This is a genomic window from Nocardia sp. CNS-044 (assembly GCF_059570515.1).
In genome coordinates, this window is sequence record NZ_JCANSX010000008.1 from 1 (window position 1) to 57,087 (window position 57,087).

The following is a 57,087-nucleotide window of genomic DNA, read 5'->3' on the forward strand; positions in this document are numbered from 1 at the left end:
CCCACAGACCATGGGGTTGATAGGCCAGAACTGGAAGCACGGTAACGTGTGGAGGTGACTGGTACTAATCGGCCGAGGACTTACCAACAAAGAAGCTACGCGTCCACTGTGCGGTATCTGAAACAACACACAGACACTGCAGCCGCATCACCCTCTCACGGGGTGGTGTGTGCGCTGTTGGTGTGGATAGTTTCATAGAGTTACGGCGGCTATAGCGGTGGGGAAACGCCCGGTCCCATTCCGAACCCGGAAGCTAAGGCCACCTGCGCCGATGGTACTGCACTCGACAGGGTGTGGGAGAGTAGGACACCGCCGGAACATCCTTTCACGATAGGGGACCCAATTCTGGGTCCCCTATCGTCGTTTGGGGCGCTTTCGCGCCCCTGGCGCCGTCGAGTCCGAGCCCCGCCGACGGCACGTGATTCAATTTGATGGGGCCCTGAACAACCTCAGCGGAACCTAGAAGGGGATCACCGTGTCCGAAGACAACGACGGTCGGAAGCCATTCCGACGTAGCGCTTCCTCCTCGGGTCAGCGCGACGCCGGTTCGGACCGGCCGTCTCGCGGCACGGGTGGCTCGTACGGATCTTCGCGCGGCGGTTTCGACCGCAAAGGCGGGTCCGGTGAACGCGGTGAGTCCGGTGGACGCGGTGGCTTCCAGCGCCGCGAGGACCCCGGTAGCCGTGGTGGTTCTGGAAGACGCGAGGACTCCGATAGTCGCGGCGGTCGTCGCGGCGGTTTCCGGCGCGGTGAAGGCTCCGGCGAGCGCGGCGGTTACGGTTCGCGCGGTTCTTCCGAAGAGCGCGGTGGTTTCCAGCGCCGGGGAGAGTCGGGCGAACGCGGCGGTTACGAGCGCCGCGGTGACTCCGGAGAACGTGGCGGATTCAAGCCGCGCCGCGACTCCGATGACAAAGGCTTCAAGCCACGCGGTGGCTCCGAGGATCGCGGCGGCTACGGTCGCGGCGGTTCCGGCGAGCGCGGTGGATTCCAGCGCGGCGGCTCGGGCGAGCGTGGCGGGTTCGAGCGTCGTGGCGGTTCCGGTGAGCGTGGCGGTTTCGATCGTGGTGGTTCCGAGCGCGGTGGGTACCAGCGCGGTGGTTCCGAAGAGCGTGGCGGGTTCAGCCGCGGCGGCTCGGGCGAGCGTGGCGGATTCAACCGTGGCGGCTCGGGTGAGCGCGGTGGATTCCAGCGCGGCGGCTCGGGTGAGCGTGGCGGGTTCGAGCGTCGTGGCGGTTCCGGTGAGCGTGGCGGTTTCGATCGTGGTGGTTCCGAGCGCGGTGGGTACCAGCGCGGTGGTTCCGAAGAGCGTGGCGGGTTCAGCCGCGGCGGCTCGGGCGAGCGTGGCGGATTCAACCGTGGCGGCTCGGGTGAGCGCGGTGGATTCCAGCGCGGCGGCTCGGGTGAGCGTGGCGGGTTCGAGCGTCGTGGCGGTTCCGGTGAGCGCGGTGGCTTCGATCGTGGTGGTTCCGAGCGCGGTGGGTACCAGCGCGGTGGTTCCGAAGAGCGCGGTGGTTTCGACCGCCGCGGCGGCTCGGGCGATCGTGGTGGTTACGAGCGGCGCGGCGATTCCGGAGAACGTGGCGGATTCAAGCCGCGCCGTGACTCCGATGACAAAGGCTTCAAGCCACGCGGCGAGCGTGGCGGTTTCGACCGCGGCGGGGATTCCGGCGAACGGCGCGGGTTCTCCGGGCGCGGCGAGGGTGAGCGTGGCGGATACGAGCGCCGCGGTGACTCCGGAGAACGCGGCGGTTTCCAGCGCCGTGGTGATCGTCCCGACTTCGCTCGGCGCGAAGGCGGTCGCGGCGATGCCGCGGATCGTGGTTTCGATCGCGGCGAGAGCGGCGATCAGGGCGGTTTCAAGCGCCGGAGCGAATCGGGCGAGTACGACCGCGGACAGCAGGATCGTCGTCGCGGTGGCGAGGGCGCTCGCACCGGTGGCCGTTCCATGGATCGGCGCCCGCCGCGTCCCGAGGAACCTGATCTGCCGGACGACGTGCAGGCGTCCGATTTGGACACCGCCGTCCGTCGCGATCTGCTGAGCCTGGACAAGGGCAATGCCGAGACCGTGGCGCGGCACCTGGTGATGGCGGTCCGCCTCGTCGAGGACGATCCGCGCTTGGCGCTCGCGCACGCACGCGCCGCCAGACAGCGCGCAGGCCGGATCGCGGTGGTGCGCGAGACCGCGGGCGTCGTCGCTTACCACGCGGGCGAGTGGGCGGAAGCGCTGTCCGAGCTGCGTACTGCCCGGCGCATGTCCGGCGGGCACGGTCTGCTCGCCGTGATGGCCGACTGCGAACGCGGTCTCGGTCGTCCCGAGCGCGCGATCGAGCTGGGGCGTAGCGACGAAGCCCGCACGCTGAGCGGTGACGAGGCCACCGAGTTGCGCATCGTCGTGGCGGGTGCGCGCATGGATCTCGGCCAGTACGACCAGGCCGTGGTGACGCTGCAAACGTCCGACCTCGACCCGGAGCGCACCGGCTCCGCTGCGGCGCGCCTGTTCTACGCCTACGCCGACGCCCTGGTCGCCGCGGGTCGCACCGACGAGGGCCTGACCTGGTTCCTCAACGCGGCCTCCGCCGACCTCGACGGCGAGACCGACGCCGAGGAACGCGCCGACGAACTGACCGGCGACACCGACCTGTAGTCCGCACCGACCGCGCTGGACTGCGCGGCAAACGCGGCCGCGTTGGAATCGTCGCCGGGTCCACACTGCGCCACGCCGCTTCAGGCGCTCGATGCGCGGCGGCTGAGGGGCCGACCGTGAAGCGCCGTCGCGGAACGGGTTTCGCAACCCGTGGGCGACCGAAGCCGTGCTCAGCACGTTGGGCCGGATCGTCCGCCCGGCGCTGTGTGCTCGGCAACGCGATGCCCTATCTGTCGGCCGCCTGACGTAGGGTCGAGGCCTCGGCGTGTGGTCGAGGCGCTCGGATCGGCGGGCGTGCGCCGCGACTCGGCCATGGCGGATCGATCCACGGCGAGCGGCGCGACGAGCCTTGGGCGCGCACGGAATTCGGCACGGCACGGTGACACGAAGTGAGAGTGGTGTGAAGCGGCTACGAGATCGCTACGAAGCCCTGTTGCTGGACCTGGACGGCACGCTGTATCGCGGTCCGGCGGTGATCGAGGGTGCGCCGGAAGCGTTGGCGGGCAACGGCGAGTCGGAGCAGCGGCTCGTGTACGTCACCAACAACGCGAGTCGCGGCCCGGAGGTGGTGGCCGAACATCTGGCGGACCTTGGCTTCCCCGCGACCGCTGAAGACGTGGTGACCAGTGCCCAGGCGGCCGCGCGGCTGCTGGCCGAACGCCTGCGCCCCGGCGCCGAAGTGCTCGTCGTCGGCACCGACGATCTGGTCGCCGAGGTCGACGCGGTCGGCTTGCGCGGCATCCGCCGCTTCGACGGGACCGTGCCCGCCGCCGTGGTGCAGGGGCATTCGCCGCAGACGGCTTGGCCGGATCTGGCCGAGGCCGCCTACGCGCTGCGTGCCGACGCGCTCTGGGTGGCGGCCAACACCGACAAGACCCTGCCGAACGAACGCGGTCTCGCACCGGGCAACGGCGCGATGGTCGCCGCGCTGCGTGCCGCCTCGGACCGCGAGCCGATCGTCGCGGGCAAACCGTACGCGCCGCTGCTGGAGGACGCGCTGGTGCGCGCCGGAACCCGCAGCGCACTGGTCGTCGGGGACCGGATGGACACCGACATCGAGGGGGCGCAGCGCGTCGGACTCGAATCGCTGCTCGTGCTGACCGGCGTGAGCACCTTGGACGAGCTGCGCACCGCACCCGAGACACGCATCCCCACCTACGTCGCGGATTCCCTGGACGCGCTGAACCACCCGCCGGTCGACGACGACTCGACCGACGACCTGTCCGAGCGGCTCCGGCGCTACCCCGGTCGGGCGGTGACGGTGCGCGCGCCCGATTCGGAAATCCGATAGCGTTGGCAACACGATGACTACTCCGACGCCCCGCCCGCAGGGACCCGGCGTGCCCGGTTCCGGACCGAACGCGCCCCGCCCCGGCATCCCGCTGCCCGGCAGGCATCTGCCCGGCGCGCAGGGGCGCCCGGAGCCCGCCGACCCGGACCGGATCCGCGGCGAGATCGACAGCCTGCTCGCCGAGCTCGACGCGCGCGGCGCCGCCTTCGGGGCGGCCCCGGAGAGCGCGGAATCCGGCGTCGACATCACCCGGCGCGCGCGCATCCTGGAGCAGGCACACGACGTGCTGGTCCAGGCCCTGGCTACGGTGGACAAGATCTGAGGTGGCCAGGCGCGCGCGAGTGGACGCCGAACTCGTTCGCCGCGGGTTGGCGCGATCGCGGGAGCACGCGGTCGAGCTGATCGGCGCGGGTCGGGTCCTGATTGCTGGATCGGTCGCCACCAAACCGGCGACCGCGGTGGAGGCGGGTACCCCGCTGCTGGTGCGGGAGGAGCCCGACGAGGTGCAGTGGGCCTCGCGCGGCGCGCACAAACTCCTCGGCGCGCTGGAGCGATTCGAGGCCGAGGCCGAGGGCGTGCGTGTCGCGGGCAAGCGCTGTCTCGACGCGGGCGCGTCCACCGGCGGGTTCACCGATGTGCTGCTCAGCAGGGGCGCGCGTGAGGTGGTGGCCGTCGACGTCGGGTACGGCCAGCTGATCTGGCGGTTGCAGAACGACGACCGGGTGCGCGTGTACGACCGCACCAACGTCCGCAATCTGACACCCGAACTCATCGACGGCACGGTCGAACTCGTCGTCGGTGACCTGTCCTTCATCTCGCTCGGCTTGGTGCTGCCCGCCCTCGCTGCCTGCGCCGCCGACGGCGCCGACCTGCTGCCCATGGTGAAACCGCAGTTCGAGGTCGGCAAGGAACGGGTCGGCTCCGGCGGTGTGGTGCGGGATCCGGCGCTGCGCGCGGAGGCCGTGCGGACGGTCGCCGCGGCGGCCGCCGAGCACGGGCTGCGCACGCTCGGCGCGGTGGCCAGCCCGCTGCCGGGTCCGTCGGGCAATGTCGAATACTTTCTGTGGCTGCGCAAGGACGGGCAGTTCGAATACGACGCGGAGCAGGTCGCTGCTCTGGTCGAGCGTGCGGTTGAGGAGGGTCCACAGTGAACGCGGTGGCGCCGGAATCCGGCGGCCGGGAGATCCTGCTGGTCTCGCATCCGGGCCGGGCCGAGATCATCGAGACCGCCCACCGGGTGGCGAAGATCTTCACCGAGGCGGGAATCGGGCTGCGGGTTCTGGACGACGAGGCCGACAGCACCCGCTTCGACGTCGAGGCCGGGCCGGACGCGGTGGCCCTCGCGGCGCCGGGCGGCTATCCGGTGCGGGTGGTCGAGCACGGCCCGCACGCCGCGGTCGGCTGCGAGATGGTGCTGGTGCTCGGCGGTGACGGCACGTTCCTGCGCGCCGCCGAACTGGCGCGTCCCGCGTCGGTGCCGGTGCTGGGAATCAACCTGGGGCGCATCGGTTTTCTCACCGAGGCCGAGGCCGAGCACTTGGACGAGGCCTTGGGCCAGGTGGTGCGCGGCGATTACCGCATCGAACACCGGATGACGATCGACCTGTCGGTCCGGGTGGACGACGAGGTGGTGGAGACCGGCTGGGCGTTGAACGAGGCCAGCATCGAGAACGCTTCGCGGATGGGCGTGTTGGAGGTGGTGCTCGAGGTCGACGGGCGCCCCGTCTCGTCGTTCGGCTGCGACGGCATCCTGGTCTCCACGCCGACCGGTTCCACGGCCTACGCTTTCTCGGCAGGTGGCCCGGTGGTGTGGCCGGAGCTGGAGGCGCTGCTGGTGATCCCGAGCAACGCGCACGCCCTGTTCGCGCGGCCGCTGGTGACCAGCCCGGAGTCCAGGATCGCGGTGGAATCCGTTGCCACGGGCCACGATGCGATAGTTTTCCTGGACGGCAGGCGCACCATGGCGCTGCCGAAGGGCGGCCGCGTCGAGGCCGTCCGCGGCGCCGAACCGGTGCGCTGGGTGCGGTTGGACTCCGCGCCGTTCGCGGACCGGATGGTGCGCAAGTTCCAGTTGCCTGTGACCGGCTGGCGAGGCCGACGGCGAACGGAGAGCACACGTGCTGACAGAGATCAGGATTGACAGCCTCGGCGTCATATCCACGGCCACGGCGCAGTTCCACGAGGGTCTCACCGTCCTGACCGGTGAGACCGGCGCGGGCAAGACCATGGTGGTGACCAGCTTGCACCTGCTGAGCGGCGCCCGCGCGGACGCGGGACGGGTGCGGCTGGGCGCGGCGCGCGCGGTCGTGGAGGGCCGGTTCACCGTCGAGGACGTGAACGAGGCCGCCCGCACCGAGGTCGGGCAGGTGCTGGAATCGGCGGCGGCCGAGGCCGACGACGACGGCAGCATCATCGCGATCCGCACGGTCGGCAGTGACGGACGCTCGCGTGCGCATCTCGGCGGGCGCGGTGTGCCCGCCTCGGTGCTCGCCGATTTCACCGCGCCGCTGTTGACCGTGCACGGACAGAACGACCAGCTGCGCCTGCAACGCCCGGAACAGCAGCTCAACGCGCTCGACCAGTTCGCGTCCGAGACCGTCGGCCCGCTGCTGCGCAAGTATCAGGTGCACCGCCGCTCCTGGCTGGACGCACGCAACGAGCTGCTCGAACGCACCGCGCGCAGCAGGGAATTGGCGTTGGAGGCCGATCGGCTCAAGCACTCGCTCGCCGAGATCGACGCCATCGCACCCGAACCCGGCGAGGACGTGCGGATCGTCGGTGAGGTGCGCAGACTGAGCGACCTGGATTCGTTGCGCGAGGCCGCGGCGACCGCGCACGACGCGCTCGCCGGACCGGCCGACGCGCCCGAAGACGGTTCCGGCGCACTGGAATTGCTCGGCGCCGCGCGCTCGCGGCTGGAATCGGCCGACGATCCGGCCCTGTCCGCGCTCGCGCCGCGGCTGGGCGAGGCCATCGCGGTGGTCGTCGACCTGACCACCGAGCTGAGCGGTTACCTCTCCGACCTGCCGTCGGATCCCGGCGCGCTCGATTCGCTGCTGACCCGGCAGGCCGAACTCAAGAGCCTCACACGCAAGTACGCGCCCGACATCGACGGCGTCATCGCCTGGGCCGACGAGGCGCGCGCCCGGCTGGATTCGCTCGACGTTTCCGAGGAGGCACTGACCAAGCTTGCCGCGGAGGTCGACATCGCCGCCGAACGCGTGCGCGCGGCGGCCCGCAAGCTCACCGCGGCCCGCACCAAATCCGCGGGCAAGCTGGCCGCGGCGGTCAGCGCCGAACTCGGTGGTCTGGCGATGGGGAAGGCGCGGTTGGAGGTCGAGGTGCGTCCGGTGCCCGCGGGCGCCCAGGATTCCGCGCCGCTGACCGTCGACGGCGCCGAACTGCACGCGGGTTCGTCCGGTGTGGACGAGGTCGAGTTCCGGCTCTCCGCGCATTCGGGCGCGCAGTCGCTGCCGTTGAGCAAGAGCGCTTCCGGTGGCGAGCTGTCGCGGGTGATGCTCGCGCTCGAGGTGGTGCTCGCCAGTTCCGATCACGGCGCGACGATGGTGTTCGACGAGGTCGACGCCGGTGTCGGCGGCCGGGCCGCGGTGGAGATCGGCCGCAGGCTGGCCAGGCTGGCGCGCACTCACCAGGTCATCGTGGTGACGCACCTGCCCCAGGTCGCGGCGTTCGCCGACACGCATCTGGTGGTGGACAAGTCCGACGACGGCAAGGGCAAGGTCAACAGCGGGGTTCGTGCGCTCACCAAGGACGAGCGCGTCATCGAGCTGGCCCGTATGCTCGCCGGTCTGGAGGACACCGAGACCGGTCGCGCGCACGCCGAGGAACTCTTGGAGACCGCCCGCGCCGAGCGCGCCACCGCCTGAAGTCCCGAACGCGAAGGCCCTCGTCCCGAAAGTACTTCGGGGCGAGGGCCTCGTCACGCAAGTCTTTTCGGCGCGCGTCCCGGGCTCAGAGTGGCTGGTGAGAACCCAGTGCGGCCGGAGTGATCAGCGGAACGCCTTCTGCGCGCTCTTGATGAACTGGTTGATCAGGACCCGCAGGCCGGCCTCGACCGCCTTGGCCGGCACCGGCAAGCTCGGCTCCGACTCCATCGTGTACGTCACCCGGGTGCCGCCCTCGGCGTCGGCGAAGGTCACGATGCCGACGTGGCGCTTCACGGGGACGCCCTTGACGATCTTGTATTCCATCCGCTCGCCGGGCACCAGCTTGGTGGTCTCCTCGATGAAGCCGACGGTACCGCGGCCCACCACGTACTGAGCGCCCACACCCGAGGGCGTCGGGGAGCCCGGCTTCTTCAGGGTGAACTGCACGCCGGGGAGGTGGCCGTTGATGCCGTCCCGTTCGGCGAAGAACTTGTAGACGGCCTCGCGCGGGGCGGGGATTACGGCGTCGACGGTGCTGCTGGCCATGCGTTTCTCCTCTTCGAGCTGTCTGTGACGGAAGTGTATAGGTACCACGTCACGCGCCGGAGTGCCGTGTAGGCGCGGTCACATTCCGTCGATTCGGTTTCGGTCCGCGCTGACGGGCAACTGCGGGTACATCGACAGCCGAAAATCAGGAGGACGACCATGTTCCGAACGGGTCTTCGCTTGGCGTTCATCACCGCGGCCGCCGCCTCGGCGGTCGTGCTCGGCGGCGCGCTGGCCGCCGCGGCCCCGACGCTCACCGCTGACACCGCCGAGGAAGGCAGCATCGCGGTCGGCAGCAACCCGGAGGGCGAGCAGTGGACCTGCGCGCTGATCGGCTCGGCCGAGCAGCAGGGGAGCCGCTTCGACATGGCGCGGGCCGGGGAGAGCCGCGGCGGATTCGCCGCGGGCAGCACAGTGACCGCGGGGTGCCTGAACACCCAGTCGTTCGCCATCACCGTCGTCACGGGCGTGACTTCGCTCGACGACGAGGACTGACGCGGCCTGGAAAGACTTCGTCCGACGGCTCATCAACGCCGCCGGTATATCCGAACACTCGGCGAGGAGACCCGCATGAAGGCCGTGACGTGGCAGGGCAGGCGCAAGATATCGGTCGATTCCGTGCCGGATCCGCGCATCGAATCGCCTACCGACGCCATCGTGCGGGTGACGTCCTCGGGCATCTGCGGTTCCGATCTGCACCTCTACGAAGTGCTCGGCGCGTACATGAGCGCGGGCGACGTGCTCGGGCACGAACCCATGGGCATCGTCGAGGAGGTCGGCTCGGAGGTGACCGGTCTGGCGAAGGGTGACCGGGTGGTGGTGCCCTTCCAGATCAGCTGCGGTCGATGCGTGATGTGCGCGGCGGGTCTGCCGACCCAGTGCGAGACAACGCAGGTCCGCGACTACGGCAGCGGCGCTGCCCTGTTCGGTTATTCCAAGCTCTACGGACAGGTGCCTGGCGGGCAGGCCGAATACCTGCGGGTGCCGTACGCCGAGCACACGCACATCAAGGTGCCCGAGGGCCCCGATGACGACCGCTTCCTCTACCTTTCGGACGTGCTGCCCACGGCGTGGCAGGCCGTCGAGTACGCCGGGGTGCCGGACGGCGGCTCGGTCACCGTGCTCGGTCTCGGCCCCATCGGTGACATGGCCTGCCGGGTCGCCGCGCAGCACGGCTACCGGGTGATCGGCGTCGATCGTGTGCCCGAGCGTCTGGCGCGGGTCGCCGCGCGCGGCATCGAGGTGCTCGACTTCGAGGCGGTCGGCGCGCCGCTGGGCGACGTGATCCGGGAGATCACCGAAGGCCGGGGGACCGACGCGGTGATCGACGCCGTCGGTATGGAGGCGCACGGCTCGCCGTTCGCCTCGATCGCCCAGCGCTCCGCGGCCTACCTGCCGGACGCCGTGGCGCAGAAGCTGATGGACAACGCCGGTATCGATCGTCTCGCCGCACTGCACTCGGCGATCGACATCGTGCGCAGGGGCGGGACGATCTCGCTGGTCGGCGTGTACGGCGGAATGGTCGATCCGATTCCGATGCGGGTGCTGTTCGACAAGCAGATCCAGCTGCGCATGGGCCAGGCGAACGTCACCCGCTGGGTCGACGACATCATGCCGCTGCTGGTGGACGGCGATCCGCTCGGCGTGGAATCCTTTGCCACGCACCGTCTTCCGCTGTCTGCTGCGCCGGAGGCCTACGCGATGTTCCAGCAGAAGTCCGACGGCGCGGTGAAGATCGTGCTGGAACCGAGCGCCTGATCTAGGCCCTGCCTAGCGCCGCTTGCGCATCGTCAGCACGCCGGCGATCCAGCCGACGGCGAACATGACGAGCAGGATCAGCCACATCGGCGACTGCACGCTGATCAGCAGGAATTCGATCGTCACCTTGGTGCGGTTCTCCAGGACGAACAGCACCGCGAGCACCGTCAGAGCGAGCGCGGCCCATTGCGTCGGCGAGATCCGCGACAAGAACGAACGGGATTCGGTGGCCATCGGTCGATCCTCTCTGCCCGGGTGCGCCGTCGCCTGCCGTGCCGTCGCCGCTCCCGACTTCGGCGACGCCGCGAACGTGCTCGGCATTGAGAAGTCGCTTCAATGTAGCCGAGGCGCTCGAGCGACGGCGGCGATGACATGTAATTGCCGCCTCGACCTCAGCTGTTGGCGACGTAGGCGTCGATCTCGCGGAGGTAGCCGTCCAGGCGCGCCGGGGTCAGCCAAGACGCGGAATTGCGGGCCAGCTCCACCAGCCGGTCGTCCTCGACGATGTTGGTGCCGTGGTCGAGCCGGTCGACGCTGATCTCCTCCAGCGCTTGGCGGATGTGTTCGCGGGAGTTGGGTTGATCGATGTCGCAGTGCATGGTGAGCAGGAAGCCCTCGCGGCGAGCCCGTTCGAATGCGGCGGCGAACATACGCGGCGGGTTGCCGCGCTCGTCGGAGTCCAGGCCGACGCCGATGATGATCCAGTCCCGGTAGGGCAGCGCTTGCATCAGTGTGGAGGCCGATTTCCGAGGTTCACAGTGACTGCTGGAGCTCGGCGGCGAACTCGTAGCTCGCTTCCCACCCCGTGGGCGACGGCGCGAGGATCACCCGTTCGGCGCCGGCGGTGGCGTATTCGGCCAGTTGGTCGGCGGCCTGCCCGTGAGCGGTGGCCAGCGGCGGGGCGACCACGGTGATCGTCGGCGCGGTGCGACCGTATCCGTCGGCGAGCGTGGACAATTCGCGTGCGCTCGCGGAGACTTGCGCGGGACTCGCGCCGATCGTGATCCAGCCGTCGGCGTACTCGGCCGCCCGCCGCCGCGCCCGTGGACCGTCGCCCGCGACCAGGACCGGTGGCATCGTCGCGACGGGGGCGAGGGCGAGTTCGGTTCCGTCGGTGAGGGTCACCGGTTTTCCGGCGACCAGGTCGGGGAGGAGGCGCAGCGCCTCGTCGGTGCGTTGGCCGCGCTCGGCGAAGGACGCGCCCGCCGCGCGCCAACCGACGTCGCCGTGGGCCGGATTGCCGGTGCCGACGCCGAGCAACAGGCGGTTGTTCGACACGTACTGCAATGCGCCGATCTGCCTGGCCGCCCAAGTGACCGGGCGCAGGGCGAGGATCAGCACCCCGTAGCCGACGCGCACGCGGTGGGTCGCGGCGGCCGCCGTGGCGAGCACCACCGTGCTGTCCAGAATCGGGCCGCTGGCCACCAAATGATCGGCGGCCCAGACCGATTCGAGCCCCACCGCTTCGGCGAAGCTCGCGGCCGCACGGACGTCACCGAGCATCGGGTTTTCGGGATCGGGGGAGGAGGTGGGCAGGATGACGCCGAGCTGCAAAGTCATGCCCGCGACGTTACGAGCGGCTCCGACCGCGGCCAATGTCGCGAAAGCTCATCCTCATGTCACCGACGCTCACCGCGAAATCCTCTGCTCATCAGTGATTTCGACAGTGCGGGAATCTCGCCTCCTATCGCACCAGGTGCACCTGAACCGGCGCACGAGATCAGGCGGCGTCAGTGAGTTGGGTGAGCACGCACAGCCAGCGTCCGTCGTGACGCACGAACACATCGGTGGTCCATTCGTCGGCGTCGACGCGCCCGCCCTCGTAGTGCGCCGTATTGCGAACCCGCACCGTCAGCGTCGCGACGTCCCCGTACACCTGGATCCGAGGCTCGCCGACCCGCTCCATCATCGAGTGGCTCAGCGTCCCGGCGCCGACCAACTCGAGAAATCGCGCCCCCTCCGACACGCCGTTCGACGAAACGAAAACCCAGTCGTCGGAGACGAAATCGGCGATCAGCTCGGCATCGTTGGCTACCAGCGCCGCCAGCCATTCGTCATAACGCCGCCGGATCTCTTCCGCGACCGATCCATTCTCGATTGTCCCTGAGCTCCTCATACCGAAGCACGGTAGGCCGCGTGGGCGCAGGCGGCTTGGACGAAAGGAACCCACCATGTCAGCGTTTCGGGCTCGGCGACTTCCTGCATGGTCGGCTGCGCCAGTCCGGCGCGGGCGACGACGCGCAGCGCGGCGTCGCAAACTCATGCCTCGAGCGGCAGCGCTGTCCGAGACGCGTGCGGCGTGGAGGCAACCAGTCCGGTCGGTTCGAAAATGGGACAGGCTTGTATCACTGTGACGAATGGGGCGGGTGGTTCCGGCGCGCCTCCACCAGTGGTTGAGAGTTTGCGGCCATCATCGGGCCATGAGGATGCTGGCGTTGTTGTCGAAGAACACCGAAACGCTGCCCGGTCTGACCGGGACGGCCCGGGTGGATCGCAACACCCGGCGCCTGCTGCGACGGATCGGTCCCGGCGATGTCGTCGTACTCGACGAGATGGACCTGGATCGGATCACCGCCGATCGGCTGGTGGAGGCGGGTGTGGTCGCGGTGATCAACACCTCGCCCTCGATCTCCGGCCGCTACCCCAACCTGGGCCCGGAAGTATTGGTGTCCAACGGCATTCCGCTGCTGGACACGGTCAGTTCCGACGCCTTCACCAAGATCAAGGACGGCAGCCGGGTCCGCATCGACGGGGGCGTCGTCTACGCGGACAAGCTGACCAAGAAGGAGCCGGAGGTCCTGGTCGAGGCCATCGAGCTCACCGAGGCCACCGTCGCCGAGCGGATGATCGAGGCACGCAACGGACTGGCCGATCACCTGGAAGCCTTCGCAGGCAACACCATCGAGTACGTCCGCACCGAGAGCGCGCTGCTCATCGACGGCATCGGCGTTCCCGAGCTGGAGCTCGACATGAAGCGCAGGCACGTGGTCGTGGTGGCCGACGGCCCCGACCACGCCGACGACCTGAAGCGGCTCAAGCCGTTCGTCAAGGAGTACACACCGATCATGGTCGGCGTCGGCCGCGGCGCGGACACCCTGGTGAAGCAGGGCTACCGGCCCGATCTGATCGTCGGCGATCCGGAAGAGATCACCTCGGCGACCATGAAGTGCGGTGCGGAGGTCATCCTGCCCGCCGACACCGACGGCCACGCCAAGGGCCTGGAACGCATCCAGGATCTGGGCATCGGCGCGACCACCTTCCCGTCCTCCGGCGCCCCCGCCGACCTCGCGCTGCTGCTGGCCCACCACCACGGCGCCGCGCTGATCGTGACCGTTGGCGCGGCCGCCTCGCTGGACGACTTCTTCGACCGCGGCCGCCGCGACAGCAACCCGGCCACCTTCCTGACCAGACTCAAGCTCGGCACCAAGCTGATGGACGCCAAGGCCGTCGCCACCCTGTACCGCAACCGGGTGTCGGGCGTGGCGATCGCGATGGTGGTGCTGGCCGCGCTGATCGCGGTCATCGTGGTGCTGCTCGCCTCCAACTCCGGCGGCGAACTGCTCGATTGGGGCGTCGACACCTGGAACCGCCTCTCGGTTCGGGCCGAGGGCCTCCTACAAGACCTGTCGAACACTCAGGGGCGGTAATGATCTCACTGCGCCAGCACGCGACCTCCCTCGTGGCCGTCTTCCTCGCGCTCGCCATCGGCGTGGTGCTCGGCTCGGAGACGCTCGCCGCGGACCTGCTCTCCGGACTGCGCGCGGACAAGACCGAACTGCGTCAGCAGGTCGACGCGCTCGGCGAACAGAACCGCCATCGCACCGACCAGCTCGACGCCGCCGACCGGTTCATCGCGGGCTCCGCGGACCGCATTCTGGGCGGCGCACTCGGCGCTCGCTCGGTCGTAATCTTCACCACTCCGGACGCGGACGCCGCCGATATCGAGGCGGTGTCGAAGGGCATCCAGACCGCGGGCGCGACGGTGGCGGGCCCGATCGCGCTGACCGACGCGTTCACCGACGCGACCGAGGGCGACCGGCTGCGCACCGCGATCACCAACGTCATCCCGGCTGGCGCGCAGCTGCGCACCGGCGGCGTCGACCAGGGCAGCATGGCGGGCGATCTGCTCGGCCTGGTGCTGCTGCTCGATCCGGCCACCGCGCAACCGCGCAGCACCCAGCAGGAGCTGAGCCTGGTGCTGGAGACCCTGCGCGGGGGCGGCTTCCTCGCCTACGGCGACACGCCGGTGCAGCCCGCCCAGCTCGCGGTGGTGGTGACCGGCAACGGCGCGAAAGCCGCGGAGCACAGCCAAGGTTCGAATCTGGCCCGGTTCGCGGGCGGACTGCGCGGGCGCGGCGCGGGCGTGGTGCTCGCGGGCCGTTCCGGCGCGGCCGAGGGCGCGGGACCGATCGCGTCCGCCCGGTCCGACGCGACGCTGGCCACCACCCTGACCACCGTGGACAATCTGAATCGGGAGATCGGCAGGGTCACCGCCGTCCTCGGGCTCAGCGAACAGCTCAACGGCGGCGCGGGGCGATACGGCACCGGCGCGAAGGCGACCTCGCTCACCCTCGCCGCGCTGCCGGGCTGAGCTCGCGGACCGCCGCTATCCCGCCGCACGTGCGGACGCCGCCGGGCGATCCCGCTCACAGTCGCAGACCCGCCGCTCTGACCGAGTTCTGGCGATCGGTCAGCAAACGTGCGTGGCGTTCGTTTCACCGGGCTCGGACGTGTTACCGTGAAGACCCGTGGGTCAAACACGGATTCAGACGCGAACCGCTACCAAACACATCTTCGTCAGCGGTGGTGTCGCCTCCTCATTGGGTAAAGGCCTTACCGCTTCGAGCCTCGGTCAGCTGCTGACGGCGCGCGGTCTGCGCGTCACCATGCAGAAACTCGACCCTTATCTGAACGTCGATCCGGGCACCATGAATCCGTTCCAGCACGGAGAGGTGTTCGTGACGGAGGACGGCGCCGAGACCGATCTGGACGTCGGCCACTACGAGCGATTCCTCGACCGGGACCTGTCCCGCGACGCGAACGTGACCACGGGGCAAATCTATTCGTCGGTGATCGCCAAGGAGCGCCGCGGCGAGTACCTGGGCGACACGGTGCAGGTGATCCCGCACATCACCGACGAGATCAAGAGCCGCATCCTCGCGATGAGCGGCCCCGATCTGCAGGGGCAGACGCCCGATGTGGTGATCACCGAGATCGGCGGCACCGTCGGCGACATCGAGTCGCAGCCCTTCCTGGAGGCCGCCCGGCAGATCCGCCACGACGTGGGCCGCGACAACGTCTTCTTCCTGCACGTCTCGCTGGTGCCGTACCTGGCGCCCTCAGGTGAGCTGAAGACCAAGCCGACCCAGCACTCGGTGGCCGCGCTGCGCAACATCGGCATCCAGCCCGACGCGCTGATCCTGCGCTGCGACCGCGAGGTGCCGCAGGCGCTCAAGAGCAAGATCGCGCTGATGTGCGACGTCGACGTGGACGCTTGCATCTCCACCCCCGACGCGCCCTCGATCTACGACATCCCGAAGGTGCTGCACCGCGAGGGCCTGGACGCCTACGTGGTGCGCAGGCTCGGCCTGCCGTTCCGCGACGTGGACTGGACCGTGTGGGGCGACCTGCTCGATCGCGTGCATCAGCCGCGCGAGGAGGTCGAGGTCGCGCTGGTCGGCAAGTACGTCGACCTGCCCGACGCGTACCTGTCGGTCACCGAGGCGCTGCGCGCCGGCGGGTTCGCCTCGCGCGCCAAGGTGAAGATCCGCTGGGTGCCCTCCGACGAATGCGAGACCGAGTCCGGCGCGGCGGCCGCGCTGCGCGACGTGGACGCGGTGCTGATCCCCGGCGGCTTCGGCATCCGCGGCATCGAGGGCAAGGTCGGCGCGATCCGCTTCGCCAAGACCAGGAAGATCCCGCTGCTCGGGCTGTGCCTCGGCCTGCAGTGCGTGGTGATCGAGGCGGCCCGCTCGGTCGGCCTCGCCGATGCCAACTCGGCCGAGTTCGAGCCGGACACCACGCACCCCGTCATCTCCACCATGGCCGACCAGAAGGACGTCGTGGCGGGCGAGGCCGATCTCGGCGGCACCATGCGCCTCGGCGCGTACCCGGCGACCCTGGAGAAGGGGTCCGTCGTCGCGCAGGCCTACGGCGCCGAGCACGTGTCCGAGCGGCACCGGCACCGCTACGAGGTGAACAACGCCTACCGCGACAAGATCGGCACCAGCGGTCTGAAGTTCAGCGGCACCTCGCCCGACGGGCACCTGGTCGAGTTCGTCGAGCTGCCCGCCGACGTGCACCCGTTCTTCGTCGCCACCCAGGCGCACCCGGAGCTCAAGAGCCGCCCGACCCGCCCGCATCCGCTGTTCGCGGCGCTCATCGCGGCGGCGCTGAAATACAAGCTGGCCGAACGGCTTCCGGTGGACATCCCCGGCGAGGAACTGGCGAACGCGGAATAGGCATCGAAGTGAGCGACAGAGGGGGAGAAGTGCCGGGACGTCACGAATTCGAGACCGTCGCGAGCAAGACGCTCTACACCGGCGCGATCCTGGCGCTGCGCCAGGATCGGGTGGCGATGCCCGGCGGGCACGTGGTCGAACGCGAGGTCGTCGAGCACCACGCCGCCGTCGCGGTGGCCGCGATCGATGACGACGACAACATCGTGCTGATCCGCCAGTACCGGCACCCGCTCGGCGCCCGGCTGCTCGAGCTGCCCGCGGGCCTGCTCGACATTCCCGGCGAGGACCCGCTCGCGGCGGCGAAGCGGGAACTCGCCGAGGAGACCGGGCTCGCCGCGCGGGAATGGGCGGTCCTCGTCGACGTGGCGCTCTCGCCGGGATTCACCGACGAGGCGCTGCGGGTCTACCTCGCCAGCGGGCTGTACGACACCGACCGGCCGGACCCGGAGTTCGAAGAGGCGGATCTGGAACTGGTCCGGATGCCGGTCACCGAGGCGGTGCGCGCGGCACTGGCCGGGGAGATCACCAACGCCACCGCGGTGGCGGGCGTGCTCGCCCTCGTGGCGGCGCGCTCCGGCGACACGCCGCTACGACCCGCCGAGGCGCCGTGGCCTGGACAACCCACCGCGCTGCTGCGGCGTAAAGCGGCGCCACCGCCGGAAAGCTGACAGGATTCGAGGGTGATCGCGCGCGAGATCGACTCCTACCTCGACCATCTCGCTGTCGAGCGCGGAGCCGCGCGCAACACCCTCGGCGCCTATCGCCGCGATCTCGATCGCTATCGCGACTTCCTGATCGGGCGCGGCGTCACCGAATTGGATCGTGTCGCCGAATCCGATGTCGCCGAGTTCACCGTCGCCCTGCGCGCCGGTGGCGAGCAGCATCCGCCGCTGGCCGCGAGCTCGGTGGCGCGCGCGTTGATCGCGGTGCGCGGACTGCACCGCTTCGCCGCGGCCGAGGGACTCACCAGAACCGATGTCGCGCACGCGGTGAAACCGCCCGCGCCGGGTAGGCGGCTGCCCAAGGCACTGCCCTACGACAAGGTGCTGCGCCTGCTGGAGGCGGCGGGTGGCGGCGCCATCGCGGACGAGGAACAGAACGCGGTCGACGGCGGACCGCGCGGGCTGCGCGACCGCGCCCTGCTGGAACTGCTCTACTCCACGGGCGCGCGCATCTCCGAGATGGTCGGCCTCGACGTCGACGATCTCGACACCGACGACCGCGCCGTCGTCCTGCGCGGCAAGGGCGGCAAACAACGCATGGTGCCGATCGGCCGCCCGGCGCTGTCGGCGGTGGACGCCTATCTGGTGCGCGGGCGTCCGACGCTGGCGGCGGCGGGCAAGAACGTCGCGGGCGCGCTGTTCCTGAACGCGCGCGGCGGGCGGCTGTCGCGCCAGAGCGCTTGGCAAGTCCTGCAGACCGCGGCGGAACGCGCGGGAATCGGCGCGGCCGTCTCGCCGCACACCCTGCGGCACTCGTTCGCGACGCACCTGCTCGACGGCGGCGCCGACGTGCGCGTGGTGCAGGAACTGCTCGGCCACGCCTCCGTGACGACCACCCAGATCTACACGCTGGTCACCGTGAACACGCTGCGCGAGGTGTGGGCGACCGCCCATCCGCGCGCCCGCTGAGCCGCGCGCGTCGGCGTCGACCGCTCGTCGCCGACCCGGACAGCGGGTATCGTCCGAAATCGAAGTGCTTCCGGCAGCTCGGTCGTGACACGTGCGGCGAGTCGGGGTGGGAGAGCATCGCGACAGCAACGCGGGTGTCGCGTGTCCGAGCGCGGGTCTCGCGCGGTCAAGCGGTAGCGTCTACTGAGAGCTGGACCGTACGAAAGCGAGGTCGGGCCCGATCGGCCTCGCTAGGCTCGGCGAGGCAACGGGCAGGAACGTCTAAGGAGCAGCGGATCGTGACGACAGCCGGCGCGGCGGAGCCGCCGATGGGTGCTGGGGCGCAGCCGCTTACGGGGCCCCGGTCGGACGGGTACTCGGACGCCGCGGCGGAAACGCTGTGGGACAGCGGGGTCGAGCCCGTTCCGGAGAGCCCGGAACTGGGACCGACCGGACGCCCACTGCGCCTGGTGCCCGACCCGCCGCCGGTCGCCCGGCACGGCGAGGCGCTCATCGTGGCCATGTGCAACCAGAAGGGCGGAGTCGGCAAGACGACCTCCACCATCAATCTCGGCGCGGCACTGGCCGAATACGGCCGCCGCGTGCTGCTGGTCGATTTGGATCCGCAGGGCGCGCTCTCGGCCGGACTCGGCGTCGCCCACCACGATCTCGACCTCACGGTGCACAACCTGCTCGTCGGCAGCCGCACCTCCATCGACGACGTGCTGATGCGGACCAAGGTCGAGAACATGGACCTGCTGCCGAGCAACATCGATCTCTCGGCCGCGGAGATCCAGCTCGTCAACGAGGTCGGCAGGGAGCAGACCCTCGGCCGCGCACTGGAACCCGTGCGCGACCGCTACGACTACATCCTCATCGACTGCCAGCCCTCGCTCGGCCTGCTCACCGTCAACGCGCTGGCCTGCTCCGACGGCGTCATCATTCCGATGGAGTGCGAGTACTTCTCGCTGCGCGGGCTCGCGCTGCTCAACGACACCGTGGAGAAGGTGCGCGACCGGCTGAACCCGCGGCTGAGCCTGTACGGCATCGTGGTCACCATGTTCGATGCCCGCCTACTACATTCGCGCCAGGTGATGGCGCGTGTCGTCGAGGTCTTCGGCGAGCTGGTCTACGACACCGCCATCGCGCGCACCGTCCGCTTCCCGGACGCGAGCGTGGCCGGTGAACCCATTACCACGTGGGCGCCGAAATCCGGTGGCGCCGAAGCGTATCGGTCGATGGCGCGGGAAGTCATCCACCGGTCCGGCCGGTGAGCGAGGCAGCGGACCCCGCACGAACGACGACTACGCAGACGATCGGCCCGCACGTTGTCGCGCGAGGCGATTCGGACGAGCCGCGTGAACCCGCGGAATTCGGCGATGCGGTGCGACCGGACGATGCCGCGGAGTCGAGTGATGCCGCGGAGCCGCGTGATTCGACGACCACGGGCGATGCCGAGCAGGGCGGATCCGGATTCCGGCTCAAGCTCAGCAATTTCGAGGGGCCGTTCGACCTGCTGCTCACCCTGATCAGTTCACGCAAGCTGGACGTCACCGAGGTGGCCTTGCATCAGGTCACCGACGAGTTCATCGCCTACACCAAGGCGATGACCGCGAGCATGAACGAGCAGAGCGGGCTGCGCGCGGACAAGATCCTCGACCAGACCACCGAATTCCTGGTCGTCGCCGCCACCCTGCTCGACCTGAAGGCCGCGCGGCTGCTGCCCTCCGGTGAGGTCACCGATGCCGAGGATCTGGAACTGCTGGAGGCGCGCGACCTGCTGTTCGCCCGGCTGCTCCAGTACCGGGCGTTCAAGCAGGTCGCCGAATTGCTCGGTGAACTGGAGGCGGTCGCGCTGCGCCGCTATCCGCGCTCGGTCGGCCTGGAGGAGCGGTTCGCCGGTCTGCTGCCCGAGGTTACGCTGGGAGTCGACGCGGCCGGATTCGCCGATATCGCCGCCGCGGCGTTCCGCCCGCGCCCGACGCCTGAGGTCGGGCTGGACCACCTGCACGCGCACGCCATCTCGGTCGCCGAGCAGGCCGCGCTGGTGCTGGAACGACTGAAGGCGCGCGGCGCGGGCGGGTGGACGACGTTCGCCGAGCTGGTCGCCGACTGCGAGATGCCGGTGCAGATCGTGGCGCGCTTCCTCGCGCTGCTCGAGCTGTACCGGGGCAAGACCATCGAGTTCGACCAGCCCGATCCGCTCGGACCGCTCGCGATCAGCTGGATCGGCGAGCCCGAGGACGGAGCACCGGCGCAGGCCGTGACGATCGAGGAGGACTACGGGTGACGGACTCGACCATCGACACCGCCGCCGACGGTGCGGTAACCGACAGCGCGGCTCGATCTCGCGGGAGCGACGCAGTGGTGTCCGACACCCCCGAGACCCTCGACGACGCCGAATTCCGGTCCGCGCTGGAGGCGATGCTGCTCGTCGTCGACGCTCCCGCCCCGGTAGAACAGCTGGCCGCGGCCTTGGACGACACCACCGAACGGGTGGAGTCGGTGTTGCGCGCGATGTCGGCGGAGCTGACCGCGCGCGGCAGCGGCATCGATCTGCGTTTCGTCGGCGACGGGTGGCGCTTCTATACTCGCAGCGAGTACGCACCGTATGTGGAGCGCGTACTGCTCGACGGCGCCAGGACCAAATTGACGCGGGCGGCGTTGGAGACATTGGCGGTGGTGGCCTACCGCCAACCGGTGACCAGGACCAGGGTGAGCGCCGTTCGCGGCGTGAACGTCGACGGCGTGATGCGCACGCTGCTCGCCCGCGGGCTGATCGCCGAGGCCGGGGTCGACCCGGAGACGAACGGCACGCAGTACCGCACGACCGAACTGTTCCTGGAACGGATCGGACTTGCCTCGCTGTCCGATCTGCCACCGCTGGCGCCACTGCTCCCGGGCGTCGACCTGATCGATGAGATCAACGAGAGCCTGGAAACGGACCCCCGTTACACCAGGTTGAGGAAACCCGCCGAGGCCGATTTGGATCTCGGCACCGAGGATTGACAGGACAGATGAATACTTCCGCTCGCCGAGATGGCACACCGGATCGTAGGAACAACAGCGGCCAGCCCGCCAGGGGCGGCGCCGCACGCAACGTAGGCGCCCGCGGCGCCAGGGCAGCCCAGCGCGGCGGAACCGCGCGCGGCGCCGCACCGTGGGGGTCGGACGACAGGGGCGGCGCACGGCGCGGCGCGGGAGGCGCGAGCCCGGGCGGATCCGCCCAGCGCGGCGCGGGCCAGCGCGGTTCCGGTCAGCGTGGGGCGGCGCAGCAGGGATCGAGCCATGGCGGTTCGGGTCAGCGGGGACGCGGCGGCTCCGGCCAGGGCGCTTCCACCCAGCGCTCCTCGTGGGGCCAAGGCTCGGCCAAGGCTCCGGCCGCCCGCAAGGCGAAGAATCCCAAGCCGCAGCGCCAGATCCCCGCGCAACCGCTGCTGAGCAACGCCAAGCCCGCACGCCGCCAGAACGTCGAGCCGGCGAACACCGAGGGCCCGGCCAAGCTGCCGTGGGGCGAGGGCGAGCGGCTGCAGAAGGTGCTCGCCAAGGCGGGCGTCGCCTCGCGGCGCGCGGCCGAGGAGATGATCGACCAGGGCCGAGTGGAGGTCGACGGCGCGATCGTGCGCGAGCAAGGCCTGCGCATCGACCCGCAGACGGCGGTGGTCCGGGTCGACGGAACCCGCGTCGTGGTCCGCGACGAACTGGTGCACGTCGCCCTCAACAAGCCGAAGGGCTGGCAGTCGACCATGTCCGACGATCTCGGCAGGCCCTGTGTCGGCGATATCGTCGCCGAGCGGATCGCGGCCGGACAGCGGCTGTTCCACGTCGGACGGCTCGACGCCGACACCGAGGGCCTGCTGCTGCTGACCAACGACGGTGACCTGGCGCACCGGCTCATGCACCCCTCCTTCGAGGTGTCCAAGACCTACCTCGCGACCGTCAACGGCGAGGTCAACAACAAGATCATCGGCAAGCGGCTGCGCGACGGCGTCGAACTCGAGGACGGCCCCGCCAAGGTGGACCGCTTCCAGGTGCTCGAACTCGGCGAGGGACGCTCGCTGGTGAAGATCGTGTTGCACGAGGGGCGTAAGCACATCGTGCGCCGACTGCTCGACGCGGTCGGCCATCCGGTGACCCGGCTGGTGCGCACCCATATCGGCCCGGTGGCGCTGGGCGATCAACGGCCGGGCACGCTGCGTGTCCTCGGCCGCGATGAAATCGGCAAACTCTACGAGGCGGTGTCGTTGTGAACGGTGTGGAGATTCCGGTCGAGGCTCCCGGTCGGCTGGCCGGCCGAGCTCCGCTGGTGGTCGCCATGGACGGGCCCTCGGGCACCGGGAAGTCCAGCGTCTCCCGGCGCCTCGCCACCCGGCTCGGCGCCCGCTACCTCGACACCGGCGCCATGTACCGGGTCGCCACCCTGCGGGTGCTGCGGACCGGCATCGAGCTCACCGACAGCGCGGCCATCGGCGCCGCGGTCAAGGAGCTGCCGCTGACGATCGGCACCGATCCCAGCCACGAGGTGATCGAGCTCGACGGCGAGGACGTGTCCGCCGAGATCCGCGGCGACGCCGTCACCAAGGCGGTCTCGGCCGTGTCCGCGGTGGCCGAGGTGCGCGAGCTGCTCGTCGCGTTGCAGCGCGAGATCACCGCGACAGCGCAACGCATCGTCGTGGAGGGCCGCGACATCGGCACCGTCGTGCTGCCCGACGCGGACGCCAAGATCTATCTGACCGCCTCCGCGGAGGCGCGCGCCGAACGGCGCAACCAACAGAACATCCAGGAAGGCCGCGGCGACGACTACGCGGCCGTGCTCGCCGACGTGCAGCGCCGCGACAACCTCGACTCCACCCGCAAGGTGTCCCCGCTGCGTCCCGCTGTGGACGCGGTGCTCGTGGACACCAGCGAGCTGAGCATGGACGAGGTCATCGACGAGCTGTACCACGTTGTCGCGCAGCAGATTTCGACAACGGGAGAGAATCGGTGACCGAGGACGTACTGGCCGGCGACGGCGTATGGAGCGACGAAACCGACTGGGAGATAGCCGATCTCGAGGGTGAGCAGGAGGGTGAGGAGCACCTCGCCATGCCGACGCTCGCGGTGGTCGGGCGTCCGAACGTGGGCAAGTCCACGCTGGTGAACCGAATTCTCGGCCGCCGCGAGGCCGTCGTCGAGGACGTCCCCGGCGTCACCCGCGACCGCATCTCCTACGAGGCGAGTTGGTCGGGTCGACGGTTCCTGGTGCAGGACACCGGCGGCTGGGAGCCCGACGCCAAGGGCTTGCAGCAGCACGTCGCTCGTCAGGCCGAGGTGGCCATGGCGACCGCCGACGCGATCCTGCTCGTGGTCGACGCGACCGTCGGGGCGACCGCGACCGACGAGGCCGCGGTGAAGAAGCTGCGCCGGTCGAAGATCCCGGTCATCCTGGTCGCCAACAAGGTCGACGACCAGCGCGTCGAGTCCGAGGCCGCGTCGCTGTGGTCGCTCGGGCTCGGCGAGCCGCGCATGGTCTCCGCCGCGCACGGCCGCGGCACCGGCGACCTGCTCGACGACGTGCTCGAGGTGCTGCCCGAGACGCCGCGCGAGGGCACCGGCGGCACCGGGCCGCGCCGCGTCGCGCTGGTCGGCAAGCCGAACGTCGGCAAGTCCAGCCTGATGAACAAACTGTCCGGCGACGAGCGCTCGGTGGTGCACGATGTCGCGGGCACCACCGTCGATCCGGTCGACTCGCTCGTCGACCTGGGCGGCAAGATCTGGAAATTCATCGACACCGCGGGTCTGCGCCGCAAGGTCGCCAACGCCAGCGGCACCGAGTTCTACGCCTCGCTGCGCACCAAGTCGGCGCTGGAGGCCTCCGAGGTGGCGATCATGCTGATCGACGCCTCGCAGCCGATCACCGAACAGGACCTGCGGGTGATCAGCCTGGTCGCCGACTCCGGGCGTGCGCTGGTGCTCGCCTTCAACAAGTGGGACCTGGTCGACGAGGACCGCCGTCTCCAGTTGGAGAAGGAAGTCGATCGCGAACTGGTCCGGGTGCCGTGGGCCCAGCGCGTCAACATCTCCGCGCACACCGGTCGCGCCGTGCAGAAGCTCGTGCCCGCCATGGAGACCGCGCTGGAATCCTGGGACAAGCGCATTTCCACGGGCCGCCTGAACACCTGGCTCAAGGAAGTCGTCGCGGCCACCCCGCCGCCGATGCGCGGCGGTCGTCTGCCGCGCGTCCTGTTCGCGACGCAGGCCTCCACCCGGCCGCCGACCTTCGTGCTGTTCACCACCGGCTTCCTGGAGGCGGGCTACCGCCGCTTCCTGGAGCGTCGTCTGCGCGAGGAATTCGGCTTCGACGGGTCGCCGGTGCGGATCTCGGTGCGTGTGCGGGAGAAGCGCGAGCGGAAGAAGTAGTCGAAGACGTCGCGGGCCCAGTCGTGGTGGCGGATCGACCAGATCCGCACCGGCCTCACATGACAGCCTCATACGGTTGGGCAGTGGACGCGGGTGACACTGGGCAGATGACGGATGGCGGCGGTACACGGCGCTGGCGGGGCATCGCCGCGCTGAGCCCCGGGCGACTGGCGATCGTCGGCCGGATCGGCACCGCCGCTCTGCACGCGCATCACTCGGTGCAGGTCATCGTCGCGGACGAGAACATGGTGCTCGCCGATGCCGCGGGGGAGCGGGTGGCCTGCCGCGCGGCCGTCATCCCACCGGATGTCGCCCACGCGGTGATTCACGGTGCGCCACGTGGGGCTGTGGTGCACCTGGATCCGGAGTCGGTGCCGGGTGCGCGGTGGGCGACGGTGGCGCGACCCCGCGAGACGGCGCGCGGATGGGCTTGCGCGGCAGTGGAATTGGGGTTGGAAGCCGCCGTGGACCGGTTGCGGCTCGAGCAGTTCTTCAGCCGATCATGGCCCGCCGCAGCAGGTGCTGTCGAACGGTCGATCAGCGAACCGAGTGCCGGTGAGCCGTCGCCCCGTGGATCTGGTGAAGCGTCACGGGACGAACTGGCTGCTGGCGCTCCGGAGGTCGATGAGGTCGGCGGCGGATTGCGCGTCGTGCGGCACATGGCCGAATGCTCGCCCGGCAAGGCGAGTGCTGGCGAACGGTCGTCCGGTGAGGCGGGTGCTGGTGAGCGGCCGCCCGGTGGGTGGGGAGCTGGTGAGCCGTTGTCCGGTGCGGCGAGTGCTGGTCGAAGGCCGCAGGCGTCACTCAGTGATGAAGCGGCTGCCTTCGTCGGCTGGGTGTGGTCGGCGTTCGAGTCGGGATCGGAGGCGGAGTGGCTGCGCGGCGGCGCGGGGGAGGCGGTGCGCCATCCCGCGGTGGCCGAGGTGCTGCGGCTGCTGCCGGAGCGAATCGCCGCGGGTCCGGTGCGGCTGGCCGACCTGGCCCGCGCCGTCCATCTGTCGGAAAGTCGTCTCGCGCATGTCTTCTCGGCCGAACTCGGTCTGCCGTTCCGTCCGTACCTGCGCTGGCTGCGAATCCAGCGCGCTGTCGAACTGCTCGCCGCGGGCCACTCGCTCACGGACGTGGCGCATGAGGCGGGCTTCGCCGACAGCGCACATTTGACCCGCGTCTGCCGCGCCATGTTCGGCGCTCCCCCTTCCCAATTCGGCGACCTCGACTGGCGAGGCGCTCTCCGTTGACGGCAGCGCCGCACCCCTCGGAGACCTGCCTTCGGTCAGCGGAGCAATTCGTCTGCCAGCAGCGCCCCGGGATCGGTTGCGCTGCAGGCGAAGCCGCCGCCGCACCGCGAATCCTGAACTCCCGGAACGAGCTCAGCGTCACGCCCGATCCGGAAGGCGCGGTCAGGACTTGGACACCGGGCAGCCGTGGGCAAGTGGGCTCAGCAGCTGGTTGTTGTCGTAGAAATGCTCGAGCTCGAGGATGCGCAAATCCTCACTGACCCTCGCGATCGTGACGCCGAACATCTCGATCGTCGCTCCGGTGGGCTGGTGCTCCCGGTACGGCCCGTCGTAGCGGCCCCAGTGCCGCCAGCGGAAGCTGACGGTGGGCGGGCCGGACAACACCTCCAGCACCTCCCAGAAGAAGCCGTTCGGGAAGGCGGTGTGGAAGATCTTGTGTGAGCTGTCGAAGGTCTCGGCTGCGGCCTCATAGTAGGGGTTGTCGCCGATCAGGATGTTGTAGCTGCCGATCCGCGCGAATTCCTCCGCGTCCTGCCAGGGACCGCCGTTCACCCGGCCGCGGTAGTGCTCGGCCACCAGTGACACCCATGTCGCCGGATCCTTCTTGTGCGAGACCTCCATCTCGAAGACCCGCACCAGATCCTCGACGATCGCTTCCAGCGATCCCGGTGCGTGTTCGGTGATCCGCTCGCGCGGCACGATCTCATCGGTCAGGCGGTAGTCCGGTGCGCCGTTGCGCCAGTCCTCGGCCGCGGCGGCCGCGACCACGGCATCACGGCCCCGCAACCACAGCGGCGTTTCGTCCGTGGGTGTCGAATCAGTTGTCTCAACTGTCATTTCGGTTCTCATCCCGTTGAAGCTTCTGGACGTGACGACCGTAACAGTCGGTCGATAGGTTGTCGCGGCATCTCGACTGCGCAGAGTAGCTCGAATGCTGTTGGGCTTCTGCGATATTCGTGTGCAGCAGTTCGTGCAACCCGCCACAGCGAGGTATCGTTGCGCAGGGTTGCGGACCCGGCCGCGGGTCATCGGATTCCGCGGTGGTCGACGCCGCCGAGAAATTGCTGTCGGTGACAGTCGGCGGTTCGGAGTCGCACTACGCCGCTTGCCAATTCGGCGAACTCGACTGGCGAGGCGCCGTCCATCGCCGGCAGCGCCGCCGGCCAGGCGGTAGTCGGACATCGTCGAGTTACTCGCGCACCTGAGCGTTCGTGGTGGAATGCGCCTCACCGCTGTCCACGCCCAGGCCCGCGAGCAGGCGCAGCCCATCCTCGGTGGGGCTGCCGGGGGCCGCGGAGAGCACCAGCAGCTCCATGCCGGATCCGTCCGGTAGTGCGAAGTTCTCGTGGTGCAGTTCCAGCAGTCCGACCAGCGGGTGCCGGTACGCCTTGCGTCCATGTGTGCGGGCGCGCACGTCCGCGCGGGCCCAGAGGCGGCGGAATCGCTCGCTGCCCATCGCCAGCTCGCCGATGAGCGAGGCCAGGCGGGGATCCTCGGGGTATTTGCCCGCGGCCAGGCGCAGGTGCCCGACCACGTCGAGGGTGCAATTCTCCCAGTCCGCGTACAGGCCGCGCTCGGTCTCCTCGAGGAAGATGTGCCGGGCGGTGTTCAGGCCCGGCATCGGCCGCCCGTAGAGGAGCCCGGCGAGACGGTTCCCGGCGAGCACGTCCAGGCGGTGGTCCATGATCAGCGCGGGTGCGTCGGCGACCAGGTCGAGGACGCGCAGCAACTCCGGCCGGACCCGCCCGCCCGGCGCCTTCGCGCGGCGGCGGCGCTGCCGGGCGAGCCGGTAGAGGTGCTCGCGTTCGGTCTCGTCGAGGCCGAGTACGCGGGCGAGCGCGTCGAGGACCTGCTCGGACGGCTGGGTCGCGCGGCCCTGCTCCAGGCGTACGTAGTAGTCGACGCTGACTCCGGACAGGTGCGCGACCTCTTCGCGGCGCAGCCCTTCGACCCGACGGTGCCTATCGGTGGGGATGCCGACGGACGCGGGGTCGACCCGCGAACGCCGGGTCCGCAGGAAGCCCGCAAGATCGTCCATGCCCCCAGTATCACCTCGATGGTGGCCGTGAAGGTGGTCCTGCTGTTACCAGGAAGTCCCGTCCGATGGAAGACGCGCCCCTGAACGCCCGGCGCCGCGGCGCCCAGGATCGAAGGCATCCGATCCGAAGGAGTTCCCATGAAGACGCTGATCGTCCACGCCCACCCGGAGCCGAAGTCGCTCAACAGCTCGCTGAAGGACCTCGCGGTGTCCACCTTGGAGACCGCCGGGCACGAGGTGCGGGTGAGCGATCTGTACGCGATGAACTGGAAGGCGGTCGTGGACGCCGCGGACTACGGCCCCGACGCTTCGAGTCCGCTGAAGGTCGCACGGGACTCGGGCCGGGCCTTCGACGCCGGGACGCTCACCGCGGACGTCCGAGCCGAGCAGGAGAAGCTGCTGTGGGCCGACACGATCATCTTCCAGTTCCCGCTGTGGTGGTACACGATGCCCGCGATCCTCAAAGGCTGGGTGGATCGGGTGTTCACCTACAACTTCGCGTACGGCGTCGGCGAGCACAGCGACACCAGGTACGGCGAGCGCTTCGGCGAAGGCACCCTCGCGGGTAGGAAGGCCTTGCTGTCGGTGACCGTCGGCGGCCCGGAATCGCATTACGCCGCTCGCGGGATCAACGGCCCCATCGATGACCTGCTGTTCCCGATCCACCACGGCATCCTCTACTACCCGGGCATCGAGTCGCTGCCGCCGTTCGTGCTGTACGGCGCGGACCGGATCACCGGCGAGGACTACCCGGACGTCGCCAAAGCTTGGGAGCAGCGCCTGCTCGCTCTGGAGTCGACCGAGCCGATCGCGTTCCGGCGGCAGAACTTCGGTGACTACGAGATCCCCTCCCTGCACCTGAAGGAGGGACTGGAGCCCGCGGGCCGCACGGGTTTCGGGCTGCACGTGTGCCCCTGACCTCCGGCGACGCGAAGGACGAGCTGGGAGGAGCCGCCCGAAGGCCGTGGCGAGTGCGGCACCTGCCAGGGTGTGCGTGGCCGGCACGAGGGTGGAAGGCGGCTATTCGGCGAGCGCCGATCGCAGGTGTTCGTAACCCGGTGCCAGGCAGCGGATCCGCGCCGCGAGTTCGGCATCGTTGCCGGTTACCAGCGAGTACTGGAGACTGCCGACAATGCGTGACTGTTCGACGGCGATGGTCGCCGCCCGGTGGCGGCCCACGCTCGACAGGCTCACCGCGGCGTCGGCCAAGCGGCGAGCGCCGACATGTATGCCGAACGCTTCCAGTAGGTCTCGGACGTGCGGCGGAAGTCCCGCGTCGACCAGTTCGGCGATCCGCTCCGCGGAGTCTGCCGCGCCCGTCAGCCAGCGGACTGCTTTCGGCAATGCGTTCTTCAGTGCCGCCTCGATGGAAACGGGACGCGCACGGACGAATTCCGACCGCATGATGAAAGGGCCGTCGGCGTAGGCGATCTCGTCCGCCCGCCACGCCACCGCGAGATCGGCGGCGGGCAGCGTCGCGTACGGATGACCCTGAGGGTCATGCAGGACAACGACATCCGCCTCCATCGCGAGCGCCACGACATAGTGGTCCGCACCGATAGCCGCGCGGGAGCCTGGCCGGTAGCTCAGCAACCCCATGTCGAGCGGACCTACCAGGACCGGGCCGTGCTCGAGCGCGGCGCGGAGCCGGTCCACGGCGTCGGCGGCGGACCCGCCCTTCCTGCGCGCGCACCGCCATCCCAGCAGATCGATCGCCGCGTCCAGGCCGATCTCCGGGTGCCAGCCGACCGGATCGAAGTACGGTTGCTCGCGTTCCACCTGCGCGCCGAACGGCGCTCCGGTCAGGGTCTCGATCACCCCGACAGGTGGTGCGTGCTCGCCGAGCAGCATGGCGAGGGAGTTGCTGTAGCAGTAGGGGCCGGAGCCGATGTAGGGATGCATGGGCCCAGCCAACGACCTGACACGGTGTGAGAGTCAAGCAGCAGGTTTGTTCAAGACTTCGGCCCGGCTGGTCGACGAGGCTCGATGGCGAGACATTCCCGCTCTTCCAGGAGGAAACCGTGGCTCCGATGCCGCCCACCGTCCGCACCGCCTTCGAGGACGAACTGCGTTCGGCAAGCGCCGCAACAGATCTCGACGACATGTGGCGCGCGTTGGAGCGCGCGCACATTCTGTCCCAGCGCTGGCCGTGGCCGCACACCCGCGCGCACTGGCACATGCTGCGGCTGGCGTTGCGATGCCGCGACAGGAAGGAAGCGCTGGGCCAGGTGGTCCGGCTGTCGGGCGCGGGTCTCGGCTCGGCGGTCGGCAGGGTGCCGATCGGCAACACCGGTCGCGCCACCGTCGGCATCTTCCAGCCCATGCCGATCCCGGCCGACTTGGCGGCGATCCTCGAGGCGGGCGAGACCGCGCGCACCTAGCCGAATGCCTACTACGGCCTGTCGTTTTGGGCGTAGGATGGCGGCAGTTGGTCGTCACGAGCTCAGGGGAGGTCGGACATGCGAGCGGTAGAGCGTATTCGGAACCATTCGCGGACCCTGCGACGGGCCAAGCGCCATCGCACGGATCTGGTCGGCTGGCTGGCGCGCAGACCGCAGCTGCTGGCGAGCACGGCGTTCTACGAGACGATGCTGATCTTCGCCAACCGTCTCGACCCGCGGCTCAAAGAGCTGGCCGAACTGAAGGCCGCGGGCTTGGTGAACTGCGAGTTCTGTCTCGACATCGGCTCGGCCATCGCGCAGAGCAGCGGGCTCACCGAGCGGCAGATCACCGATCTGCCGCGCTACCGGACCAGCGACGCCTACACCGAGCTGGAGAAGCTGGTCATCGCCTACGCCGAGGCCGTCACGGCGACGCCCGCGATCGAGCTGGACGAGCTGCGCAAGCAGCTGCTGACCCATCTCACCAAGGCGCAGCTCACCGAGCTGGCCACCGCCATCGCCTGGGAGAACCAGCGCGGCAGGCTCAACCAGGCGCTCGGCGTGCGGCCCACCGGCATGTCCGAGGGCATGGCGTGTGCGATTCCCGAGTCCCGATTGGGCTGACCGGAGTGCCGGACGGGCCGACCCGGCCGCGCCTGGCATCATCCGACCATGGTCATTCCCAGCGCGCTGCCGGAACGTCCGTCCGGGACCCCCTTCCAGACGGGGTGGCCGGTTCGTCTCGCCGACACCGACAGACAACAGCGGCTTCGCCTCGACGCCGTGGCCCGCTACCTGCAGGACATCGGCTTCGAACATCTCGACGCGGTGGAGGACGGCGATACCCACCGCGGCTGGGTGGTGCGCCGCACGGTGATCGACGTGCTCAAGCCGGTGGTGTGGGGAGAGCGGGTGACCCTGCACCGCTGGTGCTCGGCGCTGTCGAACCGCTGGTGCAACATGCGCGTGCAGATCTTCGGCAGTGCGGGCGGTCTGATCGAGACCGAGGCCTTCCTGATCCACTTCGGCATCGAGAGCGGCGTGCCCACCAGGATGAGCGACCGCTTCATGGCGCCGATGCTGGCCAGCACCTCCGAGCATCGCCTGCGCTGGCAGGCCGCCCTCACCGAGCCGATGCCCGACCTGACGGCGGCTGATGTCGAGGTGCTGCCCTTCCCGCTCCGGGTGGCCGACATCGACATGCTCGACCACGTCAACAACGCCGTCTACCTCGGCGCGCTCGAGGAGTTGCTGACTCGGCACAGCGACCTGATCTCGGCCGCGCACCGGGTGGTCATCGAGTACGCCAAGCCGCTCGAGTCGCGCGACGAGGTCAGGGTGATCGGCCGTCGGGTCGGCGACACCCTGGACGCCTGGCTCGCCGTCGGCGACGAGGCCCGCGCGGTCGCTCGCGTCACCCCGCGCTGAGCGGACGGGAGTGACGATGCGGTCTCGGGCTCCGCGGAACCCGTGACCGAGATCCTTAGGTGAGCTAACGTGTCGATGAAGACCGGGTGGCTCATCGTGGAGGCGTACCTATGGCGGACTTGGCACGGGCCGCGCGACAAACCGAGCGAGTCGCGCGGTTGTACGCCGAGCACCGGCAGATCCGGGACGCGAAACCGAGCGCGGAAATCAGCGCGACGATCCGGCAACCGGGGATGCGGTTACCGCGCATCGTCGAAACCCTCATGACCGGCTATGCCGATCGGCCCGCACTCGGCAGCCGGTCGGTGGAGCTGACCACCGACCCGCGGACCGGCCGCCGGACGACGCGTCTGCTGCCGTCCTTCGAGACCATCACCTATGGCGAGGTGTGGGCGCGCGTCGGCGCGGTCGCCGCCGATTGGCATCACGAGATCGGCTTGCGCGCGGGCGATTTCGTCGCCGTCCTCGGTTTCACCAGTGCCGAGTACACCATCCTGGATCTGGCCTGCGTGCACGTCGGCGCTGTCGCGGTGCCGTTGCAAGCCAGTGCGCCCGTCACGCAGCTGCGCTCCATTCTCGCCGAGACCGCGCCGCGGATTCTCGCCACGAGTCTGGATCTGCTCGACCACGCCGTGGACTGTGTGCTCGACGGCCATACTCCTGATCGCTTGATCGTCTTCGACTACCAGCATGGCGCCGACGATCAGCGCGAGGCACTGGCGGCCGCCCGCCGTCGACTGGCCTCGACCCCGATCGTGATCGACACTTTCGACGACGTCATCGTTCGCGGCCGCGGACACGCGCCCGCACCCCTGCACGATCCCGACGACGATCCGCTGACGCTGCTCATCTACACCTCCGGCAGCACCGGAACGCCGAAGGGCGCCATGTACACCGGCAGCTTGGTAACCGCGATGTGGCTGGCCCAGCCGGTGGTCTCGGCGATCAACCTCAACTACATGCCGATGAGCCACGTGGCGGGCCGGATGACGCTGCACGGCGTGCTCGCCCGCGGCGGCACGGCGTATTTCGCGGCGGCGAGCGACATGTCGACGCTGTTCGAGGACATCGCCCTGGTGCGGCCGACCGAATTGTTCTTCGTGCCGCGCGTGTGCGACATGGTCTTTCAGCGGTATCAGAGCGAATTGGACCGCGGGGCCGGTGGCGGCGTCGCGTCCGCCGAGCTCGCGGAACAGGTGAAAAGCACACTGCGGCAAGACTTCTTCGGTGGCCGCTACATGACCGCGATCTGCGGCAGCGCCCCGCTCGCCGCCGAGATGAAGACATTCCTGGAATCCGTACTCGACCTGGATCTGCACGACGGTTACGGCTCGACCGAGGCGGGCGGCGGACTGGTCATCGACACCCTCGTGCGCAGGCCGCCGGTGCTGGACTACAAGCTCGTCGACGTCCCGGAACTCGGCTATTTCCAGACCGATTCGCCGCATCCGCGCGGCGAGCTGCTGCTGAAGACGACCGCGATGATCTCCGGGTACTACCGGCGCCCCGATCTGGACGCCGAGATCTTCGACGAGGACGGCTTCTACCGCACCGGCGACATCGTCGCCGAACTCGGCCCGGACCGCCTGGTCTACGTGGACCGTCGCAACAACGTGCTGAAGCTGTCCCAGGGCGAATTCGTGACGGTCGCCAAGCTGGAGGCCGTGTTCGCGGGCAGTCCGCTGGTGCGGCAGATCTTCGTGCACGGCAGCAGTGAACGGGCCTACCTGCTCGCGGTGATCGTGCCCACCGACGAAGCGCTGAACCGTTGGGAGGGAGCGGAACTCACCGCGGCGCTGAGCGAATCACTGCAACAGGTCGCCAAGGACGCGGAGCTGAACTCCTACGAGGTCCCGCGCGATTTCCTGATCGAGATCGAGCCGTTCAGCGCGGCGAACGGCTTGCTCTCCGGCATCGGAAAGCTCTTGCGCCCCAAGCTGAAACAGCGATATGGCGCACGCCTGGAGCAGCTCTACGCCGACCTGGCGGCGGCCCAGAACGACGAATTACTCGCGCTGCGCCACGAGGCGGGCACGCGGCCGGTGCTGGAGATCGTCGGCCGGGCGACCCGCGCCCTGCTCGGGTGCGCGGGCGCGGACATCCGTCCCGACGCGCGTTTCGCCGATCTCGGCGGCGACTCGCTGTCGGCCCTTTCCCTGTCGAACCTGCTCGGTGACATCTTCGGTGTCGAGGTGCCGGTGGGCGTGGTGACCAGCCCGGCCAACGATCTGCGCAGGCTCGCCGACTACATCGACGCCGCCAACGAAACGGACAGGCGGCGGCCGACATTCGCGTCCGTGCACGGCGACGGCCCGCGGGTGACCGCCGCACAGCTGACCCTGGAAGCCTTTCTGGATCCGGCGACACTGGTGGCCGCGACCGACCTGACCCCGGCCGCCGGTCCGCCTCGGACGGTGCTGCTCACCGGAGCCAACGGCTACCTCGGCCGATTCCTCTGCCTGGAGTGGCTCGAACGGCTGAACAGCTCAGGGGGACAGCTGATCTGCCTGGTGCGCGGCACCGACGCGTACGCCGCGCGCCAACGGCTCGAGGAGTCTTTCGACACCGGCGACGCCGACCTGCTCGGCCGCATCCGCGAACTGGCCGACGGCAACCTCGAGGTCCTAGCAGCCGATATCGGTGAGCCGAAACTCGGTGTGGACGAAGCTACTTGGCGACGGCTTGCCGCCGAGGTCGATCTGATCGCGCACCCGGCGGCGCTGGTCAATCACGTCCTGCCGTACCGGCAGCTGTTCGGTCCCAACGTGGTCGGCACGGCCGAGCTGATCCGGCTGGCGCTCACCGCGCGCCGCAAGCCGATCACCTACCTGTCGACGGTGGCGGTCGCCGCGCAGATCGATCCGTCGAAGTTCGCCGAGGACGGCGACATTCGCGAGATGAGCCCCGTGCGCGTCCTCGACGAGAGTTACGCCAACGGCTACGGCACCAGCAAATGGGCGGGCGAAGTGCTGCTGCGCGAAGCCAACGACCGCTTCGGACTTCCGGTCGCGGTCTTCCGTTCGGACATGATCCTGGCGCACAGCCGGTACACCGGTCAGCTCAACCTGCCGGACATGTTCACCCGCTTGCTGCTCAGCCTGCTCGCCACGGGTATCGCGCCGCGATCGTTCTACCGGACCGACGCCGCCGGTCGGCCTCGTCGCGCCCACTACGACGGCCTGCCAGTGGATTTCACCGCCGCCGCAATCACCGCGCTCGGTGCCGCCGCCACCGACGGCTTCCGCACCTACGACGTGCTCAACCCGCACGACGACGGGATCTCCCTGGACACCTTCGTCGACTGGCTGATCGAGGCGGGGCACCCGATCCACCGCATCGCCGACTACGACGACTGGTTCATCCGTTTCGAATCCGGCCTGCGCGCCCTCCCCGAGCATCAGCGCGTCAACACCCTGCTGCCGCTGCTGCACGCGTTCCGGCGTCCGGCGCGGCCATTGCGCGGCGCGGCGCTGCCCGCCGAGCACTTCCGCGCCGCCGTCCGATCCCTCGGACTGCCCGACGCGGGGGACATCCCGCACCTGTCGCCGCGACTGATCGAGAAGTACGTGAGCGATCTGCGTCAGCACAAGCTGCTCTGATCGAAGATTCTTCGCGCCGACGGCTGATCGCCGCAGCACCGCGACCTGATAGGCGCAGCGCCGCAGGCTGATCGGCACAGCGCCGCGCACCCAGCGTTCGGGTGCGCGACGCCGTTTCGCTCGGATCAGGACCCCACGAACTGATCACCGGCGATCGACTGGGACGGCGCACCGTCCACGCCGACCGGAATGTCCCCTTCGAGCGTGGTCCGGTAGAGCACCCGGGTGACGCTCAGGTGATCGAGGTCGCTCGGAGCGAGATGGGCGGTGGCCCGGTTGTCCCAGAACGCGAGACTGCCCTTCTGCCAACGGAACCGGACGGTGTAGGTGGGATCGGAAAGCTCCTCGAACAGCAGCTTCAGCACCGCGTCGCTCTGGCGCGGACTGAGTCCGACAATCCTGGTGGTGAAGCCCGGATTGACGAACAGAATCCGCTCGCCGGTGACCGGATGCACCCGCACTACCGGATGTTCGGTGACCAGCGGAGCCTTGGCCACCTTCTTCGCGTAGTCGCTGTCCGCCTGCCACGCGGGCTGCTTGCCGCCGAAGCGATGCTCGGCGCGCAGACCGTCGATGAAGTTCCTGAGCGACTCGGGCAGACCCGCGTAGGCGGCGGCCAGGTTCGTCCAGCTGGTGTCGCCGCCGCGCTCCGGTGCGATCTCCGCGCGCAGCAGCGAGGCGGCGGGCGGGTTGATCAGCGGCGAGACGTCGGTGTGCCAGTGATTGGTGTAGCTGAATTTCTTGACGCCGAAACGCTTCTCGTACAGGCGGCTGTCCACCGCGAGGATTTCCGGGAACTCGGTGGGCGCGTCGTCGTCGTACGGGTGCGAGGGCGTGACCGCGCCGAAACGCCGGGAGAAGGCGATCTGCTCGGCGTGGCCGATGTGCTGGTCGCGGAAGAACAGCACCTTGTGCTCGTGCAGCGCCGCGGTGATGTCGGCGACCTGCTGGTCGGTGAGGTCGGCGCGTAGATCGACGCCGGAGACCTCCGCGCCGATGTGCCCGGCGACGGGAGCGATGTGGACGGTGGCGGTGGGGACTTCGCTGACGGCGGTCATGATCGTGTCTTTCGAAGAGGGATCGGAGGTGGGCGGCGGCAACGGCGACAGGTGCTGCTGCCGAGGCGCATGTAGTCGACTTCGAGTCGACGGATCAGCGGCATGACGTCGGCGAGGTCAGGCGGTCGCCCGCGTATCGTCCTGCGCGAACTGGCTTTCCACCGGTTCCAGTCCGTAGTGACCGCGCAGCGTGGTGGCCGTGTACTCGGTACGGAACAGCCCGCGTTGCTGGAGGATCGGCACCACCCGGTCGACGAAGTCGGTGAGGCCGCCGGGCAGGTACGGGGGCATGATGTTGAAGCCGTCGGCGGCGCCGTTCTCGAACCAGGTCTGCAGCTCGTCGGCGATCTGCTCCGGGGTTCCGGCGAAGGTGCGGTGCCCGCGCCCGCCTCCGAGCTTGCCGATGAGCTGGCGCACCGTCAGTCGCTCGTGCTCGGCGAGTTCCTTGACGAGCGTGAATCGGCTCTTGCCGCCCTCGATCTCGCTCTCCTCGGGCAGCGGGGGCAGCGGCGCGTCCAGCGCGTGCGCGGTGAGGTCGACGCCGAGCAGCCCGGACAGCTGGCGCAGCGCGTAGTCGGGCGAGATCAGGTCGGTGAACTCCTGCTCGAGCGCGCGCGCTTCCTCGGCGGTGTCGGCGATGAACGGCACCAGGCCGGGCAGCACCTTCAGCTCGTCGGCCGAGCGCCCGTACTTGGGCAGCCGCGACTTCAGGTCGCGGTAGAACCGCTGCCCCTCCTCGAGCGTGCGCTGCGCGGTGAACACCGCCTCGGCGTGCTGCGCGGCGAAGTCCTTGCCGCTCTCCGAGGAACCGGCTTGCACCAGCAGCGGACGCCCCTGCGGACTGCGCGGCGAGTTGAGCGGGCCGCGGACGCGGAACCGCTCGCCCGCGTAGTCGATGGTGTGCACCCGGTCCGGATCGGCGAACACACCGGTCTGCTCGTCGAGCACGATCGCCCCCGATTCCCAGCTGTCCCACAGCTGGATGGCGACGTCGACGAACTCCCGCGCGCGTTCGTAGCGGCGCGCGTGCTCCGGGATGGCGTCGTAGCCGAAGTTGAACGCCTCCTGCTCGTTGCCGGAGGTGACAATGTTCCAGCCCGCGCGGCCGCCACTGAGGTGATCCAGCGAGGCGAAGATCCGGGCCAGGTTGAACGGCTCGTTGTAGGTGGTCGACGCGGTCGCGATCAGCCCGATCCGTTCGGTCGCCGTGGCGATCGCCGAGAGCAGCGTCACCGGCTCGAAGACGGCCAGCGTGTTGCGCTCGAGCTGCGGGCCGACCGCGAGCCCGTCGGCGAAGAAGACCGAATCGAGCTTGCCGCGCTCGGCGATTCGCCCGAGCTCCTGAAAGTGCGCGACGTCGAGCACGCGGCGCGCCTCGGTGCGCGGGTGTCGCCAGGCGGCCTCGTGGTGGCCGACGCCCATCAGAAAGGCATTGAGGTGGAGCGTTCTACGGGACATGAGTTCTGCGTTCTTTCAGAAGAGTCAGGAGTGGTTGCGCCAGCGGGAGAAACGGCGTTCGAGGGCGACGAGGATCCCGTTGAAGGCCAGGCCGACCAGCGAGATGGCGAGGATGCCCGCGTACATGTCGGGGATCTGGAAGTTCTGCTGCGCCGCGGTGATCAGATAGCCGAGTCCGGCTCGAGCCCCGACCATCTCGGCGGCGATGAGCACCAGGATCGAGGACGCCGCCGCCATCCGGACGCCGGTGAAGATCGACGGGACCGCGGCGGGCAGCACCACCTTCTGGAACAGCCGCAGCGGTCCGAAACCGAGGGAGACCGCCGATTTGATCAACAGCGGATCCACCGTGCGCACGCCGGTGATGGTGTTCAACAGGATCGGGAAGAAGCTCGCGTAGAGCACCAGCGCGACCTTCGAGGTCTCCCCGATGCCGAGGATCAGCACGAACACCGGAAGCAGCGCCAGCGCCGCGGTGTTGCGGAACAGCTCCAGGATCGGATTCAGGAAGTCGGCCACCGGCTTGTACCAGGCGATGCCGATGCCGACCGGGATGGCGACGAGCAGCGCGAGGGTGAAGCCGCTGAGCGAGCGGGTCAGGCTGGTGGACACGTGCTCCCACATCTCACCGCTGGCCACCAGCTCGGCGAACGCCTGCACCACCACCGAGAAGCGCGGCAGGAACACCTCGTCGACCAGCCCGAGCCGCGGCGCGGTCTCCCACAGTGCCAGGAACAGCGCGATCACCACCGTCGGCTTCAAGACCCGCCAGGCCAGCCCGAGGGCCGCGGCGAGCAGCCGGGACGCCTGCGCCTCGACCACCGGCACCGGAGCGGCAGCCTCGAGCTCGGCTGGGGCGGCGGTCTTTTCCAGCACCTGCACTGCGCTAGACATTGGCGTGTCTCCTGTCGTTGCCCGCGGAGCCGATCTCCGCGCGTTCGAGTCCCTGCGCGCGACTCACCTCGGTCTGCAACTGCTCCCAGATCGCGTGCCGGTATTCGCGGAAGCGCTCGCCGGAACGGATGTCCGCGCCGGATTCGCGGTCGATATCGATCTCGAGGATCGACTTCACCCGCCCCGGTCTCGAGGTCAGCACCGCGACTCGCTGCCCGAGGTAGACCGCCTCGTCGATGCCGTGCGTGATGAAGAGGATGGTCTTGCCGGTCGCCTTCCAGATGCGTAACAGCTCGTCCTGCAACGACTCTCGCGTCTGGGCGTCCAGCGCGGCGAACGGCTCGTCCATCAGCAGCACCTCCGGGTCGAAGGCCAGGCTGCGGGCGATGGCGACGCGCTGTTTCATGCCGCCGGAGAGCTCGTGCGGGTAGCGGTCGCCGAAGCCCGCCAAGCCGACCAGTTCCAGGTAGTGGTCGGCCAGCTCCCGGCGCTGCGCCTTGCGCAGCCCTTTGGCCTCGAGTCCGAACTCGATGTTCGTCCGCGCGGTACGCCAGGGCAGCAGCGCGTACTGCTGGAACACGATGCCGCGGTCCAGACCGGGTTTGGTGATCGGCTTGCCGTCCAGCAGGAGTCGGCCCTCGGTCGGCTTGCTCAGTCCGCCGAGCAGATCCAGCAGCGTCGACTTGCCCGAGCCGCTGGGACCGACCAGGACGAGGAACTCGCCCTCGTGCAGGTCGAGCGAGATGTCCGCGAGCGCGGTGAACTGCTCCTGCGAGCCGCGGACCGCGAACTGCTTGCGCACTCCCTCGAGGCGCAATTTCACTGCGGTGCCGCTCATTTCGCCACCACCTCTCCGGTCGGGCCGGTGGTCGGTCCGTAGGTCCCGTTGGCGTAGGGGTTGTCCTTGTTGGTGAACATGTCCTTCGCCGAGAGCTTGCCCTCGGGCAGGTCGCCGGTGCGGACCAGCCAGTCGATCCAGATCTGCAGTTCCTTCTCCGCGATCACCGCGCCGGGCACCGGAATGCCGGGGCTGCGCCAGTACTTCAGCAACTGGGTGTTCTCGTTGCGTCCGCGCTTGTCGATGATGGACTCGAAGCGGGCGAGCACCTCGTCGCGCGGCGTCACCTGCAGCCAGCGGGTGGCGCGGGCCGTGCCCTGGACGAAATCGCGCACCGCGGCCGGATGCTGCTGGAGGTAGTCGTTGCGGAAGACGTAAGTGCCGTAGTCGAACTCGCCGAAGATCGCCTTGTCGGTGAACAGCGGGCGGATACCGCCGCGCTCGACCGCGGTCTCCCGGAACACACCGCCCAGCGCGCCCACATCGATCTGCCGGTTGCGCAGCGCCTCCTCGGTGTTCACCGGCGGCACCACCACGAGCTCGACCTGTTCGATCTCCTGCTCGCTCAAACCCTCTCGGTGCAGCCACTCGCGGGTGACGAACTCGTGGTGCGCGCCCAGGGTGTTGATACCGACCTTCTTGCCGATCAGATCCCGAGCCGACGTGATGCCGGAATCCTCGCGCACGAAGTAGCCGGTGAACGAGAGCTCGTCGGCGCCATAGGAACTCAGGACGGAGGTGACCTGGGCGCCGCCGGACACCAGCTTCACGACGGCGCCGTTGAACGCGCTGCCGAACTCGATCTGCTTGGTGGCCGCGGCCTGGATGTTGGCGGGACCGCTGGTGGTGTCGCCCTCCCAGCGCAGCTCGATCTCCGAGAAGTAGCCGAGATCGGCGGCCAATTCGAACGTCGTGACCTGGCCGGTCTGCCCCTGGTAGCGGAGCACGGACTTGCCATCGGCGGTCGTGGCGGGTTCGGACGAGCCGCACCCGGCCAGAACCGCCACGGCGGTGGGGATGGCGAAGGCGGCGGCGAGTGCGCGGACCACCCGCGGTCGTCGATTCAGGGACAACATCTTTCGGTTCTTTCGCTGAATGCGCCCACCACCCGGAAAAGGGCATGCCGATACGGCAGGTGAGCGGGGGAAGGGCTACCTGATCGAGGGGCGTGGCGCGGCGTGGCGCCACCGCTCAGCGGCGACAGACTCCGTGCGGGACGCGCATGAAGTCCACCGTGCGGCGGCGGATCAACGGCAGACCTGCCTCACCCATGCGGACCTCCCGTGCGCGGCGACCAATAGAACGTGCAAGCACTATCGCCGGGCGGGCTCGCCGCGACAATGGTTCCGCGCAGGGCGCGTAATACTGTGGGCGCCCTTCTGGGCGTATCTCCGCCTGCGCTACGGGCATAGCGCGGGCTGTGGACGGCAGCGCGTCAGAGGTGATACCGCACGACGGGACTCCACAGCACGAAGCTGTCGATCCCCGCGGCCGCTGTCGCGTCGATCTGGGCCTGCACCTCGGCGTGGCCGTAGGTGACCCCGAGGCTGAAGTCCTGCAACCACGGCACCACCTTCGCGCCGGTGCCCTCGGTGACCCGCCGGAAATCTTGCAGTGAGCGCAGCACGATGTCGTAGGGCTGCGCGTTCGGGTTCGCGACGCCGTACTCGCCGGAGTTCCAATGCGAGGGGTAGACCATCGGCGCCACGTAGTCCAGGTGCGCGGCCATCATCGGGATGTCCTGGGCGATCTGATCGGGGCGGGTGACGGCGATGCCGAACACCGCCGCGCTCTGAAAAGCGCCCGCGTCGTGTACCGGGTCCCGGCTCTCGCGCAGGAACTCCGCGATCGAGACGATCGGGTCCACCGTCGCGCCGGGGAACGCCATGCTCGACAGGCTGCCGTCCGGGCGACGGATGTAGTCGTACATGATCTCGTCGAAGCCGAGCGCGGCCGCTTCGACGGCGAGATCGATGTTGTACTTGCGCACCTCGGGGTGCGCGAAGTTGGTGAACGCGATCGCGCCGTAGTGGCTGGAATACGGCCGGCCACCGGGATTCTGCACGACCCAGTCGGTGCGCCCCCCGTGCCAGGCCCATTCGGCCAGCGTCGGGTCGCGGAACGCCACGATGCGGCCGATCACCCGCAGACCCATGTCGTGCAGCTGGGTCAGCGCGGCGCGCGCGTCGTATATCGCGGTGGCAGCGCCGGATTCGCGCGCCAGTGGCACCTGGGAGTCGTAGCCGACGACGCCGTCCTCGTCCTTGATGTCGAGCTGGACGGTGTCGATGCGGCCGGAACGGGCCAGGTCGAGCACGCTCTCGCGCAGTCCGTCGTGCGACCACGCGTGCGCGGTGACGTGCACCGCCCTGATCCTGGGCAGCTCGATGGTCGCCGTGAGGGGCGTTCGGCTCGTGTTGCCCGCCGCGTCGACCGCGACGAGTTCGACGCCTTTCGGCGCGCGGGGCAGGGTGATCTCGAAGGCGCCGTCCTCGGCGACCTGCACCGAGACGGAACCGACCGAGACCGACTGCGCGCCGATCGCCTTGCCGCGCAGCGTGACCGGCTCGCGGTAGGAGCGCACCGGCTTGGTCGGGTCCAGCTGAATCGTGGGCGGCGTCGTGTCCACCGTGACGGAGGCGGTGGCGCGCGGACCGGAGCGCAAGAAGCCGAGCGGGCCGTCCGAAGGGATCTCGGCGGTGAATTCATATGTCCCGTCGGGCAGTACACCCGGGCGATAGACGACGTCGTCACCCTCGACCACACCCGCCACCGGCGAGCCGTCGAGCTCCAGGCGGACGGCATCCGGATCGTGGCCCGCCGCGTCGACGCGCAGCGCCAGCTCCGGCGCGGCGGCGGCGCCGACGACACCGGCGGGCAGTCCCGTCACCGCTAGCCGCTCTCCCTCGGGCCGAAAAGCCGTGATCAGGACCGCGACGGCGAGAATCGACCCGACGACGGCCACCGCGATCACCGCGAGCCGCCGAGCGCGGCTCTCCGGAACACGTTTGAGCAACGCGCACACCAACTTTCACCTCAGGTTCCCCTACTATCCACGGCGGCGCGCCCGATGTCGGGTATTTCGCCCATATGTCGTCGATTCGATGCGGGGCCCGCGTACGGTGAGCCGATGGCGAGCACTGGCGCCTTCGCGTATCGATGGGCATTGTCGGCACTGGTTTCCGCGCTGTTGCTCGGCTGCGGGACGACGGCGGAATCCGCTGCTCCCGAATCCGTTTCGACTTCGACGACATCCGAATCCGTGCCTGTGCGGGTGGATCCGGCCGCGGTCGGCGCGAACGAACTGGGGCTCGTCCCGGTGCTGATGTACCACCAGGTGACGCCGAACCCTGCGGGCGAATACGACCAGACGCCCGAGGAATTCCGCGCGGAACTCGAGCGGCTGTACCGCGAGGGCTACCGCCCGGTCACGGCGGCGGCCTATATCTCGGGCGCGATCGACATCCCCGCCGGCACCCACCCCGTGGTGCTGACCTTCGACGATTCGACCGTCAGCCAGCTCACGCTGACCGGCGACGGCCGCCCCGCGCCCGACAGCGCGGTGGCCGTTCTCGAGGAATTCGGCGCCCGACACCCGGATTTCCGGCCGACCGCGACCTTCTACGTGAACAACGAGCCCTTCGGCGACGACCCCCGCGCACTGGCCTGGCTCACCGAGCACGGATACGACCTCGGCGCGCACACCGCGTCCCACGCCAACCTCTCCGGGCTGGACGCGGCGGGGGTGCAACGCGAATTGGTGCAGAACCTGCGGGCCGTCGCCGCGGCCGCGCCGGGCGCCCGGGTGCGCACCATGGCGTTGCCGCTCGGCATTCTTCCCGCCGACCGGCGGCTCGCCGCCGCGGGCGAATGGGACGGCACGCCCTACGCTTTCGAGGCCGTCATGCTGGTCGGCGCGGAACCCGCGCCCTCGCCGCACGGCCAGATCGACCCGGGCGGTATCCCGCGGATCAGGTCCGGACGCGGTGCCGTTCCGTTCGATTCGGCGCACTGGCTCGACCGGCTCGCCCAGGACCCCGGCCTGCGCTACACCTCCGACGGCGACCCGAGCCGCGTCTCCTTCCCGCGGAGCCTCGCGGCGGAACTCGGTGCGGCGTGGGCGGATCGGGCGCAACCCTACTGAGCGTCGCGCCGGCTCAGCGGTGCGCCCGGTACTCGGCGAGCAGCCGTCGCACACCGTCGACCAATTCGTCGCGCCACGGAAAACCCAGGCGGGCGGCGACTTCCGCGCCGACATCGGCGAACAGGTCGACCGTGGCGTCCAGCGCGCGCCGGGCGTCGGCGGCGTCGAAGCGGCCGAAGGTCTCGTGGACCCGCCGCCAAAGATCGGCGGGCAGCCACTCGTCCATGTGGTGGCCGATGTACCAGGTGTAACGCTGGCGGTCGGGGTCGGTCGCCCCGTACCACTCCAGCATCTGGAGCAGGCACTCCTTCATGGTGTTGTCACGGAACTTCGCCACCCACAGCTCACCGCGGTTGAGGTAGATCGGCACCTGAGTGGCCTCGAAGAAGAATTCCTCGGTGACCGTGGTGAATTCGGCGAGATCCGGCACGATCGGCTTCGGGGTCTCGCCCGTGGGCGCGGGGAGTCTCGCGGCCAGACCGGTGCGGTCCCAGTGCACGCGGAAGCCGCGCTGGTACAGCTCGTCGAGCCCGTGCTCGATCATGTCGGTGAGGCGTTCCTCGCCCGCGACGGTGACATCGATCTTGCGCCCGCCCGTGAACACGACGAGCAGGGGAGCGGGCCACGGGCGGTCCTCGTCCTCGAAGGACACGCTGAGCAGGACGGCGCCGAAACGGTCCAGCCAGCTCTGGTCGGCGAAGAGGTCACGCCACTGCGGAGTGATGATCTCCAAGTCGAGATCGGAGTATCGATCGATCCGGTCGCCGCGGCCGCGTGATCCGGTCTGCACGAGCGCGGTGATCCGGTCGTCCTGTCGCGCCCAGGCGACGACGGCGGCGAGGAGTTCCTCGGCATCCTCCATGGGACGACCGTACCAAGGAGCGGAATTCCGGCGGGCCAGATGGGATTCGGGCTGAAGCCGGGACCCGAGTCCCAGCTGACCTGCTCGGCGATGGTGGGCGCGTTTCGGGGGCATCGCGACCCACCCTGCAACCTCGGGGCTACCGAGGTGGTTCCAGCGTAAGCCAATGGTTTGCTATGCCAGCTCGTTTCGGGTGAATGACGCCGTGTCGTTACCGAAAGCACGCAGACAGAGAGTGTTTCTGGTCCTAATTCGCCGGATGTCACAAGGTGTTGCGCGATGCCTGCGAAGCGGTCACGGTCGCGCCACGAACGGCGCGTCGGACGCCACGTCGGGCAAAGAGTTGGACCGATCGGCTATGACAAGGCACACTTCGCCGTGTATTACCGCGGATTCTGTGTATCCCTCAGTGGTCGAGTGATTCGTGACCCCGCCCCACGGGCGGGACGCAGGAAAGGTCGTGGTCGATGATCCGGGAACGCGTGGACAAGGTCGTGCTGTCGGCGATCGACAAGGGCGCTCGCTGGCAGACGCCGTTGGTCGAACGCTACGGCGACTGGCTACGCGCCGCGCATCCGGACGAAACGCCCGAGCAGGTACTCGAACGTGTGCAGCGGCACTACCTGACCGCCGTGACGGCGAGCGGCGTCACGGTCGGTATCTGCGCCGCGGTGCCCGGCATCGGCGTGATCACCGGCTTGGCCGCGATGGGCGTGGAGACCGTCTTCTTCGTCGAGGCGTCGGTGCTCTACGCGCTCACTGTCGCCGCGATCCACGGCGTCGAGCCCGAGGAGGTCGCCCGTGAGACCGCGCTGGTGTCCGGGATCGTGTTCGGACCCGGTGGCGTCCAGTTCGTCGGCAAGAACACCGCGAACTCGGCCAAGAACTGGGCGTCCGAACTCGCGAACCGCATTCCCGTCGTGTCGAGTCTCGGCGAGGGGCCGGTCAAGCAGATCGTCGTGCGGACCATCGCCAAACGCAGCGTGCTCGCCTTCGGCAGGGTGATCCCGGCGGGCATCGGCGCGATCATCGGCGCGACCGGCAACCGCGTGCTGGCCAAGACGGTGATCTCCAACGCGCGCAACGCATTCGGCCCCGCTCCGGCGAGCTGGACCGCGGTCGAGCTGGAGGAGGAGCAGCGCGAAGAACCGCTCCTCGACGCATGAGGAACCGAAGTGAAGCTCTGGCGCGAGGCGAGGAATGCTGGAAGGGCTACTGCTTCGTGGTCCCGTAGCGAGTCTCGCGCGGAGTGGCAGGCCGGGCGCTCGAGCCGAACATGACGCGCTGCCACCACGGCTCGAGTCGGCTGGGTTCGGGCCAGATGACGATGGCGGGATCGGGTTCGGACTGCTCGGTTGCGGCGTTGTCGACCATGCGTGCCTCCTCGGCAGTGGGCTGGGCGCCGACATCGTCGTGTCGCGGTACACCGCGGTGTGCGACATTGCACCGGACCGACGGGCGAACCCAAAGACTTCCTGCCCCCAAACGAGATGACGCGAACAGGACGCCGACCCACTTCGTATTCCAGGTATCGACAATTTTAGCTGATGTCAGCGTTGCCGGGCCGAAACTTTTCGGACACGGTCCCCGTACTCAGCCCGGTTTGCGAACGCTGAGATAGGTGCGGCGCCCGATTCCGGCCGGTAGGTGGCGTGATATCGGTCCGCGGTGGGAGTGTGGGTTGATGGCGACGGAGGAGAATTTCCGGTGCGCGGGTGGTCCGCCGAGGCGGGTGATCAGATCCTCGGCGGCGCTCGTGGCGGCGCTGGCGCTGTTGCTCGGCGGGCTCGTCGGGTGCGGCGAGCAGCGTGGCGTCGTCGCGGCCGCGCCCGGTGAGGTCGTCTCGGTGACGCAGGTGCTCGGCGCGACGACGGAGCAGACCGCCGCGTACCTGAACCAGTGGGCGATTCAGACCCCGGTCCGCAACGGCGTCGACGCCTACCGGGTCGTCTACCGCACCTCGGGGCCCGACGGCGACGGCACCACCGCCAGCGGCCTCGTCGTCCTGCCCCGCGGCGAGGCGCGCAAGCTTCCGGTCGTCAGCTACGCGCACGGCACGATCGTGCGCAAGGACGAGGCGCCGTCGGCCGACGCCGAGACCGATCGGGCGCGGACCGTCCTGTTCGCGGCCGCGGGCTACGCAGCGGTCGCCCCGGACTACCTAGGTCTCGGCGAGGGCCCGGGTCCGCACCCGTACGCGCACGCGCCCACCGAGGCGAGCGCCTCGGCGGATCTGCTGCGGGCCGCCCGCGCGGTGGCCGAGCGAGAGGGCCGCGAACTCGACGGCACGCTGCTGGTCACCGGGTTCTCCCAGGGCGGCCAGGCCGCGATGGCCCTGGCCCAGCGGGTGGCCGCCGAGCCGGAATCGGGGTTCACCCTGGCGGGTGTCGCGGCGGTGAGCGGTCCCTACGCTCTCCGAGAGGTGCAGAAGCCCGCCGCGTTCGACGGCCGGATCACCCCGCGCGCCGCGGTGCTCTACATCGCCTACTGGCTCACCGCGATGAACCGGATCTACCACCTCTACGACGATCCGAGCGAGGCGTTTCAGCCGCCCTACGCCGATCGCGTCGAGCAACTCTTCGACGGTCGGCACGACATCCTCTCCGTCTCCACCGGACTACCCGCCACCCCGCGCGAACTGCTGACGCCTCGGTTCCAGGAACTCGCGCTCGACCCGACCGGCGCGGCGCTGCGCGCCATGACCGACAGCGACGGGGTCTGCGACTGGACGCCGCCTGCGCCGGTGCGGCTCTACGTCTCCTCGGCCGACCGCGCCGTGCCCGCCGCCAATGCCGAGCTGTGCCGGGCGGACCTGGGCGACCGGGCGAGCGTCGTCGATCTCGGACCCGTCGACCACTCGGCGACCGTGCGCTTGGCGCTGCCGCGAACACTCGACTGGTTCGGCGAGCTGGCCCCCGCTCCGTGACAGCTTGCGCGATCGACGAAACATCTTGTCGGGCAATGCCGCTGGTGAAACTCGTGCAGGTGGCGCGGGCGGCGATCATCGGTATATTGACCGTCAGGTCGGGGCTTCGATAGGAGAGATTCACTGATGCGTCAAAGATTGACGTTCGGCCTCGGCGTCGCGTCCGTCGTCATGGCAGCGGCCGGGGTACTCGCGCCGCAAGCGGTCGCGCAGGAGCTCGCGCCCGGCGTTTCGTGCGAGGGATACAGCTGTCGCAACGACACCGACGACACCTACCGGGTGGAGTCCGTTGTGACGTGCTCGGATGGGGTCGGCCAGGTCCCGGTCGTGACGTACGCGCGGCCACGGGCCACGACCGACCTGGTGTTCGTTTGCCCGACCAAGACCATTCCGGGCCAGTTGCAGCAACAGCCGCCGGTCTTGAACCCGAATGGTCCGGGGTACGTCAACCCGCCGCCCACGATGGGCCCGCCGGAGATGAAGATCACTCATCCGGTGCTCGTCGAGCACCGCGGTGCCGTGGTCGACAACAACCCGCCGCAGGGGCCTTCGGGCTCGGCGAACTGATCGTCGCGGAAGGCGGGGTGCTCGCCACCCCGCCTTCTCGCGTTGGGGTCAGGGAAGATTCGTTCGCGCGATCGGCATCGGCTGCTCGGGACCGCGCGCCTGCTGAACCGTGGCCGCCAAGGCATCGGTCGCCGGAAGGGGCGCGCGCCGGTATCGGCCGCGATGACTGGCGACGACGCCCGCCGCGATGGCGATCAGCACCGCCATCGCGGCGGCGAGCCAGTTCTTGCGCGACAGCCTCCGGGCCCGTCGGCGCGATACGGCCTCGTCGAGTGCTCGCATCAACCGGTCTTCCAGACCGGCGGGCGGGGGCAGGGCATCGAGAATGCTCAACGCGGCCAACGTTTCTCGCGTCGCGCCGACCATCGCGTCGAACTCCGCGGCGCGTGTCCGATCGGCGGCCGCGCGTCGCCGCTCGATGAGTTCGCGCTCGATCTCGGTGACGGCGTGCATCGCGTAGGGGTAGGCCAGCTCGAGCAGGTCCGCGTCGGGCTGTTCTGGGGGGATCATCGGGTATCACTTCCTGTCGGGCATGCTCCGCCGTCGTCGCGCGCCGAGCCGGCCACGGTCTGATTCGATAGAAAGGACTTCGGTCAGCTCCCGCGCGCGGATTGGTCGATGAGGCGGTTTCTCGCGGCCAATGTGTGAAATTTGCGCGTTTCACCTCGGGGATCGGTGCGTCGCTGGTGAAATGGGTTGGCGATATTCGGGACTCGGCCCGCGCCGGAGCGGCAGGAGGTGCTCAGGTGAATCGATCCGACCGTTCCGCCAGGGGTCGGGTGCCGATCCTGCTGATCTCGGCGGTGATCGCGTTGGTCACCGTGATCGCGCCCGTCGTCGCTCGTGCGGAGGCGGACGCGGGTTGTCCAGCGGTCGCGGGGGTCTTCCTGCCGGGGACCTGGGAGACGAATCCGTGGGCGGACGAATCCGCGCCGGTGGGCATGCTCGCGCCGCTCGCCACCGCGCTGGCGACGGGTCTCGGCGACGCGTTCGCCTTCCGCTTCCCGGCCTACGAAGCCGCGGCCTTCGACCGCATGCCCTACGGCGACAGCAAGGCGACCGGCGTCGAAGCGGCGACGCGCGCCATCGACGAGTTCGGCCGCGACTGTCCGGCAACGAAATTCGTCCTCGCCGGATACAGCCAGGGCGCCGACGCGATGGGTGACGTGGCCGCGGCGATCGGCTGCACCGGCGCACCGGTCGCCGCGGACCGTGTGCTCGCGGTCGGCTTGCTCGCCGATCCGCGCCAGGGCACCGGCGGCGCGACCCTGGTCGGCCCGCCCGTGCCGGGGGAGGGCATCGCCGGGCCGCGTCCGAGCGGGTTCTGCGCGGTCTCGTCGGTGACAGCCCAGATCTGCGCGACCAAGGACAGGTACTGCTCGACCGACGCGGCCACCCACCCGCTGCTCGCCTCTCTCGGGAGGCTGCTCGCCCAGCCGACCGACGCCGACCAGACCACCGTGGACGACTCGAACACCGCCGCGCTGAACAGCCTGCTTGCCTCCGACTTCGGCGACGTGCGCCTGGCGGAGCTGCCCGCCGCGATCGACCGGCTCGGTGGATACGGTGCGGCGGGGGCGCGCGCCACCGCGCGGCTGGCGGCCGCGGCGGGTGGGTTGGTCGCGACGCTGCGCCCGCTGCGTGAACTGGCGGGCTGGTTGGACGAACATCCCACGGCGCGAGACGAACTCGCCGATGGCTCGGCGTCGGAGCGGCTGGCGGCGGCCGTGCTGGACGGGGTGGCCCGATCCGATATCGGTGCCGCGCTGGCCGTGCTCGACGCACTCGCGGAGCCCGACCGCGAGCCCGCCGCTGTGACCGGCCACGCCGTTGCCGTCGTCGCCGACGCGACCGCGCCGCTGCTCGAGCTGGTGCGCACCGAACCCGAGCAGGCGTTGCGCGAGGCGTGGCGGGTGCTCGCCGAGCTGTGGCCCTCGGTGCTGATCGGGCGGATCGCGTCGGTGGCCGCCGACGCCGTCCATTTCGCGGCGCGGCTGCCCGCCGTCGGCGCGGCGCTGGGCCGCCTGGCCGATATGCTCGCGAACGGTGTCGACTTCGCGGCCGTCGTGCGCGAACTGTACGACATTGTCGCGCAACTCAATTCGGCGTTCGCGCCGCTGCTGCGGACGGTGGGCGAGGACCTGCGCGAGGTGTCGCGGCTGCTCGGCCTGATCCCGGACGACAGCGGCGCCGTTCACCTCGCGGCGCAGTTGGTGCGCGCGGTCGCGGAGATCGACGCGCCCGCGCTGGTCGGTCAGGCGACCCTGTTGCAGGACGATCTGTGGGACGTCGTCCAAGCGTCGCGCTCCGGTGCGCCGCCGCTCGACCTCGCGGCACGGGTGCACGCCGTGCTCCCGACACTGTTCGGCTTCGTGACCCTGGCCGCGGACGACCTCACCGGCGCGGCGGGCGCGGAACTGCACCGGCTCACCCGCGACGTGCTCGGCACGGTCGGCGGCCAGGGACCGGACGCCGTGCTGCGCCTGATCTCGGAAGCGTTGAGCGCCACCGCATTCGTCACCTCGGGCGCGCACCGGAGCTACGGCCACTACGTCATCGACGCCGACGGCCGAACCGCCGTCGACTGGCTGGCGCAGTGGTTCCTCGACCGCGCCGGGGACGCGTGAGGACGGACGACTTCACGCGTCGCTCATAGGAGGGCGCCAGGCCCGTCGACGGTGTTCGGCAGGTCTGGTTTCGGGGTTGGGCGTGGGGGTAGGCGGCACCCATCGGTGTTTTGCCACTTCACGACCATCGAGGAGAGAGATGTTCATCCACAACAAAGATCTCCAGTTCGAGGTGCGGGTGGACCGGCCGGACCCGCGGTTCGCGACCCTGTTGCAGGAACAGTTCGGCGGGGCGAACGGCGAGCTGAAGGCGGCGATGCAGTACTTCAGCCAGGCGTTCGTGCTGCGCAAGAAGCACCCCAAGATGTACGACCTGTTCATGGACATCGCGACCGAGGAATTCAGTCACCTCGAGATCGTCGGCTCGATGATCACCATGCTGCTGGACGGGCTCAACGACGATCTGAAGCAGGCCAACGAACGCTGCGACTGGATGCCGGTGATCGCCACCTCCGACGGGCGCGAGCAGGCTGTGCATCAGGTCGCGGCCGATCCGCTGTTCTTCTCGCTGTCCGGCGGCGGTCCCGACGTCAGCAATTCCGCGGGTGTGCCGTGGTCGGGGTCCTATGTGAACTCCAACGGCGAACCATCGGTCGATTTGCGCAGCAATCTCGCGGCGGAATCGCGAGCCAAGATCGTCTACGAGTACCTCAAGCAGTTCACCGACGACCCGGGTGTCCAGGACACGCTGTCGTTCCTGATGAGCCGCGAGGTCGCGCATTTCCAGCAGTTCACCGCGGCGCTGAACGAGCTCCCGGTCAACTTCCCTCCCGGCGCACTACCCGGGGACGACCGCTTCCAGAACGTGGCCTTCAACATGTCCAACGGTTCGGCGAGCGCCCGCGGCCCGTGGAACGAGGGACAGGGACCGTGGCCGGAGGGCATGGAGTGGCGCTATATCGAGAACCCGGCCTCCGAGTGGCTCGGCACCAGCGAGCGGGAGAACCACGGCGCGGAGACGAATCCGGAAGGAAGCCCCGCGGTGGAAGGCAGCAAGCCGTTCACGCACGAGCAGCACACTCCGGCCTGAGATCCAGGCACACCGTGGCCGTCCGTACGCGGGCGGCCACGGTCAGGCGGCGGAAACTCCCGGCTGCCAATCGAAGTCGACCTCGGTCGGGTAGCCGTGCCTGGCGCGGTCGAAGTGGGAGCGGGTGACCCGGGTGTCCTTGGTGAGCGCGTCGACGATCTGCCAGCCGACGGCGTAGGGCTCGCGGTGCAGTTCCGACCGGGTGGTCGCGGACAGCCGCACCCGCGTCATGTCGCCGGCACAGGAGAGGGTGCAGTCGAGCGTCGAGTCGTCGGTGGCGGAGTCGACGAGCTTGCGCGCTACCTCCTCGACGATCAGCCCTAGCTCGGCCGCGCCGTCGGCGTCGGCGTAAGCGACCACCGCGGTGGATTCCACGGTCGTGCGCAGCATTGTCAATCCGATGGGCCGGGCAGGTACCCGCACGCTGACCGTCTCGATGGTCGGTCGGAGTGCTTGGGTCGATGTCATCGTGTTCACCGCCTTGCGGTACTGGGATGTGATTGTCATCGCCTTTGGAGTACCCACGAGAGCGCTCCTGCCACATCGAGGCCCGGTTTATTGTCCGCGCGGCGGGGCAGTCGGTGGATGTCGACCGCCCCGATCGAAGGAGTCGCGATGACCGATCTCGCAGCGGATGCCGTGCGCGGTGTTTTCTCCGGAGTGGCGAAGTTGCGCCATGCTCGGGTATTCCATCCGAACGGACTGCGCCTGTCCGGGCGACTGCATGCCGAACCCGAGTACGAGTTCTTGTTCGGGGAGGGGGAGCGGGCGGTGCTCGCGAGGTTGTCCAAGGGCATCGGCACCCCGGCCGGGCTGCCGGACGTGCTCGGCCTCGCGTTGCGGGTACTCGATCGCGACGACCACCCGTGGGACTTCGCGCTGGCGACCACCGGCACCGGTTCGCTGAGCCGCTTCGTGATCACCCCGGCGCGCAGCTGGCGCACGGCCAGGTACGGCTGCCTGATGCCCTACCGGCTCGGCGACTCCGCGGCGACCTGGATCTTCGCCGAACCCGACGACGACCAGCCGGAGACCCCGTCGCTCGACGCTCTGGCCGACCACCTGCGCGGGGAGCCCGCCACCTTCGTCCTCTCGGCGAGCGAGATGGGCAAGCCGGAGCGCAGGCTCGCCGAGGTCACGCTGCATCCGGCCGACCCCGGCGACTACCGCACCGACTTCTTCGACCCGATGACCAACCATCCCGACGAGGTCCGGATCCTGCCCGAGGTGATCGGGCGGGTGCGTGAACTCGCGTACGTCGGCAGCCGCAGCGGTCGCGGCGAACAGCCATGAAAGCGGTCCGCCGGGTCGGTCGCCCGACCCGGTTGGCCGCGGTGCTGGCGCTGATCGCGCTGGCCGCGGCGTGCGGCGGCGATTCTTCCGAAGAGGATCCCGCCGCATCCAGTCCACCGCCCGGCCCGCCGCCGATTCCCGCCGTCACCATCACGATCCAGGATCTGGCCTACCCGCGGACGCCGCCGATCACCCCCAACGCGGACATCACGGTGGTGAACAACGATCTGGTGGAACACAGCATCACCAGCAAGCGGCCCGGACTGTTCGACCACGACATCGATCCGGGGCGGTCCGTCACCTTTCCCGCGCCCACCGAGATCGGCTCGCATCCGTTCTATTGCCGGTACCACGGACTGATGGACGGGTGGCTGAGCGTGCGGCAGTAGCCGGACCCGGCTCACGCGCCGATCGCACCGGCCAGATGCGGCCAGGACTCGTGCAGATGCTTCTCGAACAGCCCCCAGGTGTGCGACCCGGTCGGCCGTTCGACGTGCACCGCGGAAATCCCGAGCTCGTCGAGCCGACCCGCGAACGCCGCGGTGCACGCGTTCGCGATGGCCTCGACGGGCGGGAAGGGCAATCCTCGGTCGATCGCTCCCGGTACGCCGGAGCCCGCGGACAGGTAGACGGCCTTGCCGGCCAACGCGCCCGCGCGGGCGAAGGCGTCGTGCGCGCGCCAACCCGCGCCGCCCGGCGGGCCCCACATGTTGGCCGGGTTGGCCCCGCCGCGCACCACCTGCGCCGTCACGAAGGCGATGCCGAGCGAATCGGACGTCCAGGGGCATCCGCTGTAGGCGGCGACCGCGCTGTACAGGCCGGGCGCCTGGATGGCGAGGTCGACCGCGGAGGCCGCGCTCATGGAGACACCGGCGATCGCGTTGCGGCCGGTGGCGCCGAGCTGTTCGTCTACGACCGCGGGGAGTTCCTCGGTGAGGTAGGTCTGCCAGCGGTGGCGGCCGATCGACGGGTCGTCGGCCTGCCAATCGGTGTACATGCTGAACGCGCCGCCGACCGGCATCACCACGTTGACGTGCTTGTCGGCGAAGAAGCGCACCACGTCGGTGTCGTCCCACCAGGAGATGCCGTCCTGTCCGCCGCCGATGCCGGTCAGCAGGTACAACGTCGGCGCGGGACCGCCGCCCGCGGCGCGGATCACGCGGTTGGTCACCACGGCGTCCATGGACGGCGAATACACGTCCATCCGCACCGCCGCCTCGCCGAGCGGCGCCTCGCCGACCACGTGCGCCGCGGGCGCCGCGGAAACCGGCCGGACCGACGCGAACGACAGGCCGACGCCCACCGCGACAACACCTACAAGCGCGAAGAGATTCTTACGAGCCATCACCCTGAAGGGCTACCCGGCAAGATCGCTTCTACCGCAAGGAGTTTCGTCGACACCAACATTGGGGTCTTGCGCTCCCGTAGCCGGATCGAGACGCTCGGCGAGCGCTAGTCCTCGTCCTTTCGATCGGGTTCGTCCCGCGGCGGCAGGATGGGTTCGCTGTCGGCGGGCTGTCCCTCTTCGATACGGCGCCCGCGCGCGAGCTCGGCGTCGAACTCCGCCCCGAGCAAGATCGCGACGTTCGACAGCCACAACCACACCAGGAAGACGATCGCCCCGGCCAACGAGCCGTACACCTTGTTGTAAGAGCCGAAATTGGTCGCGTAGAAGGCGAATCCGGCCGACGCCACGATCCACAGCACCACCGCGAGCAGGCTGCCCGGCGTGAGCCAGCGGAAGCCGAGCTGACGAGCATTGGGCGCGGCCCAGTACAGCAGGGCGAACACCAGACTGGCCAGCACCACGAGCACCGGCCATTTCACGATGCTCCACACCGTCACCCCGGCCGACCCGAGCCCGAGCCACTGGCCGACGGTGTCGGCGATGCGGCCGCTCACCAGGACGCCGATCGCGCACAGTGCGACGAGCAGCACGGTCACGGCCGTGAGTCCGAGGCGCAGCGGCAATGTCTTCCAGAGCGGCCGCCCCTCCTCGGTGTCGTAGACCGCGTTGGCGGCGCGCACGAACGCGCCGAGATATCCGGACGCCGTCCAGAGCGCCGTCGCCACACCGATGATCGCCAGCGGCCCGGCCAGTGAACGCGACCGCTGTAGCTCCTCGACGGCCTGCACCACGACCGTGTTGCCACCACCCGGTCCGATGTCGTCGATGGTGTCGATCAGCGAACGGGTGGCATCGGGTCCGGCCAGGCTCAGCAGCGAGGAGAGCACGATGACGCCAGGAAACAGCGATATCACGCTGTAGTAGGTCAGCGCGGCGGCCCAGTCCGTCAGATTGTCCGACCGGAACTCCGTAACGGTACGACGCAACACGCCCCACCACGATCGCCACGGCAGCGCCAGTGGCCCGCCGATATGGGCGCGCGCTCGCACCCGCCGCGCCGTCGTCGCTTCCGCCATCACACCAACCTCCGTCCTTCTGGCGCGTACCCGGCGAGCAGTAGGTGAAACGGGCCGCCATCCCCCGCGGACGCCTTGCGCGGCAACAAGCTTCGCTCCCGCTGGTTCTCGGTCAGGCGGGCGGCGGTCTGGAAGGCGGCGCGCGAGGTCTTTTCGACGAATTCTCGTGGCCTCGGCCGAGCGTGCGCACGGTGTGCTGCGCGGCGCGTTGCGGGGGCTGTACTTTCGACGGGGTGAGCGCGTGGTTGGGCCGGACGTTTCGCCGGGTGGAGCAGATGGATCGGGCGGTTACCGGTGCGGTGGCACGGATTCCGACGACGGCGGTCGATCGCGGCATGGTGCGGTTGACCCGGGCGGCGGACCATGGCGTGCTGTGGACGGTCCTCGCGGCGGTGCTGGCCACCCGCCAGGGTGCGACGCGCCGGGCGGCGCTGCGCGGCGTCGTCTCGGTGGCCGGGGCCAGCCTGACCGTCAACCTGATACTCAAATCGCTGATCGCGCGCCGCAGACCGGCCGCGCAACTGCTGCCGCCGCATCGGCGCCTGGTCCGGGTGCCGACCTCCTCGTCGTTCCCCTCCGGGCACAGCGCGAGCGCCATCGCGTTCGCCACGGCGGTGGCGCTGGAGAGTCCGCGCACCGCGGTGGTGGTGGCGCCGCTGGCCGCCACGGTCGCGTACTCCCGGGTGCACACCGGAGTGCACTGGACCTCCGACGTGGTCGTCGGCGCGGCCGTCGGGGCCGGTGTCGCGATGGCCTCGCGCCGCTGGTGGCCGGTCCGTGAATCGGACGAGGCCGCGGCGCGCGCGGTGCGTGAGGTGCCGATGCTTGTCGAGGGCAAAGGCCTTGTCCTGCTGGTGAATCCGGTGTCCGGCGCTCCAGGCTACGACCCGACCGACGACATCGCCGCCGCGCTGCCCGCGGCCACCGTGCTGCGCACCGAGCCCGGCCGCGATTGCGTCGAGCAGCTGGAGGAGGCGCTGGCGGCGCGCACCGAGCGGGCGTTCGCGGTGGGCGCGGCGGGCGGTGACGGGACGATCGGCGCGGCGGCGGCCGTGGCGTTGCGCCACGAACTGCCGCTGGTCGTCGTTCCCACCGGAACCCTGAACCATTTCGCGCGCGATCTCGGGGTCTACGACCTGCGCGAGGTGGTCGACGCCACCGGCGCGGGCGAGGCGGTCGCGGTCGACATCGCGAGCGTGGAACTCGACACCGAGGACGGCGCGCGCACCCACTATCTGATCAACACCGCCAGCTTGGGCGCGTACCCGGATCTCGTTCGGCTGCGCGACAAATGGCAGCCGAGGTGGGGCAAATGGCCCGCCTTCGCGGCCGCCCTCGTGGTCGTCCTGCGGGACGCGCAGCCGGTCCGGATCCGCCTGAACGAGACCTGGCACGACGTGTGGTTCCTGTTCATCGGCAACGGCGCCTATCACCCGCACGGCGCGGTGCCCGCCTTCCGCGCCCGGCTCGACGACGGCATGCTCGACGTCCGCTGGCTGCGCGCCGACCTACGGTTCTCCCGCACCCGCGCGGTGCTGGCCCTGCTGCTGGCCGCCATCGGCCGCAGCAAGGTCTACAACGAACTGCAAGTGCCCGAGCTGATCGTGCAGGTGCGCGAACCGGAAGCGGTGGCGGCCGACGGCGAAGTACTCGGCGAAGCGCGCCGACTCCGCTTCTCGGTGGCGG

52 protein-coding genes, 2 rRNA genes and 2 pseudogenes (1 of these 56 only partly in view) are annotated in these 57,087 nt (G+C 69.5%); 36 read left to right on the forward strand and 20 right to left on the reverse strand.

Annotation, left to right across the window (positions count from 1 at the left end; all coding sequences use genetic code 11):
• From T333_RS19220 to recN, 8 genes and pseudogenes are all read left to right on the forward strand, one after another.
• Window positions 1–88 (forward strand): 23S ribosomal RNA (locus tag T333_RS19220); the annotation flags it as partial.
• A gap of 113 nt (window positions 89–201) precedes the next feature.
• Window positions 202–318 (forward strand): 5S ribosomal RNA (rrf, locus tag T333_RS19225).
• A 1,159-nt stretch (window positions 319–1,477) separates the two neighbouring features.
• A pseudogene (locus T333_RS19230) lies at window positions 1,478–2,644 on the forward strand (tetratricopeptide repeat protein); the annotation flags it as partial.
• Between the two features lie 400 nt (window positions 2,645–3,044).
• Entirely contained in the window at window positions 3,045–3,935 is an 891-nt protein-coding gene (locus tag T333_RS19235; protein WP_355003101.1) for an HAD-IIA family hydrolase, read from the forward strand.
• Window positions 3,936–3,948: 13 nt separating this feature from the next.
• Entirely contained in the window at window positions 3,949–4,257 is a 309-nt protein-coding gene (locus T333_RS19240; protein WP_357255519.1) for a hypothetical protein, read from the forward strand.
• Between the two features lies 1 nt (window position 4,258).
• Window positions 4,259–5,086, forward strand: a complete 828-nt coding sequence (locus T333_RS19245; RefSeq protein WP_496425332.1) for a TlyA family RNA methyltransferase — start codon at window positions 4,259–4,261, stop codon at window positions 5,084–5,086.
• Complete coding sequence (locus T333_RS19250) at window positions 5,083–6,075, forward strand: NAD kinase (protein WP_355003103.1); 993 nt, start codon at window positions 5,083–5,085, stop codon at window positions 6,073–6,075. The genes T333_RS19245 and T333_RS19250 overlap by 4 nt, the downstream gene beginning before the upstream one ends.
• Window positions 6,053–7,822 carry a DNA repair protein RecN gene (gene recN, locus T333_RS19255; RefSeq protein ID WP_357255517.1) on the forward strand — a complete coding sequence of 590 codons (1,770 nt, stop codon included), beginning with the start codon at window positions 6,053–6,055 and terminating at the stop codon, window positions 7,820–7,822. The genes T333_RS19250 and recN overlap by 23 nt, the downstream gene beginning before the upstream one ends.
• 123 nt (window positions 7,823–7,945) lie before the next feature.
• On the opposite strand, the gene T333_RS19260 is transcribed toward recN, so the two are convergent.
• The gene (locus T333_RS19260) at window positions 7,946–8,368 is read right to left on the reverse strand and encodes an SRPBCC family protein (protein WP_496425333.1); all 423 of its coding nucleotides are present in this window, start codon (window positions 8,366–8,368) and stop codon (window positions 7,946–7,948) included.
• A gap of 159 nt (window positions 8,369–8,527) precedes the next feature.
• On the opposite strand from T333_RS19260, the gene T333_RS19265 reads away from it, so the two are divergent.
• Window positions 8,528–8,863 (forward strand): hypothetical protein, encoded by a 336-nt coding sequence (locus T333_RS19265; protein WP_355003106.1) that lies wholly within the window; start codon window positions 8,528–8,530, stop codon window positions 8,861–8,863.
• Between the two features lie 75 nt (window positions 8,864–8,938).
• Window positions 8,939–10,126: a zinc-dependent alcohol dehydrogenase gene (locus tag T333_RS19270; protein WP_355003107.1), complete on the forward strand. Its 1,188-nt coding sequence runs from the start codon at window positions 8,939–8,941 to the stop codon at window positions 10,124–10,126.
• A gap of 12 nt (window positions 10,127–10,138) precedes the next feature.
• On the opposite strand, the gene T333_RS19275 is transcribed toward T333_RS19270, so the two are convergent.
• From T333_RS19275 to T333_RS19290, 4 genes and pseudogenes are all read right to left on the reverse strand, one after another.
• Window positions 10,139–10,360 carry a lipopolysaccharide assembly protein LapA domain-containing protein gene (locus T333_RS19275; RefSeq protein ID WP_355003108.1) on the reverse strand — a complete coding sequence of 74 codons (222 nt, stop codon included), beginning with the start codon at window positions 10,358–10,360 and terminating at the stop codon, window positions 10,139–10,141.
• Window positions 10,361–10,518: 158 nt separating this feature from the next.
• Window positions 10,519–10,869, reverse strand: a pseudogene (locus T333_RS19280) (hypothetical protein); the annotation flags it as partial.
• 10 nt (window positions 10,870–10,879) lie between these two features.
• Window positions 10,880–11,686 (reverse strand): LLM class flavin-dependent oxidoreductase, encoded by an 807-nt coding sequence (locus tag T333_RS19285; RefSeq protein ID WP_496425334.1) that lies wholly within the window; start codon window positions 11,684–11,686, stop codon window positions 10,880–10,882.
• 160 nt (window positions 11,687–11,846) lie between these two features.
• Window positions 11,847–12,242, reverse strand: a complete 396-nt coding sequence (locus tag T333_RS19290) for a nuclear transport factor 2 family protein (protein WP_496425335.1) — start codon at window positions 12,240–12,242, stop codon at window positions 11,847–11,849.
• A gap of 304 nt (window positions 12,243–12,546) precedes the next feature.
• On the opposite strand from T333_RS19290, the gene steA reads away from it, so the two are divergent.
• The 12 genes from steA (at window position 12,547) to T333_RS19350 (ending at window position 25,834) form a co-directional block, all read left to right on the forward strand.
• Window positions 12,547–13,773 carry a putative cytokinetic ring protein SteA gene (gene steA / locus T333_RS19295; RefSeq protein ID WP_355003111.1) on the forward strand — a complete coding sequence of 409 codons (1,227 nt, stop codon included), beginning with the start codon at window positions 12,547–12,549 and terminating at the stop codon, window positions 13,771–13,773.
• Complete coding sequence (locus T333_RS19300; RefSeq protein WP_496425336.1) at window positions 13,773–14,717, forward strand: copper transporter; 945 nt, start codon at window positions 13,773–13,775, stop codon at window positions 14,715–14,717. Before steA ends, T333_RS19300 begins: the two co-directional genes overlap by 1 nt.
• Before the next feature lie 157 nt (window positions 14,718–14,874).
• A complete protein-coding gene (gene pyrG, locus T333_RS19305; RefSeq protein ID WP_355003113.1) occupies window positions 14,875–16,587 on the forward strand; it encodes a CTP synthase in 1,713 nt (570 codons plus the stop codon).
• Between the two features lie 29 nt (window positions 16,588–16,616).
• Complete coding sequence (locus T333_RS19310) at window positions 16,617–17,255, forward strand: NUDIX domain-containing protein (RefSeq protein WP_355003114.1); 639 nt, start codon at window positions 16,617–16,619, stop codon at window positions 17,253–17,255.
• A gap of 12 nt (window positions 17,256–17,267) precedes the next feature.
• Window positions 17,268–18,218 (forward strand): site-specific tyrosine recombinase XerD, encoded by a 951-nt coding sequence (gene xerD, locus T333_RS19315; protein WP_355003115.1) that lies wholly within the window; start codon window positions 17,268–17,270, stop codon window positions 18,216–18,218.
• Between the two features lie 278 nt (window positions 18,219–18,496).
• Window positions 18,497–19,471 carry a ParA family protein gene (locus T333_RS19320; RefSeq protein WP_496425337.1) on the forward strand — a complete coding sequence of 325 codons (975 nt, stop codon included), beginning with the start codon at window positions 18,497–18,499 and terminating at the stop codon, window positions 19,469–19,471.
• Window positions 19,472–19,581: 110 nt separating this feature from the next.
• A complete protein-coding gene (locus T333_RS19325) occupies window positions 19,582–20,487 on the forward strand; it encodes a segregation and condensation protein A (protein ID WP_496425338.1) in 906 nt (301 codons plus the stop codon).
• Window positions 20,484–21,206 (forward strand): SMC-Scp complex subunit ScpB, encoded by a 723-nt coding sequence (scpB, locus tag T333_RS19330; protein ID WP_496425339.1) that lies wholly within the window; start codon window positions 20,484–20,486, stop codon window positions 21,204–21,206. The genes T333_RS19325 and scpB overlap by 4 nt, the downstream gene beginning before the upstream one ends.
• Window positions 21,207–21,214: 8 nt before the next feature.
• The gene (locus tag T333_RS19335; RefSeq protein ID WP_496425340.1) at window positions 21,215–22,447 is read left to right on the forward strand and encodes a pseudouridine synthase; all 1,233 of its coding nucleotides are present in this window, start codon (window positions 21,215–21,217) and stop codon (window positions 22,445–22,447) included.
• A 65-nt stretch (window positions 22,448–22,512) separates the two neighbouring features.
• Window positions 22,513–23,184: a (d)CMP kinase gene (cmk, locus tag T333_RS19340; protein ID WP_355003458.1), complete on the forward strand. Its 672-nt coding sequence runs from the start codon at window positions 22,513–22,515 to the stop codon at window positions 23,182–23,184.
• Window positions 23,181–24,596, forward strand: a complete 1,416-nt coding sequence (gene der, locus T333_RS19345; protein WP_355003118.1) for a ribosome biogenesis GTPase Der — start codon at window positions 23,181–23,183, stop codon at window positions 24,594–24,596. Before cmk ends, der begins: the two co-directional genes overlap by 4 nt.
• Before the next feature lie 107 nt (window positions 24,597–24,703).
• Window positions 24,704–25,834 (forward strand): helix-turn-helix transcriptional regulator, encoded by a 1,131-nt coding sequence (locus T333_RS19350; RefSeq protein WP_496425341.1) that lies wholly within the window; start codon window positions 24,704–24,706, stop codon window positions 25,832–25,834.
• Window positions 25,835–25,996: 162 nt separating this feature from the next.
• Here T333_RS19350 and T333_RS19355 read toward each other — a convergent pair whose 3' ends face one another.
• Together T333_RS19355 and T333_RS19360 are read right to left on the reverse strand one after the other, a co-directional pair.
• The gene (locus T333_RS19355) at window positions 25,997–26,671 is read right to left on the reverse strand and encodes a SnoaL-like polyketide cyclase (RefSeq protein WP_496425342.1); all 675 of its coding nucleotides are present in this window, start codon (window positions 26,669–26,671) and stop codon (window positions 25,997–25,999) included.
• A 352-nt stretch (window positions 26,672–27,023) separates the two neighbouring features.
• Window positions 27,024–27,872 carry a helix-turn-helix transcriptional regulator gene (locus T333_RS19360; RefSeq protein ID WP_496425343.1) on the reverse strand — a complete coding sequence of 283 codons (849 nt, stop codon included), beginning with the start codon at window positions 27,870–27,872 and terminating at the stop codon, window positions 27,024–27,026.
• A gap of 138 nt (window positions 27,873–28,010) precedes the next feature.
• Between T333_RS19360 and T333_RS19365 the strand changes: the two genes are divergently transcribed.
• Window positions 28,011–28,790, forward strand: a complete 780-nt coding sequence (locus tag T333_RS19365) for an NAD(P)H-dependent oxidoreductase (RefSeq protein WP_496425344.1) — start codon at window positions 28,011–28,013, stop codon at window positions 28,788–28,790.
• Between the two features lie 102 nt (window positions 28,791–28,892).
• Here the strand turns inward: T333_RS19365 and T333_RS19370 are convergent, their stop codons facing one another.
• A complete protein-coding gene (locus tag T333_RS19370) occupies window positions 28,893–29,774 on the reverse strand; it encodes a YobF C-terminal domain-containing protein (RefSeq protein ID WP_496425345.1) in 882 nt (293 codons plus the stop codon).
• A 119-nt stretch (window positions 29,775–29,893) separates the two neighbouring features.
• On the opposite strand from T333_RS19370, the gene T333_RS19375 reads away from it, so the two are divergent.
• From T333_RS19375 to car, 4 genes are all read left to right on the forward strand, one after another.
• On the forward strand, window positions 29,894–30,253 hold the full coding sequence (locus tag T333_RS19375) for a DUF3703 domain-containing protein (RefSeq protein ID WP_496425346.1): 360 nt from the start codon (window positions 29,894–29,896) through the stop codon (window positions 30,251–30,253).
• Between the two features lie 78 nt (window positions 30,254–30,331).
• Complete coding sequence (locus T333_RS19380) at window positions 30,332–30,877, forward strand: carboxymuconolactone decarboxylase family protein (RefSeq protein ID WP_496425347.1); 546 nt, start codon at window positions 30,332–30,334, stop codon at window positions 30,875–30,877.
• 48 nt (window positions 30,878–30,925) lie between these two features.
• Entirely contained in the window at window positions 30,926–31,681 is a 756-nt protein-coding gene (locus T333_RS19385) for an acyl-[acyl-carrier-protein] thioesterase (RefSeq protein ID WP_496425348.1), read from the forward strand.
• 110 nt (window positions 31,682–31,791) lie between these two features.
• The gene (gene car, locus T333_RS19390) at window positions 31,792–35,280 is read left to right on the forward strand and encodes a carboxylic acid reductase (RefSeq protein WP_496425349.1); all 3,489 of its coding nucleotides are present in this window, start codon (window positions 31,792–31,794) and stop codon (window positions 35,278–35,280) included.
• Window positions 35,281–35,405: 125 nt separating this feature from the next.
• On the opposite strand, the gene T333_RS19395 is transcribed toward car, so the two are convergent.
• The 6 genes from T333_RS19395 to T333_RS19420 form a co-directional block, all read right to left on the reverse strand.
• Complete coding sequence (locus T333_RS19395; protein WP_496425350.1) at window positions 35,406–36,338, reverse strand: TauD/TfdA dioxygenase family protein; 933 nt, start codon at window positions 36,336–36,338, stop codon at window positions 35,406–35,408.
• 117 nt (window positions 36,339–36,455) lie between these two features.
• Window positions 36,456–37,796: an LLM class flavin-dependent oxidoreductase gene (locus T333_RS19400; RefSeq protein WP_496425351.1), complete on the reverse strand. Its 1,341-nt coding sequence runs from the start codon at window positions 37,794–37,796 to the stop codon at window positions 36,456–36,458.
• 24 nt (window positions 37,797–37,820) lie between these two features.
• Entirely contained in the window at window positions 37,821–38,690 is an 870-nt protein-coding gene (locus tag T333_RS19405) for an ABC transporter permease (protein ID WP_357255483.1), read from the reverse strand.
• On the reverse strand, window positions 38,683–39,528 hold the full coding sequence (locus T333_RS19410; protein WP_355003129.1) for an ABC transporter ATP-binding protein: 846 nt from the start codon (window positions 39,526–39,528) through the stop codon (window positions 38,683–38,685). Before T333_RS19410 ends, T333_RS19405 begins: the two co-directional genes overlap by 8 nt.
• Window positions 39,525–40,604 carry an ABC transporter substrate-binding protein gene (locus T333_RS19415; RefSeq protein ID WP_496425352.1) on the reverse strand — a complete coding sequence of 360 codons (1,080 nt, stop codon included), beginning with the start codon at window positions 40,602–40,604 and terminating at the stop codon, window positions 39,525–39,527. Before T333_RS19415 ends, T333_RS19410 begins: the two co-directional genes overlap by 4 nt.
• 359 nt (window positions 40,605–40,963) lie before the next feature.
• Window positions 40,964–42,544, reverse strand: coding sequence for a putative glycoside hydrolase (locus T333_RS19420; protein WP_496425353.1), 1,581 nt, complete (start codon window positions 42,542–42,544; stop codon window positions 40,964–40,966).
• Between the two features lie 114 nt (window positions 42,545–42,658).
• Here T333_RS19420 and T333_RS19425 point away from each other — a divergent pair, with 114 nt between their 5' ends.
• Complete coding sequence (locus tag T333_RS19425) at window positions 42,659–43,672, forward strand: polysaccharide deacetylase family protein (protein ID WP_496425354.1); 1,014 nt, start codon at window positions 42,659–42,661, stop codon at window positions 43,670–43,672.
• A 13-nt stretch (window positions 43,673–43,685) separates the two neighbouring features.
• Here the strand turns inward: T333_RS19425 and T333_RS19430 are convergent, their stop codons facing one another.
• Window positions 43,686–44,534, reverse strand: coding sequence for an aminoglycoside 6-adenylyltransferase (locus T333_RS19430; protein ID WP_355003133.1), 849 nt, complete (start codon window positions 44,532–44,534; stop codon window positions 43,686–43,688).
• Between the two features lie 467 nt (window positions 44,535–45,001).
• Between T333_RS19430 and T333_RS19435 the strand changes: the two genes are divergently transcribed.
• Entirely contained in the window at window positions 45,002–45,700 is a 699-nt protein-coding gene (locus tag T333_RS19435; RefSeq protein ID WP_355003134.1) for a hypothetical protein, read from the forward strand.
• A gap of 46 nt (window positions 45,701–45,746) precedes the next feature.
• On the opposite strand, the gene T333_RS19440 is transcribed toward T333_RS19435, so the two are convergent.
• On the reverse strand, window positions 45,747–45,908 hold the full coding sequence (locus tag T333_RS19440; protein ID WP_179831081.1) for a hypothetical protein: 162 nt from the start codon (window positions 45,906–45,908) through the stop codon (window positions 45,747–45,749).
• 310 nt (window positions 45,909–46,218) lie between these two features.
• Between T333_RS19440 and T333_RS19445 the strand changes: the two genes are divergently transcribed.
• The gene (locus T333_RS19445) at window positions 46,219–47,460 is read left to right on the forward strand and encodes an alpha/beta hydrolase family protein (RefSeq protein WP_496425355.1); all 1,242 of its coding nucleotides are present in this window, start codon (window positions 46,219–46,221) and stop codon (window positions 47,458–47,460) included.
• Between the two features lie 126 nt (window positions 47,461–47,586).
• Complete coding sequence (locus tag T333_RS19450; protein WP_496425356.1) at window positions 47,587–48,027, forward strand: hypothetical protein; 441 nt, start codon at window positions 47,587–47,589, stop codon at window positions 48,025–48,027.
• A gap of 48 nt (window positions 48,028–48,075) precedes the next feature.
• Here the strand turns inward: T333_RS19450 and T333_RS19455 are convergent, their stop codons facing one another.
• Window positions 48,076–48,537 (reverse strand): RskA family anti-sigma factor, encoded by a 462-nt coding sequence (locus tag T333_RS19455; RefSeq protein ID WP_355003137.1) that lies wholly within the window; start codon window positions 48,535–48,537, stop codon window positions 48,076–48,078.
• Window positions 48,538–48,773: 236 nt separating this feature from the next.
• On the opposite strand from T333_RS19455, the gene T333_RS19460 reads away from it, so the two are divergent.
• Together T333_RS19460 and T333_RS19465 are read left to right on the forward strand one after the other, a co-directional pair.
• Window positions 48,774–50,654, forward strand: coding sequence for a cutinase family protein (locus T333_RS19460; RefSeq protein ID WP_496425357.1), 1,881 nt, complete (start codon window positions 48,774–48,776; stop codon window positions 50,652–50,654).
• A gap of 139 nt (window positions 50,655–50,793) precedes the next feature.
• Window positions 50,794–51,684 carry a manganese catalase family protein gene (locus tag T333_RS19465; protein WP_355003139.1) on the forward strand — a complete coding sequence of 297 codons (891 nt, stop codon included), beginning with the start codon at window positions 50,794–50,796 and terminating at the stop codon, window positions 51,682–51,684.
• 42 nt (window positions 51,685–51,726) lie between these two features.
• On the opposite strand, the gene T333_RS19470 is transcribed toward T333_RS19465, so the two are convergent.
• Window positions 51,727–52,191, reverse strand: coding sequence for a hypothetical protein (locus tag T333_RS19470; RefSeq protein ID WP_357255463.1), 465 nt, complete (start codon window positions 52,189–52,191; stop codon window positions 51,727–51,729).
• Window positions 52,192–52,299: 108 nt separating this feature from the next.
• Here T333_RS19470 and T333_RS19475 point away from each other — a divergent pair, with 108 nt between their 5' ends.
• Both T333_RS19475 and T333_RS19480 read left to right on the forward strand, forming a co-directional pair.
• Entirely contained in the window at window positions 52,300–52,977 is a 678-nt protein-coding gene (locus tag T333_RS19475; protein WP_357255461.1) for a phosphodiesterase, read from the forward strand.
• Window positions 52,974–53,366, forward strand: coding sequence for a cupredoxin domain-containing protein (locus T333_RS19480; RefSeq protein WP_496425358.1), 393 nt, complete (start codon window positions 52,974–52,976; stop codon window positions 53,364–53,366). Before T333_RS19475 ends, T333_RS19480 begins: the two co-directional genes overlap by 4 nt.
• Before the next feature lie 11 nt (window positions 53,367–53,377).
• Here T333_RS19480 and T333_RS19485 read toward each other — a convergent pair whose 3' ends face one another.
• Both T333_RS19485 and T333_RS19490 read right to left on the reverse strand, forming a co-directional pair.
• Entirely contained in the window at window positions 53,378–54,280 is a 903-nt protein-coding gene (locus T333_RS19485) for an alpha/beta hydrolase (protein ID WP_496425359.1), read from the reverse strand.
• Between the two features lie 149 nt (window positions 54,281–54,429).
• On the reverse strand, window positions 54,430–55,401 hold the full coding sequence (locus T333_RS19490; protein ID WP_496425360.1) for a YihY/virulence factor BrkB family protein: 972 nt from the start codon (window positions 55,399–55,401) through the stop codon (window positions 54,430–54,432).
• Between the two features lie 233 nt (window positions 55,402–55,634).
• Here T333_RS19490 and T333_RS19495 point away from each other — a divergent pair, with 233 nt between their 5' ends.
• Window positions 55,635–57,087 carry the 5' portion of a bifunctional phosphatase PAP2/diacylglycerol kinase family protein gene (locus T333_RS19495; protein ID WP_496425361.1) on the forward strand. Its footprint extends 95 nt past the window's final position, so the window shows 1,453 of its 1,548 coding nt (coding positions 1–1,453); the start codon lies at window positions 55,635–55,637; its stop codon lies beyond the right edge, outside the window.

Bases quoted from the DNA above. Each gene is read 5' to 3' on its own strand.
- T333_RS19240 (WP_357255519.1), top strand. From the start codon at position 3,949: ATGACTACTCCGACGCCCCGCCCGCAGGGACCCGGCGTGCCCGGTTCC.
- T333_RS19260 (WP_496425333.1), bottom strand. From the start codon at position 8,368: ATGGCCAGCAGCACCGTCGACGCCGTAATCCCCGCCCCGCGCGAGGCC.
- T333_RS19265 (WP_355003106.1), top strand. From the start codon at position 8,528: ATGTTCCGAACGGGTCTTCGCTTGGCGTTCATCACCGCGGCCGCCGCC.
- T333_RS19270 (WP_355003107.1), top strand. From the start codon at position 8,939: ATGAAGGCCGTGACGTGGCAGGGCAGGCGCAAGATATCGGTCGATTCC.
- T333_RS19275 (WP_355003108.1), bottom strand. From the start codon at position 10,360: ATGGCCACCGAATCCCGTTCGTTCTTGTCGCGGATCTCGCCGACGCAA.
- T333_RS19285 (WP_496425334.1), bottom strand. From the start codon at position 11,686: ATGACTTTGCAGCTCGGCGTCATCCTGCCCACCTCCTCCCCCGATCCC.
- T333_RS19290 (WP_496425335.1), bottom strand. From the start codon at position 12,242: ATGAGGAGCTCAGGGACAATCGAGAATGGATCGGTCGCGGAAGAGATC.
- steA (WP_355003111.1), top strand. From the start codon at position 12,547: ATGAGGATGCTGGCGTTGTTGTCGAAGAACACCGAAACGCTGCCCGGT.
- T333_RS19300 (WP_496425336.1), top strand. From the start codon at position 13,773: ATGATCTCACTGCGCCAGCACGCGACCTCCCTCGTGGCCGTCTTCCTC.
- T333_RS19335 (WP_496425340.1), top strand. From the start codon at position 21,215: ATGAATACTTCCGCTCGCCGAGATGGCACACCGGATCGTAGGAACAAC.
- cmk (WP_355003458.1), top strand. From the start codon at position 22,513: ATGGACGGGCCCTCGGGCACCGGGAAGTCCAGCGTCTCCCGGCGCCTC.
- T333_RS19350 (WP_496425341.1), top strand. From the start codon at position 24,704: ATGACGGATGGCGGCGGTACACGGCGCTGGCGGGGCATCGCCGCGCTG.
- T333_RS19355 (WP_496425342.1), bottom strand. From the start codon at position 26,671: ATGACAGTTGAGACAACTGATTCGACACCCACGGACGAAACGCCGCTG.
- T333_RS19360 (WP_496425343.1), bottom strand. From the start codon at position 27,872: ATGGACGATCTTGCGGGCTTCCTGCGGACCCGGCGTTCGCGGGTCGAC.
- T333_RS19365 (WP_496425344.1), top strand. From the start codon at position 28,011: ATGAAGACGCTGATCGTCCACGCCCACCCGGAGCCGAAGTCGCTCAAC.
- T333_RS19370 (WP_496425345.1), bottom strand. From the start codon at position 29,774: ATGCATCCCTACATCGGCTCCGGCCCCTACTGCTACAGCAACTCCCTC.
- T333_RS19380 (WP_496425347.1), top strand. From the start codon at position 30,332: ATGCGAGCGGTAGAGCGTATTCGGAACCATTCGCGGACCCTGCGACGG.
- T333_RS19385 (WP_496425348.1), top strand. From the start codon at position 30,926: ATGGTCATTCCCAGCGCGCTGCCGGAACGTCCGTCCGGGACCCCCTTC.
- car (WP_496425349.1), top strand. From the start codon at position 31,792: ATGGCGGACTTGGCACGGGCCGCGCGACAAACCGAGCGAGTCGCGCGG.
- T333_RS19395 (WP_496425350.1), bottom strand. From the start codon at position 36,338: ATGACCGCCGTCAGCGAAGTCCCCACCGCCACCGTCCACATCGCTCCC.
- T333_RS19400 (WP_496425351.1), bottom strand. From the start codon at position 37,796: ATGTCCCGTAGAACGCTCCACCTCAATGCCTTTCTGATGGGCGTCGGC.
- T333_RS19405 (WP_357255483.1), bottom strand. From the start codon at position 38,690: ATGTCTAGCGCAGTGCAGGTGCTGGAAAAGACCGCCGCCCCAGCCGAG.
- T333_RS19410 (WP_355003129.1), bottom strand. From the start codon at position 39,528: ATGAGCGGCACCGCAGTGAAATTGCGCCTCGAGGGAGTGCGCAAGCAG.
- T333_RS19415 (WP_496425352.1), bottom strand. From the start codon at position 40,604: ATGTTGTCCCTGAATCGACGACCGCGGGTGGTCCGCGCACTCGCCGCC.
- T333_RS19425 (WP_496425354.1), top strand. From the start codon at position 42,659: ATGGCGAGCACTGGCGCCTTCGCGTATCGATGGGCATTGTCGGCACTG.
- T333_RS19430 (WP_355003133.1), bottom strand. From the start codon at position 44,534: ATGGAGGATGCCGAGGAACTCCTCGCCGCCGTCGTCGCCTGGGCGCGA.
- T333_RS19435 (WP_355003134.1), top strand. From the start codon at position 45,002: ATGATCCGGGAACGCGTGGACAAGGTCGTGCTGTCGGCGATCGACAAG.
- T333_RS19440 (WP_179831081.1), bottom strand. From the start codon at position 45,908: ATGGTCGACAACGCCGCAACCGAGCAGTCCGAACCCGATCCCGCCATC.
- T333_RS19445 (WP_496425355.1), top strand. From the start codon at position 46,219: ATGGCGACGGAGGAGAATTTCCGGTGCGCGGGTGGTCCGCCGAGGCGG.
- T333_RS19450 (WP_496425356.1), top strand. From the start codon at position 47,587: ATGCGTCAAAGATTGACGTTCGGCCTCGGCGTCGCGTCCGTCGTCATG.
- T333_RS19455 (WP_355003137.1), bottom strand. From the start codon at position 48,537: ATGATCCCCCCAGAACAGCCCGACGCGGACCTGCTCGAGCTGGCCTAC.
- T333_RS19465 (WP_355003139.1), top strand. From the start codon at position 50,794: ATGTTCATCCACAACAAAGATCTCCAGTTCGAGGTGCGGGTGGACCGG.
- T333_RS19470 (WP_357255463.1), bottom strand. From the start codon at position 52,191: ATGACAATCACATCCCAGTACCGCAAGGCGGTGAACACGATGACATCG.
- T333_RS19475 (WP_357255461.1), top strand. From the start codon at position 52,300: ATGACCGATCTCGCAGCGGATGCCGTGCGCGGTGTTTTCTCCGGAGTG.
- T333_RS19480 (WP_496425358.1), top strand. From the start codon at position 52,974: ATGAAAGCGGTCCGCCGGGTCGGTCGCCCGACCCGGTTGGCCGCGGTG.
- T333_RS19490 (WP_496425360.1), bottom strand. From the start codon at position 55,401: ATGGCGGAAGCGACGACGGCGCGGCGGGTGCGAGCGCGCGCCCATATC.